The following is a 57,671-nucleotide window of genomic DNA, read 5'->3' as shown; positions in this document are numbered from 1 at the left end:
CCGCGGCTACAACGACCGCATCGAGGCCCACGACGCCTACGAGGTCACCGAGTGGCTCGCCACGCAGCCGTGGTCGACGGGGAAGGTCGGCATCTACGGCTGCTCCAACACCGGGGACGCGGCGATGCACGCGCTCACCGTCCGCCCGCCGCACCTCGCGGCCGCCTTCGCCGGCTGCTTCTCGTGGGACAAGTACGACGCGTGGCGCGTCGGCGGCATCCCGGCGCAGTGGGGCGTGGGCCCGGCCCGGACGGTCGAGCAGGACATGGAGAACACGCCCGTGCAGGGCGACGAGGACAAGGCGCTGCTGCACCAGGCCGCGCTCGAGCACCAGGCCTCGCCGCCGCTCGCCGAGATGTGGCGCGGTATGCCCTACCGCGACAGCCTCTCCCCGCTGGTGCAGTCGCGGTTCTGGTCCGAGGGCAGCGTCGGTTCCTACCCCGACCAGATCCGCGCGTCCGGGGTGCCGGTCTACGTCGTCGGCGGCTGGCGTGACGAACTGCGCGGGCAGGGCGTGGCCACCCTGCTCACCGTCCCGGGTTCGCGGCTGGTCATCGGCCCGTGGGAGCACTGCGAGAACGCCGGCTTCGCGCTCGCCGAGGAAGCCCACCGGTTCTTCGACCAGCACCTGAAGGGCATCGACACCGGGCTCGACGCCGAGCCGCGCATCCACTACGCCACCCCGGACTCCGCCGTGCCGGACGCGACCGGCCTGCAGTGGCGCACCGCGGACACCTGGCCCCCGGCCGGGGTGAGCGCCGCCCCCACGCCGCTCGGCGGGGACGGCGTGCTCGGCTCGGACGCGCCGGGCGCGCGCACGTTCACCGTCGGCGCCGACGTGACCTGCCCGGACTCCGGCTCGGGACCGTTCGCCCAGCCCTGCCACGTGCCGGACGCGGGGACGTCCTGGACCGGGCCGGTCCTCGACGCCGACACCGAGCTGACCGGCTCCCCGGTCGCCGACCTGCAGGTCCGCGTCGACCGTCCGGACGCGCACGTGTTCGCGTACCTGGAGGACGTCGCGCCCGACGGCACCGTCAGCGTGATCACCGAAGGCAGGCTGCGGGCGTCGCTGCGCGCCGAGCACCCGGCCCCGTACACCCTGCCCGAGGGGGTGCCCTGGCACCGGGCCTACGAGCAGGACGTCGCCCCGCTCGCTCCCGGCGAGGTCGCGCGGCTGCGCTTCGGGTTGCTCCCCACCTCCTACGTCGTGCGTGCCGGCCACCGCATCCAGGTGAGCGTCACCGGCGCCGACCACCGCGAGAGCGGCCCGCTGCCCGACGCGCAGGGCGCGCGGATCGAGGTGCTCACCGACCCTGCCCGGCCCTCGCTCGTGCACCTCCCCATCGCCGGCTGATCCACGAGAGGAAACAATGGTGTCTCCCCGAACACGCACCCGGATCGTGGTGCTCACCGCTGCGGTCGCGCTGGCCGTGCTCTCCGCACCCGGCGGCGCGCACGCGGCCGGCGGCGCCGGCTCCCGCGACGTGCGGGCGACCGTCCGGGAGGCGGCCGAGGGCCTGCCCGGGCACACCGTGTACCGGCCCGCCGACCTGCGGGTTCTGCCGCGGGGCGGGGTGCCCGTCATCGCCTACGGCAACGGGGCCTGCGCCGCGAGCAACCTCTCGGCTATCACCTTCCTCACCGGCCTCGCCTCCCAGGGCTACATCGTGATCGCGAACGGCGCACCCGACGCCTTCCCCGTGCCGAGCACCCCGGAGACCACCACCGCCCACCCGGAGGCGCTGCTCGCCGCGATCGACTGGGCCACGACCTCGCGCGAGGCGCGGCGCCAGCTCGACGGGCGTGCGGCCCCCGACCGCATCGGCGTGCTCGGCCACTCCTGCGGCGGCGTGGAGGCGCTCGCCGCGGGCACCGACCCCCGCGTCGGCGCCGTCGCGGGGTTCAACACCGGCTACCTGCCCGAGCCGGCCTTCGGCGGCTACGGCCGGGACCGCCTCGCGCAGCTGCACAGCCCGACGCTGCTGGTCAACGGCGGCCCGGACGACGTCGCGTACCAGAACAGCATCGACAACCACGCGCTGCTCACCGTGCCCGCGGCCCTTGCCGGCCACGCGACCGTCGGGCACAGCGGGCTGATCTCCGGCGAGCAGGCGACCACGGGCTGGCAGGTCGCCGCCGACTGGTTCGACTACGTGCTGCGCGGCGACGAGCGGGCGGGCGCCCGGTTCGTCGGGCCGGACTGCGGCCTGTGCACCGAGCCCGAGTGGACCGTCGAGACGAAGGGGTTGCCGCTGTGATCGACGCTGTGATCAACACCGGGATCCGCCGCGCCGTGCTCGGCGCAGCCGTCGCCCTGACCACCCTCGCGGGCGCCGGGACGGCCGCGGCCTCCCCACCCGCGGCCCCGGGAGGGGAACCCTGCATGCCGGACTCCGCCGCCCGGCCCACCTGCATCTCCGGGACGCTCGCCGACGGCACGCCGTACGCCTTCGCCGTGCCCGCGCAGTGGAACGGCACGGTCGTCGTGGCACTCGACTACGCCGACGGCGGCGAGTCCGAGGCCCTGACCGAGCGCCTGCTCGCCGACGGGGTGGCCCGCGGAGGCACCACCCGCACCGTCACCGGCTGGCGGATCCGCGACGCCATGGACAACCAGGCCGAGGCGCTCGCGCGCTTCGAGGAGGCCTACGGCCCGGCCCGGCACGCGATCGCGTCGGGCAGCTCGATGGGCGGGTTCGTCTCCGCGGGCGCCGCCCAGCTGCACCCGGACGTGTTCGACGCGGCCGTGCCGTTCTGCGGCGGGCTCAGCGGGTCGGTGGCGCAGTGGAACCAGAAGCTCGACACGGTCTTCGTGCTCGAACGGCTCGTCGCCCCCGGGCTGCCGGTGGTGGACGTGCCGGCGGACGTCGAGGGAGCGCGGAAGGCCTGGTTCGACGCGCTGGGGCAGGCCCAGCAGAGCTCCGAGGGACGCGCCCGGATCGCCCTCGCCGCCGCGATCGGGCAGGTGCCGGCGTGGGGCACGAACCCCGACGGCTCGCCCACCCCGCGACCGGACGAGCGTGACGCCGCGGCGCTGGAGGAGGGCGCCTACCTCGCCCTCGCCGGCGGGAGCCTCCCTTACATGGGGCAGGCCATGGGCAGCAGGCGCCAGCTCACCCAGGTGTCGGGCGGCAACCCGTCGTGGAACACCGGGGTCGACTACGCCGCGCAGCTGCGCGCCGCCGAGCCCGCGCTGCGCCGCACCGTGGACGCCCTCTACCGGGAGGCCGGCCTCGACCTGCGGACCGACCTCGACGCGCTGGCCGCCGCGCCGCGGATCTCCGCCGACCCGGCCGCCGTCGAACGGTTCGCGCGAGGCATCGTGTTCGACGGCGACCTGCGCATCCCGGTGCTCACGGTCTCCAACACCGGTGACCAGATCTCCACGGTGGCCCAGCAGCAGTTCTACGGCGAGAACGTGCGCCGCGCCGGGAAGAACGCGCTGCTGCGCCAGACCTACGTCCAGTCCGTCGGGCACTGCGCCTTCTCCGACGCCGAGGAGCAGGCCGCCCTGCGCGTCATGGTCGAGCGGCTCGACACCGGCCGCTGGCCCGCCACCGCACCGCCCGCGATGAACGACCGGGCCCGCGAGCTGGGCGCCGACCCCGCCCCGCGCTACGTCCCGTTCCAGCCGCCGCGGTTCAACCGCCCGTACCCGGGGTGACGCAGGGCCCGCGCGGGCCCCGTTGACCCGGGGCCCGCGCGGCTCTATGGTCCATTGTTAACAATGAACGGAGAACAGGTGTCAACGCTGCGTGCCGCCCGCCGGGTCCGCGTCAAGGACGACGTCCTCGCCGTCCTGCGCGCGGCGATCCTCGGCGGCGAGTTCGCGCCGGGCGAGCACCTCGGCGAGACCGAACTGGCCGAGCGGCTCGAGGTGAGCCGCGGGCCCGTCCGCGACGCACTCGCCACACTGGCCCACGAAGGCCTCGTCCTGGTGGAGCCCCACAAGGGCGCCCGGATCCCGCTGCTGTCCCGCCGGGACGTCGAGGAGGTGTTCAGCCTCCGGCTCGCACTGGAGGTCCTCGCCGGGCGCGAGGCGATCCGCAACGCCACCGACTCCGATCTACGGGCGCTCACCGCGGCGCTCGACCCGATCGAGACCGCGCTGGCCGGCAACGACCGCCGGGCCGTCACCGACGCCGACCTGCAGTTCCACGACGCCTTCTACCGCGCCGCGCACCACCAGCGGCTGCAGCGGGCGTGGCAGAACCTCAGGTCCCAGGTCTCGCTCTGCCTGTTCAGCCGCAACACCGTCGCCACCACCAGTCGCGAGGTCGTCATCGACGAGCACGCGAACCTGATCCGCCACCTCTCCGACCGCGACGAGACCGCGCTCGTCGACGCGATCGGCCACCACCTCACGAGCGCGTTCGACCGACTGGCCCAGCACTACCCGGCCTGACCACCCCGGCGCGATGCGTCCGCCCTGACATCACCGGAGATGTTGTTAACAATGAACAGTTCACCACGCCACCGCCGTCGGGCCGGTGCCGCCAGCCTCATCGGCACGACGATCGAGTGGTACGACTTCCAGATCTACGGCCTGTCGGCCGCGATCGTCTTCAACAAGGTGTTCTTCCCCGAGATCGACCCGGTCACGGGCACCATCGCCGCGTTCGGCGTGTTCGCGCTCGGGTTCCTCGCCCGCCCGTTGGGCGGCATCGTCTTCGGCCACTTCGGTGACCGGGTCGGGCGCCGCAACGTCCTGCTGGTGACGCTGCTGCTGATGGGAATCTCGACGTTCCTCGTCGGCGTGATCCCGTCCTACGCCTCCATCGGGATCGCGGCGCCCCTGCTCCTGATGCTCATGCGCCTGCTCGGCGGGATCGGCCTGGGCGGCGAGTGGGGCGGGGCTGTCCTGCTGAGCGTTGAGCACGCCCCCGCCGAGCGGCGCGGCCTCTACGGGAGCCTGCCCCAGGTGGGCTCCCCGGCCGGCTTCCTGCTCGCGACCACCGTGTTCGCCGTCGTCTCGGCGACCACCGGCGACGCGTTCGAGACGTGGGGCTGGCGGATCCCGTTCCTGCTGAGCGGCGTCCTCGTCATCGTCGGGCTGGTGATCCGGGTGGCGATCCCGGAGACGCCCGTCTTCGAGAACGCGCGCAAGGTGGCGGCCGTCGACCGGAAGATCCCCCTGGTCGAGGTGCTGCGCTCGCACCCGAAGACCGTGCTGCTCAGCATCTGCTCGTTCGCCGTCAGCAGCGGCGGCTACTACGTCTACGCCACGTACATGGTGGCGCACGGCACCAACGACCTCGGCATCCCACGCACCACCATGCTGATCAGCGGCATCGTCTTCTCGGCCTTCGGCATCATCGGCGCGCTCGCCGCGGGCGCCGTGTCCGACCGCGTCGGCCGCCGCCCGGTCTTCCTCGCGATGGCGGGATTCACCGTGCTCTACGCGTTCCCGATGTTCTGGCTGGTCGGCACCACGCAACCGGCGCTGATCTGGATCGCGCTGGCGTTCGGCGGGCTTGCCAACGGGTCGGTGTACGGGCTGATGGGCGCGATCAGCGCCGAGATCTTCGAGCCCTCCGTCCGGTACACCGGGGCCTCCATCGGCCAGCAGGTCTCCGCCGGGCTGATCGGCGGCACCACCCCGATCATCGTCACCGCCCTCGTCGCGAGCGCGGGCAGCATCTGGCCGGCCCCGGTCTGGCTGGCAGGGCTCGCCCTGATCAGCCTGGTCGCGGTGGCCCTCCTGCCCGAGACGTTCCGCGCCACCATCACCACGTCACCCCGCGACGCGGAGCGCACACCGGTGCGATCCGCCGAGCAGTGAGGAAGGACAGCCCTTGAGCTCGCACGGCTCAGCCACCGCACCCGGGCGTTTCGACACGATCGACGTCCGGAACGCCCCCGGACAGCACCGCCCCGACGGCGCGGGCACCCCGGCCGGGGTCGACTTCTCCCACGGCGACGTCGCCGCGTTCCCGCCCTCGCCTGCCGCGGTGTCCGCCGTGCTCGGCGCCATCGAGGACGGCGGCGAACAGGCCTACTCCCGCTACCGCGGGCACCGGTCGGTGCGGGCGCCGCTCGCCGAGCGGCTCGCCCGGTTCACCGGCGCGCCCGTCGACCCGGACCGCGAGCTCGTCATCACCCCGGGCACCCAGGCGGGACTGTTCCTCGCGCTGTCGGCGCTCGTCGAACCCGGCGACCGCGTGATGGTGGTGGAACCGGACTACTTCGCCAACCGCCGGATCGTGACCTACCTGGGCGGGCACGTCGTCCCGATCCGGCTCTCCTACGAGGACACCTCGGCCCCGGCCCGGCTCGACGTCGACGCCGTCCGCGCCGCCGCCCGCGACGGGGTGCGCACCCTGGTCCTGTCGAACCCCAACAACCCCACGGGCGTGCTGCACGCCGCGGAGCAGCTCCACGAGATCGCGGAGATCGCCAACCGGTACGGCGTCACGGTGGTGGCCGACGAGCTCTACTCCCGCCTCGTCTACCCCGGCCACCGCGCCACCCACCTCAGGTCGTGCGGCATCGAGCCCGACCGGTGCGTCACGCTGCTCGGGCCGTCGAAGACGGAGTCGCTGAGCGGGTTCCGCGTCGGCGCCGCGATCGGCCCGGCGGCGGTGGTGGACCGGATGGAGAAGCTGCTCGCGATCGTGTCGCTGCGTGCGGGCGGCTACAGCCAGTCGGCGCTGCACTCCTGGTTCACCGAACCCGAGGGCTGGCTCGACGCGCGCATCGCCGCCCACCGCCGCATCCGCGACGACCTCCTCGCCGTGTTCGACGCCGCCCCGGGGTTCCACGTCCGTCCCACCGAAGGCGGCAGCTACCTCTTCCCCCGCCTCCCGGCCATGGCCGTCCCCGCCGCGGAGTTCCCCGCCGAACTGCGCCGCCGGACCGGCATCGTCGTCACCGCGGGGGCGGAGTTCGGACCCGGCCACGACGGCAGCGTCCGGCTCAACTTCTCGCAGGACCACGAACGCGCCGTGGCAGCCGTGCGCACCCTCGTCGAGGTCGCCCTCGACCTCGCCCCCTGATCCCACCCCGAACCCCCGGAGCGATGATGACCGAGGCCCCGCCCCTCCCCGCCCACCCCAAGCTGATCACGTTCGACACCTACGGCACGCTCATCGACTGGGACGGCGCGCTGCGCCGCTACCTGCAGTCGATCTTCGACGCCCGCGGCGTGACCGTCGACGTCACCGCGTTCTACGCGCACTGGTACCTGGACTACGCGCTGCCCGCTCTGCGCGGCGACTTCATGATCTACCGCGAGCTGCTCGCCACCACCATGCGGCAGGCCTGCACCGACGCGTCCCTCCCGATCGACGAGCGCGAGCTCGCGGCGCTCGGCGACGTCATGGCGGCCGCCGACCCGTTCCCCGACACCGTCGAGGTCCTGGACGAGCTGCGCCGCCACGCCCCACTCGCCACGATCTCCAACAGCCAGCGCGACATCCTCGAGGCCAGCGCCCACAAGATGGGTGATCCGTTCACCCATCAGATCACCGCCGAGGTCGTCCGGGCCTACAAGCCCGATCCCGCGCTGTTCGATCTGGTCCTCGACCGCGCGGGCGTCGCACCCGAGGAGGTCGTGCACATCGCGCAGTCCCAATACGTCGACCTGCCCCGCTCGGTCCCGATGGGCATCGCCACGATCTGGATCAACCGGCAGGGCCAGACACTGCTCCCCGAGCACCCGGCGCCGACGCTCGAGCTCCCGGACCTGCGCGACGTGCCGCGGGTCCTCGGCTACGCCACCGAGCCCGCGGCGGCCCGCCGTGAGCGCTGACCTCGCGCCCGCGGGCGACTACGCCCCCGCCGTGGTCCTGAACGGGCAGGTCGCGGTGTGCGGCATGACCCCCAGGGTCGACGGGACGCTCGCCCGCACCGGCCGCCTCGGCGCCGAGATCGACGTCGACGAGGGGCGCCACCTCGCCGCCGTCGCCGCCGAACGCGCGGTCCGCGCCGCCCACGAGGCAGCCACCACCGCCGGCCGCGCCCTGGATTCGGCTGCGCGGGTCACCGTGCACGTGGCCGTCGCCGGGTCCTTCGCGGCGATCTCGGAGGTGGCCGACGGCGCCTCCCCGGTCTGGCAACGGCACCTCGGCGCCCTGCCTGCGCGCACCGCGGTCGGGGTGGCCCGGCTCCCCGGGAACGCCCCCGTCGAGGTGATGCTGACCGTCGCCCTCCGCTCCTAGACGGCTGCTCGTAGCCGCGCGACCGTTCCAGCTCCGGTGGTGGCCGAGGCGTCCCGGGCTCGGCCGGCCAACGAGTGCGGAGGAGGCCTCCGACGCTCGATCGGCCTGGGTGTACTCGGGTGATCGGCGGCTCGGCGCAAGGTGTCGCGTCGCGGGTGCGAGCGGCCCCGCCGGTCGGGACCCGGCCGGTGGCCTTGCGGGCCACCCTCCGAGTCGCCGCCCGGCGCAGGACAGCAGGTGCAGTGCCGGTCTCGTCGTGGATCTCGGACACGTGGATCTCGGGCTCCTCGTTCACAGGGTCGTGGATCTCGCGCCGCAGTTGACGGGGCCGGCGCGCTCGACGATCAGATGCCCGGGCTTCATCGGGCGCGCGGGATCCGGGCCGCTCGCCCGACCTGGCTCGAGGTCAGAACGGCGGCGGCTCCTCGTGGCGCGGTTGCTCCGGCTCGGGTGGTGGCCGGGGCGTCTCACCGACGGGCGGTTCGAGGATCCGGCGTTCCCAGCGGCGCAGCCGGCGGTCCAGTTGTGCGGCGCTCTCCTCGGCGGCCCCTGTGGTCTCGGTGTTCTCGGGTGCCGGGTCGGGGTCGGGCAGGTCCGGTCGGATCGGTTCGCCGCGGATGCGGTAGGTGCGCCCCAGCGGGCTGACCCACACGAACACACCCGGCTCCGGCTGGGTGAGCGTCCAGCCGCGGTCCTTGTCCGGGTGGTGGCGTTTGCACGCCGGGCCGATGTTGACCTCGACGGTGCGGCCGCCGCGGCGGTGTTCCCAGGTGTGGTCGAGGTCGGAGCGCCGAGCCGGGCGGGTGCATCCCGGCCCGACGCAGTGCCGGTCGCGGATGCGGACGTGCTCGGCCAGCGGGCCGCGGGCGAACCGGGCGTCGGGGTCGGCGGCCAGCAGTCTGCGGAGGCGGTGGCGGCCGGCCCAGGCGGCGGCGATCTCGGCCAGCACCCCGGCCCACGCGCCCAAATCCGAGCCCGGGCCGGGATCGGGGTCGGGGTCGGGGTTGCTGCTGTAGCGGTGGAGTTCGGCGAGGGTGAGGTGCAGCTCGACCACGCCGCCGCGGACCACGGGTGCGCGGCTCGTGCGGCTGGTGCTTCGTGGTCGGCGCCGCAGCGGCCCGGCGAGCAGCAGGTAGCCGGCGGTGTCGACGATGGCGAACCGCCAGGCCGCTCCCCGCTGCTGGGCTGCGACCGCGGCACGTGCGACACCGGCGCCGACCGGGCCGAGCCCGGGGATCTCGCCGGGGCGGTCGTCGAGCCCGGCGGCGGTGGCCAGGCCGAGGCGGATCTCGATGCCCTCGCGGATCGCGCCCCGGTCGGCCTCGCCGCCGGACCCCGAAGCCGCGGCCGCAGCAGGGGTGGCGGTGCCAGATGCGACGGTGCCAGATGCGGCGGCGCCAGAACCGACAACGCCAGAGCGAACGGTCCTCGACACGGTCGAAGCTGCGGGTTCGGTGCGGTCGGCCTCGGAATCGGCGCTCGGGGAACCGGCGGCACCTGACTCGGCGGCACCGGATCCGGCGGCACCGGACTCGGCGGTGGCGGTCCCGGCACCCTCGGAGCCGGTCGCCCCGCCTCCGCCGGCCTCAGAATTGGCGACCTCGGTCTCGGCGGCCTCGGTCCCGGCGGGCTCAGCAGCCGCAGCCCTAACAGCCGCGGTGCTGGCGGATTCGGTGTCGGCGGGCTCGGCGTCGGCGGTGTCGGGGTCCGTCGCGGTCTCGGGGTCGTGGTGGTCCTCGGGCCGATGGAGGCCGAGGAGACGGGCGACGATTTGCTGCTCGGTGAGGCCGTGGAAGGTGCCGCCCAGCATGCCGAGGTAGAGGTCGGCGGAGATCTGGGGGCGGGTGCCGGGATGCCCGGCCCGTTTGGCGGTCTCGACCAGCCGGTCCAGCCGGGCGGCCGCGGCGGCCGCCTCGTGCGGAGGCAGGCCGGTGCCGGCCAGCGTGGCCGTGCCGGTCCGCGGGTCCAGGTACAACGCCACGCCCCGTGCCTGCACGGCGCGTTCGTAGCGCCGCCGCCGCAGGTCCGGATCGATGGCCTGCAGCGCCCGCAGCAACCGGTCGGCCAGCTGTTTGGTGGTCAGCCCCGGCGCCAGCGGCACGAACTTCTCGCACAACAGCCGGGCCTGTCGCTCGGTGACGTCCCCGGTGGCCGGGTCCAGGTACTCGGCGAACACCCGGGCCTTGCCCCGGTCGATGCGGCCGCACAGCAGGGCGTGCTGCACGAGGGGCAGGCGTTCGACCAGGGTGGTGGCGAGTTCGAGTTCGCGATCGGCGGCGGTGGGGGTCCAGGTCAGGGCGGCGGCGATCTCGTGGGCGGCCCAGGCGAATCGCTCCGCGGCCCGCGCCACGACCACGTCCCGCTCACCCTCGGCACCGTCGGCGTCCGCGTCGGTGTCGGCGAGGGCGACGGTGTGGGACACCTCGACCAGTTCGGCGAACAGCAGGGCCTGCTCGTGGGCCAGTTGCCGCGAACGCGCCTGCAGCACCTCGACCCGCCGCGCGTTGGGCACCGCGGCATCGGTGAGTTCCGCGAGGGCGGCGGCCAGCTGCGGACCGGGCGGGAGCTGCCCCGCCCGGTCGACGAGTGACGCCACCCCGGCCATGATTCGAACATACGTTCGTGCCCTGACAGAACCGGGGCTCATCCGACCAGCGCTCAACAGTTCACCCGAAAAGCCCAAGAGCCGATGTTCAGCCAGCGCAGAAGCGACGCTTCGGGCCCGCTGAGACCTGATCAGCGCCACACGGTCTGCGGGGACCGCTCGAGGCGGGCCGCCGGGAACCGGCCGATGGGCTGAGCGACATCGAGCGCGGCAGGACAATGATCACGGAGGGCCTCCGGTTTTGACTTGATCTTCAGCAAATCCAGTCCTGTCAGGGGCCCTCCACCCTTCTCGATCAAGTCGCCGGGAACACCTCGGTCAGAACTCCAGCGCCAGGCAGTGCGGGTACGGGCAGGGGGCGGCCGGCGGGAGGAGGACCGTCACGTGCTCGGGCCCGCGGACCGAGGAGATGCGTTCGTGCGGGCCGATGCTGCGGATCACCGCCCGTCCGTCGGCGGGCCGGGCATCTGGAACGCGTAGACGGGGCGGTCCCGCTGGGGTGAATCGGTAGTCCTCGGGGGCCAGGCGACGGCGTCCTCCCGGAACCCGGCGAGCGCGTCCTGGCTGGAACCCTCCCCGCCCACCCGGAAGGGCCGCGTGCCGTGGATCCCCTCAGGATCGCGCCGGACCCGATGCTCCGGCCCCAGACGTCAGCGCCGGGGGGGTGAACCGCATCGGCACCGACCGGGTACCCCACTCCGCCCACCGTGCCATGAGGATCTCGCCGCAGACGGTGAAGGAGCTGGTGCGGGCCAGCAGCTCCTCGAGCGTCATCCGCAGCATCATCCGTGCGAGCGGCGCACCCGGGCAGGCGTGGATGCCTGCGCCGAAGGGGATGGCGGCGCGCAGGTTGGGCCGGTCCAGCACGAACTCCTCGCCGCGGGGGAAGACCTCCTCGTCGCGGTTGGCGGAGGTGTAGACGAGCGCGATCGGCTCGCCCTCGCGGATGAGCCGGCCGCCGATCACGACGTCGCGGCGCGCGGTGCGCGACATGCCGCGGTACGGCGTGAACAGCCGCAGGTACTCCTCGACCGCGGCGGGGATGCGCTCCGGCTCGGCGCGCAGCAGCGCCTGCAGGTCCTCGTGCTCGGCGAGGTGCGCGAGCATCGTGCCGATGAACACGCTCGGGGCCACCATGCCGGTCACCAGGAGCTGCCGGACGCAACCGAGCACCATGTCGTCGGGCAGGCCGGCCGCGAGCAGCGCCGCGGTGAGGTCGTCGCCGGGGTCGGTGCCCTCGGCCTTGCGCGCCGCGATGACGTCGGCGGCGATGCCGTAGAGCAGCCTGCTGCCGCGCTTGACCTCCTCGTCGTCGACGAGCTGGATCGCGCGCACGTACTCCGCGCTGATCTGCTCGATGCGCGCGGCGAGCTCGATCGGGAGGTGGAAGAACTCGGCGAAGACGTGCGCGGGCATGGTCTGGGCGTACGCGGGACCGACGTCGGCCTCCCCCGCCGCCACCAGCTCGCCGATGATCCGCGCGACGTGCCCGCGCACCGCGGGCTCCAGCGCGGCCATCCGGCCCTTGGTGAAGAACCGGTTGATCACCCTGCGGTAGTCGGTGTGCTCGGGCGGGTCGAGGTGCAGCGGGGGGCGGCGGCCGGTGAAGGCGAACTTCGGTACGACGTTCTGCACGCTGGTGGTGAAGGTGTCGGAGTCCTGCAGCACCCCGACGACGTCGCGGTGGCGCATCAGCGCCCAGAACCCGCCGTAGGTCTCGCTGCGCGCCACCGGGCACCGCCCGCGCAGGTCCTTGTACAGCTCGTGGGCGCTGGTGAACGTCTCCTCCGCGAGCGGGTCGAAGTGGTGCTCGCCCGGCTGGGCGGGAACCGGTTCCTGGGTCACGCGGATGCCTCCACGGGTTCGGGGGCCGGGCGCCCGGTGCGCTCGGCGAGGAGCCGCCGTCCGACGACCGACGCGGCCAGCGCGATCAGCACCAGCACCGTGACGTACAGCGCCACCGCCCAGCCCGAGCCGGTCGCGCGGACGAGCAGGCCGGCCAGCAGCGGCGTGGTGCCGCCGAGGATGGCGTCGGAGGTCTTGAAGCTGACGCCCGCGCCGGTCACGCGGTCCTGCGGGCGGAAGAGCAGCACGTAGATCGGCACCGACGACACGACCATGCCGTTGACGGCCACCTGCCCGAGGCACAGCGCCACGAGCACGACCGGCACGGTGCCGGTGTCGAGCGCGGCGAAGAGCAGCCACGCCATGAGGGCCAGCCCGATCGCGCTCACCTGGTATAGGCGGGGCAGGCCGATGCGGTCGATGCGGGTGAGCAGCACGATCGCGGCCACCACCGCGATGATCTGCGCGGTGGTCATGCAGGTGAGCATCGTGGTGCGGTCGAACCCGGCCTCGTTCACCGCGTAGGACAGCGAGTAGGTGTTGAGCAGGTAGATGCCGGTGACGGCCGCGCCGGCCAGGAAGAACACCAGCGCCATCGACCCGCCGTTGGTGGTGAGCACGCGGCCCAGGTCGCCGCGGTGCCGGGTGCGGGTGGCGACCTCCTTGCGGAACACCGCGGACTCGGCCACCCCCAGCCGCATCCAGAGGCCGACGGCGAGCAGCACGGCGCTGATCAGGAACGGCAGTCGCCAGCCCCAGGCCAGGAACTGCTCGTGGGTGAGCGCGGCGGTCAGGGGCAGCACCGTGAGCGCGCCGAGGATCGAGCCGATCGGGCCGCCGACGCCCACCGCGCCGCCCCAGAGCCCTCTGCGGTGCTCGGGCGCGTGCTCGACGGCGAGCGTGGCCGCTCCGCCCCACTCGCCGCCGACGGCGAGGCCCTGCAGCAGGCGCAGCACCGTGAGCAGCACCGGGGCGGCGACGCCGATCGTCGCGTAGGTGGGCAGCAGGCCGATGCCGATGGTGGCGACGCCCATCAGCAGCAGGCCGCCGACGACCACCACACGGCGGCCGTAGCGGTCGCCGATCCGGCCGAACAGGAGCCCGCCGAGCGGCTTGGCCAGGAACCCCGCCGCGAAGGTGGTGAAGGCGGCGAGGGTGCCCGCCGCGGGGTCGAGCGTCGGGAAGAACAGGTCGTTGATCACGAGCGCGGCCATGGTGCCGTAGACGCCGAACTCGTAGTTGGCGAGGCAGATGCCGACCGGCCCCGCGAGCAGCGCGCGGAGGCCGGGGTGTGCGGGTGGGGCGGGAGGGGCGGGGTCGGTCACGTCGTGCTCCACGGTGAGACGGCGAGCGGGGACCGGAGCGACGGCGGCTGCCGCCCGGTGGCCGATACGTTACGTCCTCGAGTCCGTTCGGACAACGAGATGTCGCCTATTCCCCGATCGGCCCGATCCAGGGCTCCTCGCCCGCCGGGATCGCGGTGGCGTTCTCCCCGCGCAGGACGTCGGCGCTCGTCCGGTGGGCCGCCAGGGCCGCGAGCGCCGGATCGTGCTTGCCGACGAGCTCGGCGAAGCGCCGCTCGGCGAGCGGCCCGAGCCCGTCGTAGACCTCGACGAACAGCGCCCGTGCGGCGGGCAGCGGCCAGTCGGCGGGCAGCAGTTCGGGCGGCAGCTCCGGGTCGACGTCGGGGAATTCCCGCCACGCGGTCATCAGGTGGGTGCGCGCCACCAGCGCCTCGGCGGGGTCGACCCGGCCCGCCCGCACCCGCTCGCGCAGGCCGGCGTGCTCGGCGAGGAACGCCGTGTAGCGCTCCCGGAGCTCGGCGAGGTCCCAGGCCGCGACGGGATCACCCGCCGCGCCCGCGGTCACCACCTCGGCGCGCACGACCGTCGCGGTCTCCACCCCGAGGTCGGCCAGCACCGCCGCGACCCGGTCGCCGACCTCCCACGGCGAGACCCACACGCCGTCGTACAGCGGCGCGAGCCCCAGCCAGCGCAGCCGGGTGCGGACGGTGCGCCGGGTCTCGCGTTCCTCCTCGGGCACGGTGAACAGCGCCATCGTCCACCGGCCGTCCCACCGCCGGTCCCCGGCGCCGAACCGCAGGAGCCGGGTCAGGTGCGCCACCACGGTCTCGCGGGTGCGGGCGGGCACGCCGTACGCGGTGGTGCGACCCGACCGCGTGGCCACCACCGCCCCGCGGGCCGCGGCGCGTCGCATCGCCGCCCGCGCCGCCTGCTCGGCGAGCCCGAACTCCGCCATGATCTCCACCAGCGCGGCGGACGGCAGGGGTTCGGGCCGCCAGAACCAGTAGTCCCCGAGCAGCGTGCCGAGCAGCCGCTGGCTGTGCCGGGGCAGCGACGTCGACTCCGCGAGGGCCATCGGCGCCATCCTCCCCCATCGCACCGCCCGCGCCGTCGAGGGGACTGCTCACCCGTCCCGCTGAGCGGGAGGCGACGCTGGGCCGGCCGCCCACCGGGCACCGAGACTCCCCCGCATGCGTACCCAGGTCGCCATCGTCGGCGCAGGCCCCGCCGGGCTCCTGCTCTCCCACCTGCTCGACCGCGCGGGCGTCGAGTCCGTGATCGTCGAAACCCGCTCCCGGGCGTACGTCGAGGCCCGGATCCGGGCGGGGATCCTCGAGCAGTCCACGGTGGACCTCCTGCGCGGGGTCGGGCTCGGCGAGCGGCTGGACCGCGAGGGCGACGTGCACCGCGGCATCCACCTGCAGTGGCCCGGCGAGCGCCACCACCTCGACTTCGCCGACCTGGTCGGGCGCACCGTCACCGTCTACGGCCAGACCGAGGTCACCAAGGACCTCGGCCGCGCCCGCGAGGCCGCCGGCCAGCGGATCCACTACGAGGTCGCCGACACGCGGGTGCACGACATCGAGACCGACTCCCCGTTCGTCACCTTCACCGGACCGGACGGGCGTGCCGAGCGGATCGACGCCGACGTCGTGGTGGGCTGCGACGGGTCGTTCGGCCCGTGCCGGGCGGCGGTGCCGAACCCGCAGACCTGGGAGCGCACGTACCCGTACTCGTGGCTGGGGGTGCTCGCGAACGTCGCACCTTCCACCGACGAGCTGATCTACGCGTGGCACCCCGACGGCTTCGCACTGCACTCGATGCGCTCCGCCACCGTGTCGCGGCTCTACCTGCAGGTGCCCAACGGCACCGACATCGCCGAGTGGTCCGACGACCGGATCTGGGACGCCCTGGCCGAGCGCCTCGGCCACGGCCGGGACGGCTGGACGCTCACCCCCGGGCCGATCACCGAGAAGTCCGTGCTGCCCATGCGCTCCTTCGTGCAGCAGCCGATGCGCCACGGCAGGCTGTTCCTCGCCGGGGACGCCGCGCACATCGTGCCGCCGACCGGCGCGAAGGGCCTGAACCTCGCCGTGGCCGACGTCGCACTGCTGGCCCCCGCGCTCGCCGCCCTGGTCGACGACGGGGACGAGAAGCTCGCCGACGCCTACTCCGAGACCGCGCTGCGGCGGGTCTGGCGCTGCACCCACTTCTCCTGGTGGATGACCACGATGCTGCACACGTCCGGGGACGCGTTCGACGCGCAGCTCCAGCTCTCGCAGCTGCGCTGGGTGGCCACCAGCGAGGCAGGTGCCACGGGGCTGGCGGAGAATTACGCCGGCCTGCCGATCGGTTTCTGACTCTCAGGTTCCCTGAATTTCGCCGTGTGACGAACGCGGCATCGCAGGCGCGGACGGACCTTCCGTGCGTTAGATTCATCAGGAGTCCTGATGAACAACCAAGGAGGTTCCGGTGTCCTTCCTCGATGCCGAGGTGTGGCGAGGCCGGCTCTACTCGGGTTCCTGGGAGGGAGGTGCCGGGGGCACCCGCGAGGTGCGGGAACCCGCCACCGGCGCGACGCTGGGCACCGTCGGCCTGGCGGACGCCGCGGACGTCGATGCCGCGGTCGAGCGGGCCGTCGCGGCGCAGCGGGAGTGGGCCGCGCGCCCGCACACCGAGCGCGCCGCGATCCTGTTCGAGGCGGCGCGGCTGCTCACCGCGCAGACCGACGAGATCTCCGAGTGGCTGGTGCGCGAGGCGGGTTCGGTGCGGCTCAAGGCCGGGATCGAGATCGCGGGCTCGGCCGGGGAGTGCACCCAGGCCGCGGCCCACGCGTCGGCCCCGTACGGGGAGCTGCTGCCGGCGAGCGGGCGCGTCAGCATCGAGCGGCGGGTGCCGGTCGGCGTGGTCGGGGTGATCTCGCCGTTCAACTTCCCGCTGCTGCTGTCGATGCGCTCGGTGGCCCCCGCGCTCGCACTGGGCAACGCGGTGATCGTCAAGCCGGACCCGCGCACCGCGGTGAGCGGTGGCGTGGTGATCGCCCGCGTGTTCGAGGAGGCGGGCGTCCCGGCCGGCGTGCTGCAGGTGCTGCCCGGCGAGACCGAGGCCGGAGCCGCGCTGGTGGAACACCCGCGGGTGCCGGTCATCTCCTTCACCGGGTCCACGCGCGCGGGCCGCGCCATCGGCGCGAAGGCCGGTGAAATGCTCAAACGCGCCCACCTGGAGCTGGGCGGCAACAGCGCGCTCATCGTGTGCGCCGACGCCGACCTGGAGGCCGCGGCCTCGTGCGGCGCGTTCGGCTCCTTCCTGCACCAGGGGCAGATCTGCATGGCCACCGGGCGGCACCTGGTGCACCGCTCGCTCTACGACCGCTACGTCGAGCTGCTGGGCAAGAAGGCCGAGCAGCTGCCCGTCGGCGACCCCTACACCGGCGACGTCGCGCTCGGCCCGATCATCGACGCCGCCCAGCTCGCCAGGATCCAGGACCTGGTGGACCGCAGCGTCGCCGCCGGGGCGCGGCTCGTGCAGGGCGGCACGGCGGACGGCCCGTTCTTCCGGCCCACCGTGCTGGCCGACTGCCACGCCGGCATCCCCGCCTACGACGAGGAGGTGTTCGGGCCGGTCGCGTGCGTGCGGCCGTTCGACACCCCCGACGAGGCCGTCGCACTCGCCGCCGAGAGCGAGTACGGGCTGTCCCTCGGCGTGCTCACCGCGGACCCCGCCGCGGGGCTCGCGCTCGCCGACCGCATCCCGGCCGGGCTCGTCCACATCAACGACCAGACCGTGAACGACGACCCGGGCGCCCCGTTCGGCGGCGTCGGGGCGTCCGGCATCGGCCGCGTCGGCGGCGCCCGGGCCAACATCGACGCTTTCACCGAGACCCAGTGGGTCACCGTCCGCGCCGAGCCGGCGCGGTACCCGTTCTGAGAGGTACGACCGTCATGGCAGCACCCACCACCACCCCTGCCGAGACCGCGTGGGGCAACACCGTCCTCGTGGAGTTCGACGAGGGCATCGCCTGGGTCACGCTGAACCGCCCGGACAAGCGGAACGCGATGAACCCCACGCTCAACGACGAGATGGTCCGCACCCTCGACGCCCTCGAGGGCGACCCGCGCTGCAAGGTGCTGGTCCTCACCGGGGCGGGCGACGCGTTCTCGGCGGGCATGGACCTCAAGGAGTACTTCCGCGAGGTCGACGAGTCCGGCGACCCCGCCCTGCAGATCCGCGTGCGCCGCGCGTCCGCGGAGTGGCAGTGGAAGCGGCTGGCGAACTGGTCCAAGCCGACGATCGCGATGGTCAACGGCTGGTGCTTCGGGGGCGCGTTCACCCCGCTCGTGGCCTGCGACCTGGCGATCTCCGACGAGGAGGCGCAGTACGGCCTCTCCGAGATCAACTGGGGCATCCCCCCGGGCGGTGTGGTGTCCCGCGCGCTGGCCGCCACAGTGAGCCAGCGCGACGCGCTGTACTTCATCATGACCGGCGAGCCCTTCGACGGGCGCCGGGCCGCCGAGATGCGGCTGGTCAACGAGGCGGTGCCGGCCTCCCGGCTGCGCGAGCGCACGCGCGAGCTGGCGCTCAAGCTGGCGTCGATGAACCCGACCGTGCTCCGGGCGGCGAAGGTGGGCTACAAGCTCGCCCAGGAGATGTCGTGGGAGCAGGCGGAGGACTACCTGTACGCCAAGCTCGAGCAGTCGCAGTTCCTCGACGCCGAGCAGGGCCGCCAGAAGGGCCTCTCGCAGTTCCTGGACGAGAAGTCATTCCGGCCGGGCCTGTCGGCCTACACCAACGACTGACGGCACGGGAGGCGCGACGATGCGCGACGGCGGCCTCGGCTCGTGGCCCGCGCGCCGCGCCCGGATGACCCCGGGCCGGACCGCGATCGTCCACGGCGAGGAGCGGATCACCTACGCCGACCTGGCACGGCGCACCACCGCGCTGGCGCACCACCTGCGCGAGCTCGGGGTGCGCCCGGGTGACCGGGTGGGCTACCTGGGCCCCAACCACCCGGCGTACCTCGAGACGCTGTTCGCGACGGCGTCGCTGGGCGGGGTGTTCGTGCCGGTGAACGCACGGCTGAGCGCGCCGGAGCTGGCCTACGTGCTGGACGACGCCGGCGTCGCGGTGCTCGTGCACGCGCAGGCCGCCGGACCGCTCGTCGACGCCGCCGCGGCGCCGCGGCTGCACGCGCGGCTCGAGTCCGGGTCGCTCCCCCGCGAGCTCCCGCCGGACGCCGGGCCGATCGACGTGCCGGTCGCGCTGGACGACCCGTGCCTGATCATGTACACGTCCGGGTCGACCGGCAGACCGAAGGGCGCGGTGCTCTCCCACGGCAACCTCACGTGGAACTGCGTGAACGTGCTGGTGGAGAGCGACGTGTCCGGGCGGGAGGTCGCGCTGGTCTCGGCGCCGCTGTTCCATGCCGCGGCGCTGGGCATGACCTGTCTTCCGACGCTGCTCAAGGGCGGCACCTGCGTGCTGGAGGAGTCCTTCGACCCCGCCCGCACCCTGGAGCTGATCCCCCGCCTCGGCATCACCACGCTGTTCGGGGTGCCTGCGATGTACGACGCCATCGCCGCCCAGCCGGGGTGGGCCGACGCCGACCTGTCGAGCCTGCGCACCCTGCTCTGCGGAGGAGCGCCGGTGCCGGAGGCGACGATCCGCCGGTACCTGGACCGCGGCCTGACCTTCGTGCAGGGCTACGGGATGACCGAGGCGAGCCCTGGCGTGCTCCTCCTCGATCCGGAGGCCGTGCAGACGAAGGCCGGCAGCGCGGGCGTGCCGTCGTTCTTCACCGACGTGCGGATCGTCGACCCGTCCGGCGCACCGGTGGGCCCGGGGGAACGCGGGGAGATCGTGGTCCGCGGCCCGAACGTCATGCTCGGGTACTGGAACCGGCCGGAGGCCACCGACGAGGCCCTCGCCGGCGGGTGGCTGCACTCCGGCGACGTCGCGACCGTGGACGAGGACGGGTTCTTCACGGTGGTCGACCGGATCAGCGACACGATCATCTCCGGCGGAGAGAACGTCTACCCGGCCGAGGTGGAGTCGGCGCTGTACGAGCACCCCGCGGTCGAGCTGTGCGCGGTGGTGGCGGCGCCGGACCCGAAGTGGGGCGAGGTCCCGAGGGCGGTGGTGGTGCTCGCGCCGGGCGCCGCGGCCACAGCGGAGGAGATCCGCGCGTTCCTGCGGGAGCGGCTCGCCGGGTACAAGGTGCCCAAGTACGTGGACTTCTGGGACGAGCTCCCGCGCACCGGGTCGGGGAAGGTGCAGAAGGCGGTGGTGCGCGAGCACTTCGCGTGACGGCGCGGGCCGTGCGGGACGATCCGGGGGTGACGGACGAACCCCTGACCCTCTACCTGGTCAAACGCCTCGAACTGGCGGTGCGGGCCAGGATGGACGAGGCGCTGCGCCCGCACGGCCTGACCACCCTGCAGTTCACGGCGCTCGCCGCGCTGCGCGCCCGCGACGGGCTGTCGTCGGCCCAGCTGGCGCGGCGCTCCTTCGTCACCCCCCAGACCATGCACGAGATGGTCCAGTGGCTCGAGCGCCACGGGCACATCACCCGCCGCCGCGACCCGAACAACCGCCGCGTCCTGCTGATCAGCCTCACCCCCTCCGGCCGCGACCTGCTGGCGCGCTGCGACCCGCTGGTCGAGGCGATCGAGGCGACGATGCTCGGCGCCGTGCCGGAGGTCCAGCACGCGCTGTTCCGGCAGAACCTGGAGCTGTGCTGCAGCGCCCTCGGCGACGAGGCACCGGACGGGTCGTGACGTGCCGGGGAACCTGTCCACGCCCGGAGCCGGCGTGGCCTCGCGCGTGTTCGCCGTCCTCAGTGCCTTCGACGCCACCCACCGCGCGCTGACGCTGAGCGAGCTGACGGCGCGCACCGGCCTCCCCCGCAGCACGGCCCACCGCCTCGCGGGCGAGCTCGTCGAGCTCGGCGGGCTCGACCGCCGCGGCGACCGCTACGTGATCGGGCGCAGGCTCTGGGACGTCGGCCTGCTCGCGCCCGTGCAGACCGAGCTGCGCCACGCCGCGGCGCCGTTCCTCCAGGACCTCTACGCCGCCACGCACGCCACCGTCCACCTCGCCGAGCGCGACGGCACCGAGGCGCTCTACCTCGACCGGATCTCCGGCCACGCCTCCGTGCCGGTGGTGAGCCGGGTCGGGGGACGCCTCCCGCTGTTCGCGACCGGCGTGGGCAAGGTGCTGCTGGCGTGGGCGCCCGAGGCGGTGCAGCGCGAGGTGCTCGGCTCCCTCCACCGCATCACCCCGTACACCATCACGCAGCCGCACATCCTCGCCGCGCAGCTGGACCGGGTGCGCCGCAGCGGCTACGCCCAGACCGTGGAGGAGATGAGCGAGGGCGCGTGCTCGCTCGCCGTTCCGGTGTGGTCGGCGGGTGCCTCCGAGTCCCCGCGCACGGTCGTGGCGGGGCTCGGGCTGGTGGTCCCCGACCTGCGCCGCATCCGGCCGCGCATCGTCTCCGCGCTGCGCGTCGCGTCCGCCGGGATCACCCGGACCCTGGGTTCCGCGGGATGATCCGGCGCATCGAGCGGACGCGATCCTCCCGGGTGGCGCGTTCGAACTCGGTCTCCTGCGCCCGGGGCGGCGCCACCCCGTCGGGAAGGCGGCGGACCGACTCGCTGGTGTGGAACGTGGCCAGCCCGGCGAGCGCCGGGTCGACCTCTCCGAGCAGCTCGCGGAACCGCCGCAGCGCGGGCTCGGCGAGCCTGTCGTAGATGTCCCTGTAGCACGCCCGAGCGCTCGCGCGGGGCCAGTCGGGCGGGAGGAGCTCCGCGGGCAGCCGCGGATCGGTCAGCTCGGCGTAGCGCCACTCGGCGGTCAGCTCGGTGCGCACGCGCAGGGCCTCCCGTGGCCCCACCTCACCCGCGTGGACCCGCCGGCGCACCTGCTCGTAGCGCTCGGCGAACCTGCGGTAGCGCTCGGCCGGATCGCGCAGGTCGAACGCGCGCGCCACGATCTCCGCCTGCGCCATCCCGGCCAGTTCGGTGCGGAAGACCGTCGCGGCGCCCACCCCGTGCCGCTCGAGCGCGGAGTGGGCGGGCACCTGCCGGTCCCACGGCGACACCCACAGGCCGTCGAACAGCGGGCCGAACCCCTGCAGCCGCAGGTCGTCGCGCAGGTTGCGGCGCGCCTCCCGGCCGTCCTCGGGCACCGAGTAGGCCACCCCGGTCCAGTGCCCGTCCCAGGGTGTCTCGCCTGCGACGTCGAACAGCGTCTTCAACCGCGCCACGATGACGTCGGCCGGTCGCAGGGGGATCCCGTACGACGTGGTGCGGCCGGTCTTGGTGCGGCGCACCAGCCCGCGCTGGGTCAGCCTGCGCACCGCGGCCCGGGCGCCCATCGCGGTGATCCCGAACTCCCCGAGCACCGCGACCAGCACCTGGGACGGGACCGGTTCGGGACGCCAGTACCAGTAGTCCCCGAGCACGATGATCAGCAGGCGTTGCGGTTCGGGGCCCAGGCGCGGGCGCGGCGGGCGCGCCGGCGCGGACTCAGCGGCCATCGCGCGGACCCGACGGCCGCAGGAATCCGTGCTCCGGCGGCGGCCCCCACCGGCCGGGCGCGGGCTCGGGCCAGTCCCCGGTGTCGAGCCGGTGTTCCAGTTCGGCGATGCTCCCGAGCAGCTCGGCGGGCAACTCCCGGCAGTGGCCCGGCCGTTCGACGAAGCGCTGCGCGAGCAGGGCGCTGCGGCCCGCCGCTGCGACGACGTCCCGGTGGGCGACCGCCTGCGTGACCACCGGCGCGGCGTCACCGGTCTGGTGCACGGTGAGCGCCGGCACCCGCAGCCGGCCGGTGGGCGTGATCATGGCGTGCATCCGGGCCACCGCCTGGGGGTCGGCCGCGATCCGCGGGGCGTCCGCGAGCCGGTCCAGGTCGGCGAGGAGATCGCCTCGGCAGGAGGCGTAGAGCGATTCGACCAGGTCGCCGTACCCGCTGCGGGCCAGCTGGGCGGCGTAGTCGACCCCGGTGTTCCAGGAGAACGTGCCGCCTGCGCGGGCGCGCATGTCGTTGCGCGGCGCGAACACCGCCCACTCGAAGATCGCGGCCTGCTGCCGCTGCCGTGCGGCCGGCGTCGTGGGCCGCGGCGTGCCCGGCTGGGACCAGGTCGGCAGCTGCCCGACGGCAGAGGCGAGCGCGATCCGGGCCCGCCCGAGCTCCGTCTCCTGGGTCTGCCGCAGCAGGGCGCGCGCCCGGGCGGCGCGCTGCGCGTCCGGCTCCTCCCCGATGAGGTCGACCTTCTCCCACCGGCCCAGCACGGCGACGGCCCACGCGGCGTCGAGCGCCTGGTTCAGCATCGCGACCGGCCCGGCCACGGACCCGCAGAGCGAGATCACGCCGTCCACGCCGGCGTCCGGGGCCTCGGCGACCGCCACCGCGACCAGCCCGCCCATGGACTGCCCCCACACGATGCAGCGCTCGACGTCGCGGCGGCGCCGCAGCGCCTCCACCGTGGACAACGTGGCGTGAATGCCCTCGGTCACCGACCAGCCCGGCGCTCCCGGGACGGCCGCCAGCAGGTACCCGCGTTCGGTCAGCGCCGACACGGGCAGCCCCGCCGGCGCGAGCGGTGGGGCAGCGCCTGCGCCGTAGCCCGGGCAGTAGACCAGCGCCGTGCCGTTCGGCCGCGGCGGCACGGCGAGCAGGGAGGGCTCCGCCGAGCCGTCAGCGCCCATCGCCGGGGAGGACGAACTCGAGGTGGGAGGAGACGATGCCGAGCTCGGGCATCCGCGCCCCCTCCCGGGAGCCGACCGCGGTGAACGACGCGGTGCGCGCGAGCAGTTCCTCCAGCGCGACCCGCAGCATCAGCCGCGCCATCGGCGCACCGGGGCAGCGGTGGCGGCCCCGCCCGAACGCGAGGTGGTCGGCGATGTTGGGCCGGTCGAGGCGGAACTCGTCGGGCTCGTCGAACACGGTCGCGTCGCGGTTGGCCGACGCGTAGGTCAGGGTGACCGGCTCGCCGGGCAGGATCTCCCGGTCGAGCACCGTGGTCGGCTCGGCCACCGTGCGCGCGAAGCCCCGGTAGGGCGCGTAGAGCCGCAGGAACTCCTCGAGCGCAGCGGGCACGAGGTCCGGTTCGGCGCGCAGCCGCTGCTGCAGCTCCTGGTCGGTGCCGAGGTGGGTGGCGATCGAGCCGACGACGATCGGGGGAGCCACCATGCCGACCACGAGCGACTGGCGCAGCGCGCCGACGATGTGCTCCTCGTCGAGCGGCTCGCCGTCCACCCGCTGGGCGAGCAGCGAGCTGGCCGGGTCCTCCTCCACCGGGCGGGGTCGCTCCCGGCGGTCGGCGACGAGCGCCCGGGCCATCTCGTACATGCGGCCGCTCATGGCGTTGACGACCTCGGCGTCCTGCGACCGCCACGCCCGCACCCACCGCGCGGCCGTCTCGGCGAGGTCGGGGGCGAGCTCGGGGTCGAGGTTGAGCCACTCCGTCGTCACCCAAGCCGGGTAGAGGGCGCCGAACTCCTGCGCGATGTCGCCCGAGCCCCGTTCGAGCATGGGGGTGAGCACGCGGGCGGCGTGCTCCCGCAGCGCGGGTTCCAGCCCGGCGAGCCTGCGCCGCGAAAGCGTGGCGTCGAGAGCCTTGCGGAAGGGGGTGTGGCGCGGGGCGTCGAAGTTGAGCGGTGGGCGCCGCAGCCCGCGCGGGTCGCTGGGCACCACCGCCTTCACCGACGAGATGAACCGCGCGTCGTCCAGGGCGGCTTCCCGCACCTCCCGGTGGGTCGTCAGCGCCCAGAAGCCTCCGTAGGCGTCGGTGTGGGCCACCGGGCAGCGCGAGCGCAGGTCCCGGTACAGCGCGTGCACCGCGTCGGGGTCGTCGGTCGCTACCGGGTCGAAGTCCTCGGGGATGTGCCGGGCGTTCACGATGGTGGGTTCCTCCAGGTTGCCGCGAGCTCGGTCGAGGTCTCGGCGAGCCAGCGCTGTGCGTCCGCCCGCAGGTGGTGGTGGTGTGCGACGAGGCGGTCCAGGACCTCGCCCGCCGCGCGCAGGTATGCCGCGGCGCTGCCGTACCGGACCCGCAGGTCGTCGGTGTCCAGGGCGAACTCGTGCCCGCGCGCCCAGTGCGCGCCCGCGGTGATCACCCGGATCCGCGCGAGCGGTACCTCCACGGCTGGTAGCCGCAGCCCGCCGAGCGGGTGCCCCAGCGCGTCGCGGACCAGCAGGCCGCGGGAGTCGGTCTCCAGCCACGGCGCGGGGACGGGCTCCCGGCCGTCGCGGATCCACGCGATGAGCGCCTCGAGCACCGCGTGCACCACGTGCGCGTGCGGGAAGCGGCTCCAGCGCGAGCCGGGCGGTGGGGCGGCGGCGGGTGCGTGGTCGCGCGAGCCCACGTGGGCCATGCCGGGCACCTCGTAGCAGCGGTACGCGGGACTCGCGCAGTCCCGGTGCGCGAGGTCCCGGCCCTGGCCGGGCAGGCCCGCCGCCGAGCGCACCGACTCGATCTCCGACTCGGCCAGCAGCTCCACGGTGGGCAGGTCCAGCTCCGCCGGGAGCGTGCTGCCGCCGCTGTGCAGGGGCAGCAGCCCGTCGGGGCGGGCCGCGCCGGCGAGCGGGCCGCCGGGTGCGGCGAGCCGGGCGTAGCGGCGCACGACGCCACCGGTCTGCGAGCCGCCCGCGAGCACGATCGTCTCCGCCCGCACGCCCGGCAGCCCGCCCGCACGCAGCAGCGCGAACACCGAGGTGAGGACCTCGAACAGCTGCGGGCTGCTCTCCCACCACGTGCGGGCGAACGCGTCGGAGGCCCGGCGGAGATCGGTCCCGGGCTCCACCTCCGGGCCACCGTCCGCCGGCGTACCGGCGAGCCGGATGCCCGCGTACCGGTCCGGGTCGCTGGGGATCATCCGCCGGTACGCGGGCGTGGTCTGGCAGGCGACCTCGAGCCAGGTGTGGCCGGCGCGCCGCAGCTGCTCGTGCGCGTGGTCCCACACGGGGCGGCCACCGCCGAAGTGCATCGGCTCCACGACGACCACCCCGCTCGGCGTGACCTCGGGGCGGCGCACCAGCACCCGCGTCCGGAACGGCTCGCCGCAGGCCATCCCCGCCAGGAGGAACTCCTCCTGGCCGGAGCCGGCCCCGGCGTCGCCCGCACCGAACGCCCGCCCGGCGTCCGGGAGCGCCGTCACACCCGGCAGGTCCGTACCGGGCAGCGCCGTCACCCGGCATCCGCGGCGGCCGCGAACGCCCGCCCCCACGGATCGGTCTGCCCGGACGTCGACACCCCGTGCCACCAGCCGACCCGCTCGTCGACGAACCGGCTGGTCGCCTCGAACCCGTCGTCGCCGAACCGCAGCTGGGTGCGGGCGGCGGGCTCGTAGGCGGGCCAGTCGACCCCGGCACCGGTGCCGTCGGCCGGGTCCCCGCTGCGCGCGAAGGCGGCCAGCGCACCGCCCATCACCGCCGCGGCGCGGTCCAGGGCGGGTCCGGAGGCACCGATCGGGCCGACACCAACCGTGCGGAAGAAGATCGGCACCTCGATCCCGTGGAACGCCCCGAGCGGCTCGTCCCGGTTGAGGTCGCAGAGGTAGCTGTGGACCCGGCCGCCGCCCGCGTGGTGCGCGTCGGCGAGCCGCGCCGAGCGCACCGTGAACTGGTCGCTGAGCACGTCCATCAGCAGGTCGACGTTGCGGGTGCCGCGCCCGGCCCGGGCCCGGTAGCCGGCGACGACGCCTGCGGCGGCCGAGGTGTCGTCGACACCCGGCTCGACCAGGCGCACCACGGTGTCGTCGTCGACGTCCACGCCGGGGTCCAGCCACCCCGGGTGCGTGGCGAGCATGAAGCGCGCCTCGTCGAGCGCGGTGCCGATCAGCAGCGGGACGTCGGCCCCGACACCGGCGGACAGCGCCTCCTGGGGGGAAGCGGGCACCGACGGGGTGCCCAGGACCGGCGCGAACCGCATGCTGTTCTCGGTGGGCCCCCGCCCGACCCCGAGCTCGCCCTGCACGTCGAGCAGCCGCTCGAGCGGCACGTCCTGCAGCGCCGACAGGTCGGCGCGGTCCAGGTCGAGCATGTGCAACGCGCGCTCCGCCTCGAGCGTGGCGCGGCCGGCATCCTTGAGGCCGAACGGCGGCCCGCCGAGGACCCCGGCCCGGTGGAACAGCCCGCGCGCGGCCGGGGACGTCAGCAGCGAGGTGACCTTGCCACCCCCACCGGAGTGGCCGAAGATCGTCACGCGGTCCGGGTCGCCGCCGAAGCCCGCGATGTTGTCGCGCACCCACTCCAACGCGGCCACCAGGTCCAGGATGCTGGGGTTGGCCTCGAACCCCCACTCCGCCCCGCCCAGCTCGGCGAGGTGCAGGAACCCCAGCAGGCCCAGCCGGTGGTTCAGCGACACCACCACCACGTCCTCGCTGCTCGCGAGGGCCGCCCCGGCGGTGTGCGGCATGTAGCCGGTGCCGGTGAAGAACCCGCCGCCGTGGATCCACACCAGCACCGGCCGGTCGCCGGTGAGCGCGGGAGTCCACACGTTGAGCACCAGGCAGTCCTCGCCCGGCTCGGCGAGTGCCGGGCGGCCCGGCACGGTGAACTGCGGCGCGATCGGGCCGGGCTCGGCCGCGGGGCGCACGCCGGTCCACCCCGGGGCGGGTCGCGGCGGCAGGAACCGGCCCGCCCCGCTCACCGGTGCGGCGTACGGGATGCCGAGGAACCGGTGCACACCGTCCTCGACCGTGCCCTCGACCTTGCCCCGCGTGGTGTCCGCGGTCGTCGTCCCTGCGAGCGTCATGGTGCGGGCCTCCAGGTGTGCGTGCCGGTGGGGTCGATCGCCGCGTAGTAGCCGGGGAAGCGCTCGGTCACGGTGACGTTGTCGACGCCCTTCGAGAACACCACGGTGTGCGGGCGTTCGACAGGCGCGAACCAGCCCCTGTCGGCCAACAGCCGCACCAGCGCCTGCCAGGCGGGCCCGGCCGCGTCCTCCCCGGTCGTCGCGAGCTGCTGGTAGGCCGCCTCGATCTCGGGGTCCTGCGTGTCGAAGGGGTTGGCGAGCACGTCCGGGCGGGTCAGGCCCCGCGCCATGCGGAACGCCGGGCCTGCGGACTGGAACATCACGGCGGGTGCCTCTCCGCCGGCGAACTTCTGGTTGAACGAGGAGACCTCCGACTCCTCGTTGATGGTCATGGTGATCCCGGCGCTCGCCAGGGAAGTGGCCACCGCCTGGGCGTAAGGGCAGAGGTTGAGCACCGACGCGCAGGTCACCTCGAAGGAGATGCCGTCCGGGTGACCGGCCTCGGCGAGCAGCTGCCGCGCCTTCTGCGGGTCGTAGGGGTAGATCGTGTCCAGCGCCGGGTCGAACCCCACCTGCTGGGGCAGGCCCATCTGCGAGGTGGGGTCGGCGAAGCCGTCGGGGTTGAGCGCCGCGGAGATCGACTCGCGGTCGATGGCGTAGTTGATCGCCTGCCGGACCTTCACGTCACCGAGCTCCGGCGCGAGGGTGCCCTCGCGGTCGAGCAGATAGAGGCCGACGACCCGGCCGGGCACCGACTGCACCTCGATCCCGGCGCTCTCGGCGGTCGTGGCCGTGCTCGGGCTACCGAGGGCGATGTCGAGCTGCCCCGCCGACATCGCGGACACGATGGTGTTCGGGTCCGAGATCACGTGGACGACGACCTTGTCGTAGACGATCCCGTTCGGGTTCCAGTAGTGCGGGTTCGGCACGTAGGTGTAGTGGTCGCCGGTCACCGTCTCGGCCGGATCGAGCGTGTACGGGCCGGTGCCGTTGGTCGCGGCGTCCAGCGACCCCGGCTCGTTCATCCCGGCGGGAGCGGCCACCAGCCCGGTGGGGTACTGCTGGGACAGCAGCGCCGGGAAGTCGGGGTCCGGCTCGCTCAGCGTGATCTGCACGGTGGTGGCGTCCACGGCCCGGGCCTCGGTCATCGTGGCCAGGTTGGAGCTCTGCGTGGCCTTGCCCTCCTTGAAGTACTTCAGCCACTGCGCGACGCCCTCGGCGGTCATCTCGGTGCCGTCGCTGAACTTCACCCCGGTGCGCAGCGTCAGCTCGAACGCCGTGTACCCGTCGTCGGCCCACCGCCACGACTCGGCAAGGTCCGGCACCAGCGTGCCGTCGGGCTGCATGAAGATCAGGGGGTCGTAGGCGAGGGTGCTGTAGATCATCGACCCCCCGCCGCCCGACTTCGCCGGGTCCAGGCCGGTGATCGGGGGACCGGCGAACTGGATGTCCAGCGTGGTGTCGCCGCCCGCGGCGGACGCACCTCCGCAGCCCGTGAGCGACCCGACCGCGAGGGCGAGCGCGGCCAGTGCCAGCGCCGGTCTCCGCACCACGCTGCGCGTGAACGACGTCATCGTTGCAACTCCACCTCTGACGGGGCGGCCCGCATCCGCCGTCGACGTTGGGCCGCGGGATCCGGGAGCGGGGCGGCCTCGATGAGCGCCCTCGTGTACGGGTCCCGCGGCGATCGGTAGACCTCGGAGGCGGGTCCCGCCTCCACGATGCGGCCCCGGTGCATGACGTACATGCGGGCCGCCAGGTGGTGCACCAGCGCGAGGTCGTGGCTGATGACCAGGTAGCTCATGCCGTGCCGTTCCTGCAGGTCCATCAGGAGGTTGGCCACCTGTGCCTGCACGGACAGGTCGAGGGCACTGGTGGGCTCGTCGCAGATGATCAGCCGGGGGCGGGCCATCATCGCCCGGGCGATCGCGATGCGCTGGCGCTGCCCGCCGGAGAACTCCCGCGGGTAGCGCTCGGCGGCCCGCTCGTCGAGCCCGACCTCCTCCAGCACGGTGCGCACGCGCGCGCCGACCTCGCGGCGTGGCAGCCGCAGGTGGGTGACCGCCTCGGCGAGGATCGCGCGGATCGGCAGCGCGGGGTCCAGCGAGCTGTAGGGGCTCTGGAAGACCGCCTGCGCCCCGGCCGCCACCACGCTCCCCCGCTGCCGCGGGTCGACGGTGCGGCCGCCCACGCGGATGCGGCCCGCGCTGAGCGGCACCAGCCCCAGCGCGGCCATCGCCACCGAGGTCTTCCCCGAACCGGACTCCCCCACGAGGCCGACGGTCTCCCCCGCCGCCACCGCGAGCGAGACGTCCTCCACGGCGCGGACGCGGCGCTTCTTCGGGCCGTAGTCGATGCAGACGCCCTCGACGTCGAGCGCGAGCTCAGATCCCGGCACCGGCGACCTCCTCCCAGCGGACGCACCGGACCTGGCGCCCGTCGGCGCAGGTCGTGAGCGGGATCGGCGCGCGGCCGCACTCCTCGGTGGCCCACGGGCAGCGGGCCTGGAACCGGCAGCCGACCGGCCACTCGGACGGCGCGGGCACCCGGCCCGGGAGCGCGGTGAGGCGCTCACCCGGGTGGGCGGCCGCGGGGTTCGCGGCCATCAGCGCGCGGGAGTACGGGTGCCGGGCGTCGGCGAACAGGTCGTCCACCCCTGCCACCTCGACGACCTGGCCCGCGTACATCACCACGCAGCGCGTCGCGATGTCGGCGACCACGCCCCAGTCGTGCGTGACGAACAGGATGCCCAGCCCGGTCTCCGCCTGCCGCTCGCGCAGCAGGTCCAGCACGCCCTCCTGCACGGTGACGTCGAGCGCGGTCGTCGGCTCGTCGGCGATGAGCACCTTCGGGTTGCCGGCGAGCGCGCGGGCGATGCAGACGCGCTGCGCCATGCCGCCGGAGAGCTCGTGGGGGTAGCGCCCGAGCACCGACTCCGGGTCGCGGATGCCGACCTGTTCCAGCAGCTCCAGCGCCCGGGCCCGCGCCGCGGCGCGGTCCGACCCGGTGTGGCGGCGGACCGAGCCGGTGAGGACGGCCCCGACGGTGAGCGACGGGTCGAGGGCCGCCACGGGCTCCTGGAAGATCATCGCGATGCCGGCGCCGCGCGGGAGGTCGGCGCCGGGCCCGGCCAGGTCGTGGGTGGTGCCGTCGAACACCACCGAGCCCGCGTCGACCTTCGCGGCGCCGGGCAGCAGGCCAGCGGCCGCCCGCGCGGTGACGCTCTTGCCGCAGCCCGACTCCCCGAGCAGCGCCACCGTCTCCCCCGCCGCGATGCTCACGGCGACGTCCTGGACCACCGGCGTGCGGCCCGCGCCGTCGCCGAAGCTCACGGTCAGCCCGTCGAGCACCAGCACCCCGTCGGCAGTGGGCACCGGCCTCGGCCGCGCCGCGGCCGGGACGGGTGCGCTGCGGCGGCCGCGGGTGGTGGGCGGGCCCTGCCACCGCTCGGCGAGCGCGTCGCGCAGGCCGTCGCCCACGGACCACAGCGCGAGCACGACGAGCGCGATCAGGCCACCGGTCGGCACGAGCAGCCACGGCTGCTGGTGGATGGAGTCGGCGGCGGTGCCGACCAGGTTGCCCCAGGTCGGCGTCGGCGGCTGCGGGCCGAGGCCGAGGAACTCCAGGCCGCTCTGGGCGAGGATCGACACGCCGGCCACCAGCGTCAGCTGCACCACGACCACACCGGCGAGCTTCGAGCGCACGTGGTGCCAGATGATCCCCACGTCGCTGATGCCGCTCACCCGGGCAACGTCGATGTACTGCTCGGCGCGCACACCGAGCACCACCGAGCGCACCACCTTCGCGACCGGCGGCGAGATCAGCAGGCCGAAGAAGGCCATCGCCACGGTCAGGTCGTGCGGGAAGACGGCGAGCACCGCGAGCAGGAAGATCGTCGACGGGATGGACAGCACCCCGTCGAGCACCCAGCCGACCACCCGGTCCAGCCGCCCGCCCCGGAAGCCCGAGGCCATCCCGACGGGCACCCCGACCAGACAGGCGATCACCACTGCGAGGGCGGCCGGGCCGAGGGTGTGTGCGCCGCCGTGGAGCAACCGGCTGAAGACGTCGTAGCCGAGCTTGTCGGTGCCGAGCAGGTGAGCGGCCGACGGGCCGGACGAGGCGTCGGCGAGCACGGCCTCGCTCTCGCCGTAGGGCGCGACGAGCGGCGCCGCCACGCACGCGAGGGCCAGCAGGATCAGGAACGCGGCGGCGACGACGGCCACCGGCTTGCGGAGGAACCGCGCCAGGAGGCCGGGGCGCCGGGCGGGCGTCAGCGTGGGTGCGCTCATCGCAGCGCCACCTTCGGGTTGATCCGGCGGTAGGTCAGGTCCAGGACGAGGTTGACCAGGACGACGAGCACCGCGAAGTAGATGACGACGCCCTGGATCGTCGGGATGTCGTGGGTGGCGGTGGAGCTCACCGCGAGCCCACCCAGGCCGGGCAGTCCGAAGATGCTCTCCACCAGCACGGTGCCGCCCAGGGCCCCGACGAAGTGGAGGCCGACCATCGCGATGATCGGCGCGGCCGAGTTGCGCAGCGCGTGCCGGTAGACGATGGCGCGCTCGCTCACCCCGTCCGCCCGGTGCGCGAGCGTGTACTCGGCCGAGAGGCCGGTGAGCATGGCGTCGCGGGTCTGCTTCGCCGTGCCGGCGAGGCCGCCGATCACCATGCTCAGAACCGGCAGCGTGAGCGAGCGCGCCCACCCCGCCGGCGAGTCGGTCAGCCCGACGTAGCCGATCGCCGGGAAGAGCGGCACCGTCACCGCGAACAGCGTCACGAGCACCAGCGCGATCCAGAAGTTCGGCAACGCGTTGCCGACCACCGCCGTGGTGTCGACCAGCCGGGCGAGCCACCCGCCGCGGTGGGCGCTGAGGCAGCCGATCAGGATGCCGAGCAGCGACGAGATCACCACCGCGGGGATCACGATCGACAGCGTCACGCCGAGCCGCTGGTTGAGCGCCTGCGCGACGTCCTGCCCGTTGACGATGGAGGTGCCGAGGTCGCCCTGCAGCGCGCCCGACAACCAGTTCCCGTACTGCACGACGAACGGGTCGTCGAGCCCGAGCTCCTGCCGCAGCGCCTCGTACTCGGCGGGCGTCGCCTCCGGCCCGGCGAGCACCCGGGCCGCGTCGCCCGGCGCGATCGCGATCAGCGTGAACGTCACCAGCGAGACGGCGAACAACAGCGGGATGGCGAACACCAGCCGCCGCAGGACGATCATGCCCATGCGCGCTCCCCGGCAGCGGGGCGGTCGAGGAAGGTGACGTGCTGCCCGCGCCGGACGAACTCGGCGGACAGCCCGGCGTCGCGGGTGATGCACTCGACGTAGTCGGCCGTGGCGTCCGCGTCGGCGCCGTGGCACGGCACCGGCACCGAGTCGGGGTCGAGGTAGCAGGGGATGAATCCGGCCTCGACGATCCCGTCGTCGTCGACCGCGACCCGCGCGATCATCGTGTGCCGGGAGTCGCGGGGGAACGGGAACGGCGCCTGCCCGGGGTCCGGGGTGAAGAAGCCGATGCTCGGGGCCCTGCGCGGCCGCGGCCGCTTCCCGCCGAGCGGGTCGGTGTCGGCGGTGTAGGCCGGCACGAAGTGGTTGATCCCGTGGAAGATCGGGCGACCCCGGTACACCTCGACACCACGCAGGATGTGGGCGTGGTGGCCGATCACGACGTCGGCGCCCGCGTCGACGGCGGCGCGCGCGAGCGGCCGCTCGTAGGACGCCAGCGTCGCGTGGACGAAGCCCATCCCCTTGTGGATCGACACGCACACGACGTCGACGGTCGCCGCGAGGGCCGCGATGTCGGCCCGCATCGCCTCCTCGGACTCCTGCTCCACGCTGGTGAACTCCGCGGGCGCGCTGCCCGGTGAGGCGACGTCGAGCTCGTAGTGGTTGAGCACCCGGATCGGCGCGACCCCGGCCTTCACCGTCGTCGCCCACGACTCCCGCGGCCCCACGGCGTTGTAGCTCAGGAAACCGAACGTGACGCCGTCCCTGCTCACGATGGCCGGGCGACGGGCCTCCTCGATCGTCATGCCGGCGCCGACCGGTTCCATGCCGCGGGCCCGCACGGCGGCGATCGAGTCGGCCACGCCGTTCGGACCCTGGTCGAACATGTGGTTGCTCGCCATCGTGAGCACGCCGAACCCGGCGTCCGCCACGGCGTCGAGGTGGCCCGGCGGGTTCGCCGGGGCGGGGATGTCCACCACGCACACCTGCCCCCGCTCGGTGTGCGGCCACTCCAGGTGACCGACGGCGAGGTCGGCGCCCGTGAGGATCTCCCGCGAGGGCGCGAAGAACCGCGCCGGGTCGGGCGCGGAGAGCATCAGGTCGCCGACGAACAGGACTTCGACGGGCATGGTCACCTACTCCTGGGGAACGCGCGCGCGAACAGATCGCGCACGGACGGGGCGGAGCCGATGCCGAGCAGCTGAGTGGCGATGTCCTCGGGGTCGGCGGGCGGGTGCACCGCGTGCGCGGCGCAGTCGACGAACTTCGCCACCAGCGCGTCCGTGCTCATCGGCGCGTCCGGGCCACCCGGCGGCCGGGCGACCTCGAGCACGTGCGCGCGGCCGTCGGCGTGGCGCAGGGTGAGGCGGCCGGAGGTCATGCGGGCCGGGGTGTCCCACGCGGGCTCGGGGCGGAACGACACCTTCCGCGCCACCGCGAGCAGGTCGGGCCGACTCAGTTGATCGCGGGCGAAGGAGCCGAGGCCGACCCGGCCGTCGACCAGCGCCAGCGCCACCGTGAACGGCAGGCTGAACTTCGCGTCGATCGTCGTGCGCGGGGCGCGCTTGGCCGCGAGCGGCTCGGCGAGCATCCGGTTGACGGGCGCGCCGACGAGCTCGATCGCCTCGACCGCGTCGAGGTCCACCTCCGCCCGCAGCCGCAGCGCGGCGTCGACGAACGCGTGGGTGCCCCGGCAGCTCGGCCAGGCCTTGAAGCTCACCGCGGTGCCCCGGAAGTCCTCACCCAGGCCGTCGAGCAGCCGGTTCGCGTCGAGGCCGGCACCCGCGAACGTGGCGAGGAAGCCCGCCTCGCCCTCGAGCGGGGCAGCGAACCCGCGCACCCCACGGCTTGCGAGCTGCACCGCGCGCACCGCCGCGTGTGCGGCGAACGCGTCCCGGATCCCGCGGATCACGCTGTCCGGGCTGTTCTTGACCTCGCCGCTGGCCGTGCTCTGCGAGATCACCAGCGACAGCGCGTCGACCGCCTGCCCGGCGGTCAGCCCGGCGACGACAGCGCCCGCCACCGTCGCCCCGATCGCGCCGACGACGGGCGGCGGGTACCAGCCCCGCCGCGCCATCCGCTCGCCCGCGAGCTCGGCGACCCGGCAGGTGACGTCGCAGCCGAGGGCCACGGCCGCGAGCAGCTCGGCCCCGGTGGTGTCGTGCTCCTCGGCGAGCGCCAGCACCGCGGGCACGACCTGCGCGTTCGGGTGCGCCGCGAGGCCGTCCACCGCGTCCTCGAAGTCCAGCGCGTGGGCGAGCGCCCCGTTGGCGAAGGCCGCGGCGGCCGCAGGCACCCGGGAGTGGTCCCACAACAGGGTGCTCGCCCCGTGCCCCGCCTCCGCACGGACCAGATCGCTGAAGGCCGCGGTGCCCTCCCCGAGTCCCGTCGCGGCCAGCGAGACGCCCACGGCGTCGAGCAAGGAGCGGGCCGCGGCCTCCTTCGCGGCGCCGGGCACCTGCCGCTCCGAGCAGCCCACGACGACGTCGGCGAGCTGCCGGGACACGCCCCGCGCGCTGCGCACACCCACGTGCACCCTCCGCCCAATCATCAGGAAGCCTGATGAAGGCTGGCAGGGTGAAAGGTGGTTGTCAACGGTGCGACCGGACGAACTTCTGTCGCCTATCGCGGTCCGAGATGGTCTCCCGGCGGCGCCGAGCATCCTCCGAGCGCCCAGGGCCGCGGCCACGACGAGGCCATGATCGCCGGTCTGGTGCGTTTTCCGACGCGTAGCGTCGGGTTTCGCGCCGGAACAACGATCATGTCCTCGATCCGCGGGCGCTGCGGTGCAACAGGCCCTGGACCAGGCCGCAGGTCCACAGTGGCTGGTCGAGCGGCACCAGGTGCGCGGCACCGGGCACCACGACGACCTGACCTGCGCCGGTGGCCTCGGCCAGCACCGCGCCGCCGGTGTGGAAGTCCGGCATGTCCTGCTCGCCCACCGCGACCGTCACCCGGCCGTCGAGCTGTCGCAGTTCAGCCGGTGTCGGGTCGGCGGCCCGGGGCGGCTCGCCGTGCGCCCGCCGCAGCTCCAGGTTGCCGCGCAGCATCTCGGCGACGTGCGCCCGGGTCTCCGGTGGGGCCTCGGGGGACAGCCAGGCGTCGGCCCCGGCGCGCACCGCTCCGTCGAGGTCACCTGCCGCGAGCGCGGTCCGCTCCTGCTCCCAGGCGCGGTCGAGCAGGTCGGATGCGGGCTGGTCGTGCCGGCGGTAGCCGATCAGCAGCAGGCCGTCGAGGCGATCCGGTGCGGCGAGCGCCGTCTGCAGCCCGACCAGCGCGCCGAGCGAGTTGCCGACCAGGGCGAACCGGTCCACGCCCAGGTGGTCGAGCGTCTCGAGCACGTCGTGCGCGGGCGGCGTCTCGTGCCGCTCGGGCAGCACGGCCCCGCCGTAGCCGGGGAGGTCGGGGGCGATCGCCCGGTAGCCCGCGGCGCCCAGGAGCGGGAGGTGCTCGCGCCACATCCGCCGGTCGGTCGGCCGCGCGTGCAACAGGACGACGGTGCGGCCGTCGCCCGCGTCGTCGTGGGGCAGCAACACGGCGGTCACTCCTGCTGTTCGGTGGGGCGGACGAGGATCTCGTTGACCGCCACCCGCCGGGGCCGCGTGACGATGAACCCGATCGACTCGGCCACGTCCTCGGCGCGCAGGGTCTCCATCCGCGCGTAGCGGTCGCGGATGCCGGAGCGGATCCCCGGCCGGTTGTGCTCGGCGAGCTCGGTCACCACGGCCCCGGGCTCGATCAGCGCCACCCGCACGTGCCGGCGGGTGACCTCCCTGCGCAGCGCCTCGCCGAACGCGCCGACGGCGTGCTTGCTCGCGTTGTAGGCGCCGCTGCCCTCCCGGACCAGGCGGCCGGCGGTACTGCTGGTCAGCACCAGATCGGCGATCCGGCGCGGACCGTTCTCCGCGGCGTCGAGGAGGTGCGGGAGCGCGGCGTGGGCCGTGTACATCACGCCGAGCGTGTTCAGCCCGATCATCCGCCGCCAGTCCCCGGTGTCGGCGTCGGCCAGCGGGCCCAGCAGCATGACGCCGGCGTTGGCCACGGCGATGTCGAGCCGACCGAAGCGCTCGACTGCGTGCTCGACGGCCGCGCGGGCCTGCGCCTCGTCGGCGACGTCCGCCACGAAGGCGGCCGCCCGTCCCCCGCGGGACTCGATGCGCTCGACCAGGGAGCTCAGGCGGTCCCGCCGCCGGGCGCTGAGGACGACCGTCGCCCCGAGCTCTGCCAGGTGTTCCGCCGTCGCCGCGCCGATCCCGCTGCTCGCCCCGGTCACCAGCGCCACCGCGCCGCCCAGGGGTTCTGTCTCGGTCATGTCAGCGACGCTAAGAACGACCCGAGCAGGTCGGGAGGGTGCGCGACACCCACCCGTGCCCGTCCGGCCAGTACTGTCACGGACATGGACCGGCACAACGCGCTGGGCGAGTTCCTCACCGCCCGCCGGGCGCTGGTCACCCCGGCCGACGTGGGCCTGCCCGCGGACGCGAGCCGACGGGTGCCGGGGCTGCGCCGTGAGGAGGTGGCGGTCCTGGCCGGGGTCAGCACCGACTACTACATCCGCCTCGAGCAGGGCCGGGAGCGGAATCCGTCGCAGCAGGTGCTCGAGGCCCTCGCGCGTGCCCTGTGCCTCGACGAGGCCGCCACCCTGCACATGTTGCGGATCGGCCTGCCCGCACCCCGGCTGCCCGGCACCACCACCGCCGCGGTGGCGCCCGCGCTGCAGCAGCTCCTGGAGCAGATGCACGGCGTCCCGGCCTTCGTCGTAGGCCCCGGGCAGGACATCCTCGCCGCCAACGCCGTGGCGCAGACGCTGTACCGCGGCTTCGCGCGCTTCGACAACCTCCTGCGGATGATCTTCCTGGACCCGTACGCGCGCGAGTTCTACGCCGACTGGGACAACGCCGCGGCCGTCGCCGTGCGCAACCTGCGCGCCGCCACCGCGGTGCCGGACCGGCGCACCGATCAGGTCGTCGACGCCCTGACCTCGCGCAGCCCCGCCTTCGCCGCGCTGTGGGCCCGCTACGAGGTCCGCCCGCGGACCAACGACGACAAGCACTTCCACCACCCCGACGTCGGGGAGATCCGGCTGCACTTCGAGATGTTCTCCGTCGCCAGCGCACCCGGCCAGCACCTGTCGGTCTACAACGCCCCGCCCAGCACCGCCGACGCCGAGAAGCTGACCCTGCTCGCCGGCCTCAGCGCGAACGCCACCGGGAACGCGCAACCGCAGTCGTCGCACAGCTGAGCCAACGGGTGCGCTCTCGGGCCCCGCCCTCAGTCGGGCGGACCCGCGGCTGCTGATCGTTCCGAGATGCGCGAATCCGCCCCCACGAGGGCGCTCCGCACGATCCCGCAGCGATCAGGACCCCATGATCGCTCCGAGATGAAGGAGATCGCCCTCGCCAGGGCGTTCAGCGCGGTCTCGCAGCGATCATGCCCCGTCCGGCCTCGCACCACGGCTCGCCCCGGCCCCGTCGATCACCGCAACGCGCAACGCGCCACATGCCAACGGATGTCTCCGTGACAAAGCCCGACAGAGCGCCTGGGCCGGATGCAGCCCGTCTCCACCAGACCGAGCGAGGGGCGCCCGAAACCGCGCCAACGCCGCCAATCCGCGGCAGCCCCGAAGTACGAACGGCACCCTCGTCCGATAGAGAGGTACGAGGGTGCCGTTCGTCCAACAGGTGTGCGGCGCCTCGGCCTCGACCTCTTCCAGCTCCACCGGATCGACCCGCAGGTCCGCTCGGCCGTGGCTCAGCGGCCGAGGAGGCGGGACAGCCCCGCCGCGGCGCGGTTGAGCGCCACGAGGTCGTCGAAGAACGACTCGCCGTGATCCCAGGACTCGATGATCGACAGCACGGCCTCGCGCCGCGCCAGGACGGCGTCGCGGTCGGCGAGCCCGAGCGCCTTCTCCAGCTGCTCGGCGTTCAGGTCGGTGCAGTAGGCCGGTGCGGCCATCTGGATGCGCCAGGTGTCCTCGACGTCGCCGGCGTCGACCGGGTCGAAGCCGGTGTCGTCGACCAGGCCCATCACGAGCCGCTTGGCGAGCCAGCCGCCACCGGCGACCGGCACGGCGATGCGGTCGGGGGCGCCCTTCGGCCTGGCCTTGGTCTGGAGCGTGCTCTGGACGACGGAGTTCCACGCGCGGACGACCGGGCGGTCGAGCTGTTGCTCGACCCACATGCCTTCCGCCGTGCCGTTGTCGATCTCCTCGATGCGGCCGTCGCGGTGGCGGTAGTAGTTCGACGTGTCGGCGACCGGCACGGAGCTCGGGAGGCGGTCGACGATCGGCTTGATGTCCGGCATGCGGGCGAACGGGATCGACGTGACGAGGACGTCGACGCCGGCACCGACCTCGTCGAGCGTGACCGGGGTGGCCCCCGCCTCTGCCGCGAGCTGCGCCGTGCTCTGCGGCCCGCGCGTGTTCGCGACCTGCACCGCGTGTCCGGCCGCACTGAGCTTGCGTGTGAGCTCGGCCCCGATGCTGCCGGTGCCGATGATGCCGATCTTCACGGTCGTCCTTCCAGAATTCACGGTCTGCTCCGGCCCATGCTCCGGCCGGGCACGATCGGGCGCGATGACGAGCTGGGTACCGGGCATTACCGTGGCGGTCATGGGTCGGATCGAGGTCCGCGAGCTCGAGTACTTCCTCGCGGTTGCCGACGAGCTGCACTTCGCCCGGGCGGCGGAGCGGCTCGGGATCGCGCCTCCTCCGCTGTCCCGGGCGATCGCGCAGCTCGAGCGGCGGCTGGGCACCACCCTGTTCGACCGGACGAGCCGCCGGGTGGAGCTGACGGCAGCCGGGCGCGCGTTCCGCACCGAGGCGCGCGCCACCCTGAGCTCCCTCGACCGCGCGGTCACGCGGGCCCAGCAGGTCGGGTGCGGCGTGCTGCGGATCGCCACCCCACCCGGAGCCGGGTCCGGCCTGCTGCGGGAGGTCGTCCGCGACTACATCGCCCACCACGGCCGCGACACCGTCGAGTTCGTCTTCACCCGGGAGCAGACGGCCGCGGTGCGCGAGGGCCGGGCCGACGTCGCGCTGGTCTGTTCCGCGGAGGAGCTCACCGGCCTCGACACCCACCACGTCACCACCGAGCGGCCGGTGGCGCTCGTCGCGGCCGACCACCCCTTCGCGGAGCAGGACGCGGTGCCGGCCTCCGCGCTGCTCCACGACCCGGCCTACACCGCCGACCTCCCGGCCCTCGGCCTGGACGCCCTGGTCGACCTCGTGGCCACCGGACAGCTGATCGCGGTGGTCGGTGACAGCGCCGTCGACCGGACCGGTGAGCACGTCGTCGCCGTGCCCGTCACCGGCCTGCCCGTGATCGACGTCCTGCTGGCGTGGCCCGCCGACTCGCACGACCCGCGCATCGCACACCTGGTCGGCCTGAGCGAACCGGCGTGAGCCAGGCCGGAAAGTATCGACAGTCGTCCTTCCGGCCACTCCCGACGCCCCTCGCGGCCCGCCGACACTGGCGCTGTGCCGATGATCCCGCGCGACCACCACCTGACGATCGGTTCCCTGCTGTTCGAGGGGCTCGACCAGATCGACCTCACCGGGCCGTTCGAGGTGCTGTCGCAGATCCCGAACTCCACCTTCTCCGTGTACGCGAAGACCACCGACCCGGTGCGCGACATCCACGGGCTCCGGCTGTCCCCCGACGCGCCCCTGGCTGACGCCCCGCAGCTGGACGTCCTGCACGTGCCCGGCGGGTACGGCCAGGAGGCGCTCATGGCCGACGAGGAGGTGCTGGGCTGGGTCCGTGCGCAGGCCGAGGGCGCGAAGGCCGTCCTCTCGGTGTGCACGGGCGCCCTGATCTGCGGCGCGGCCGGGCTGCTCCGCGGCCGCCGGGCCACCACCCACTGGTCGGCCCTGCACCTGCTCCCCTACTTCGGCGCCACCGTGGTGCCCGAGCGCGTGGTGGTCGACGGCAACTGGGTCTTCGCGGGCGGCGTGACGGCGGGCATCGACGGCGCCCTCCAGCTCGCCGCCGAACTGCGCGGGGTGCCCGCCGCCCAGCGCATCCAGCTGGCGATACAGTACGCGCCCGAGCCGCCGTTCGACAGCGGCACGCCCGAGACCGCACCCGCCGACGTCCTCGCGGCCGCCCGGGACGGGGTGGCCGAACTGACCGCCCGCCGGGAGGCCACCGCGCGCCGCGTGGCCGAGCAGCTCGGGGTGGCCCTGACGACCTGACCCCCGCCGCGCAGCCCCACCCCGTATGCCAGCAAGGTGGCTTTACTGGCGTAATCGGCCGGCAAAGCCACCTTGCCGGCGTAAGGGGCACGCTGTCAGGAGGCCTCGGACCTGGTGCGGAAGGCGCGGCGGTAGTCCGAGGGCGACACGTGCACCAGCTCACGGAACCTCCTGCGGAAGGCCACGGTGGTCTCGAAACCACAGCGGGCCGCGATCTGCTCCACGGTGAGGTCGGACGACTCCAGCAGTTGCCGCGCCCGCAGGATCCGCTGCCGGGCCACCCACCGCCACGGGGACGTGCCGAACTGCGCCTGGAACCGGCGGCTGAACGACCGGGTGCTGTACCCGATGTGCCCGGCCATCTCCGCGACGCTCAGCGGGCGGTCGAGCCGTTCCTCCACCCAGCTCAGGAGGCGGGCCATGTCGATGTCGGCGGGCTCGGCGGGCCGGTGGCCGTACTCGACGAACTGGGCCTGGTCACCCGCCCGGTGCGGGGCCACCAGCGTGCGCCGAGCGATCTTGTTCGCCACCTCGGCACCGAAGTCGGACCGCACGATGTGCAGGCACAGGTCGATCCCCGCCGCGACGCCGCCCGAGGTGAGGAGCCGGCCGTCGTCGACGTAGAGGACGTTGTCCTCCACGGTGGCGGTCGGAAACAACCTGCGCAGGTCGGCGGTGACGGCCCAGTGGGTGGTGGCGCGGCGGCCGTCGAGCAGGCCGGCGTGCCCGAGCGCGAACGCTCCCGTGCAGATCGACACCATGCGGCAGCCCCGCTCCGCGGCGGCGTGCAGCGCGGACGCCGTGCGTTCCGGCAGCGGCTCGAGGATCGGGCCGTAGCCGGGAACGATGACGGTGTCGGCCTGCTCGAGGACGTCCAGGTCGCCGTGCCCGCCGACGGCGGCGCCGCAGGCCGAGGTGACCGGGCCGCCGCCCTCCGTGCACACGACGAGCTCGTAGTTCTCCGGTTCGGGGTCGCGGTGGCGGTGCCCGAAGAACTGCGAGATCGCCCCGAAGTCGAGCAGGACGAGACCGTCGAGGGCGAGGGCCGCAACGCGGTGCACGGCCGGAAAGTATCACCCGGTCCTTCCTCGGCCACTGGTTCGCGGTGGTGGACGCGCGTGGCGCGGCCCGCTAGCGTCCCGATCCACAACAGCACATCGGGCCGTTCGAACCCGGGCGGGAGAGTCCCGCGCCCCAGCGCCACGGCGCACGGGGTGGCGGGCGCCGGAGGAGCAAGACCCCGCCAATCTCTCAGGCACCCACACCGCTCGGGCGAGGCCACTCTGGAAAGCAGGCGTCCGACACGCCTCGCCCACGGTGAAAATCGGCACCCGGTCTGCGGGTCCGGTGAAACTCTCAGGCTCACGACAGAGGGGGCTCCCGCCCCGGCACCCCGCCGGGCGCGCATCGTCGGGGAGCCCGCATGTCGTCGTCCGTCCGATCCCCCTCGCACGACACCCACGCCGCGCTCGGTGCTGCCTTCGCCGGCTGGGCCATGCCCGTGCCCTACCACGACCTCGTCGACCGGCCGGAGGTCGTCAACGAGGACCCGTACGGCGACGGCTGGTTGTTCTGCGTCTCCGCGCCGGACGGGTTGCACGACGCCGCCACGTACCGCCGACTCGTCGAGGAGGACTGAGATGGACCCACAGCTGCTGGCCACGCTCGAGCAGATCGATCCGGAGGTCGCCCTGGCCGTGGACGCCGAGCTCGGGCGACAGCGCGACGCGCTCGAGATGATCGCGTCGGAGAACTTCGCGCCCGCCGCGGTGCTGGAGGCCCAGGGGTCGGTCCTCACCAACAAGTACGCCGAGGGCTACCCGGGGCGGCGCTACTACGGGGGCTGCGAGCACGTCGACGTGATCGAGCAGCTCGCCATCGACCGCGCGCGGCAGCTGTTCGACGCCGAGTACGCCAACGTGCAGCCGCACTCCGGCGCCCAGGCCAACGCCGCCGCGATGGCCGCCTTCCTCGAGCCGGGTGACCGCATCCTCGGCCTCGACCTGGCCCACGGCGGGCACCTGACGCACGGGATGCGGCTCAACTTCTCCGGCCGGCTCTACGCGGTGTCGTCCTACCACGTCGAGCGCGACACCGGTCTCGTCGACATGGCCGAGGTCGAGCGGGTGGCGCGCGGCGAGCGGCCGAAGCTGATCGTCGCGGGGTGGTCGGCCTACCCGCGCACGCTCGACTTCCCCGCGTTCCGCCGGATCGCCGACGAGGTCGGGGCGTTCCTGATGGTCGACATGGCCCACTTCGCCGGCCTGGTGGCCACCGGCCTGCACCCGAGCCCGGTGCCGTACGCCGACGTCGTGACCACCACGACCCACAAGACGCTCGGCGGCCCGCGGGGCGGGCTGATCCTCGCCAGGCGCGAGCACGCCAAGCGCATCGCGTCGGCGGTGTTCCCCGGGCAGCAGGGCGGCCCGCTCGAGCACGTGATCGCGGCCAAGGCCGTGGCGCTGCGCATCGCGGGCTCGCCGGAGTTCCGGGAGCGCCAGGAGCGCACCCTCGAAGGCGCCCGGATCCTCGCCGAGCGGCTCGGCCGCCCCGACTGCGCGGACGCGGGCGTCCGCGTGCTCACCGGTGGCACGGACGTGCACCTCGTGCTCGTCGACCTGGTCGACGCGCAGCTCACCGGCAAGGAGGCCGAGGACCGGCTGCACGACGTGGGGATCACCGTCAACCGCAACGCCGTGCCGTTCGACCCGCGCCCGCCGATGGTCACCTCGGGGCTGCGGATCGGCACCCCGGCGCTGGCCACCCGCGGGTTCGACGCGGCGGACTTCACGGAGGTGGCCGACGTCGTGGCCGAGGCGCTGCTGCCGGGCTTCGACGCCGCCCGGGGCGCTGGGCTGCGGGCCCGGGTCGCGGACCTCACGGCTCGCCGGCCGCTCTACGCCGACCTCGTCCGCGCGGGGTGAGCGCCGTGGCCGTCAGCGTGTTCGACCTCTTCTCGATCGGCATCGGGCCCTCGAGCTCCCACACCGTGGGCCCGATGCGGGCCGCCCGCACCTTCGTGGCAGGCCTGACCGCCGACGGCCTGCTGGGGCGCACCACCCGGGTCAAGGCCGAGCTGTTCGGTTCCCTCGGCGCCACCGGCCACGGGCACGGCAGCGGCCCGGCGGTGGTGCTGGGCCTGCTCGGGGAGCTGCCCGAGACCGTGGACACCGCGGCCGCGCCCGCGCTGGTGGCAGCGGTGCGCGAGAGCGGCCGCCTGCGGCTCTCGCCGCACCACGAGGTCGCCTTCACCGAGCGCGACGACCTCGTGCTGCACCGGCGGCGGGCCCTGCCGGGGCACCCGAACGGGATGGTCTTCCGCGCGTTCGACGGCGCCGCGGAGATCCGCGCCCGCACCTACTACTCGGTGGGCGGCGGGTTCATCCGCGACGAGGACGGCGGTGTCACCGAGGACCGCACCGCGCTCCCGTATCCGTTCGGCTCGGGGGACGAGCTGCTGCGCCGCTGCGCCGAGACCGGGTTGCCGATCAGCGAGCTGATGCGCCGCAACGAGCGCGTCTGGCGCGCCGACGCCACCATCGACGCGGAGCTGCTGCGGATCTGGGGCGTCATGCAGGAGTGCGTGGCCAACGGCACCAGCCGCTCCGGCGTGCTGCCGGGCGGGCTGGCGGTGCGCCGCCGCGCGCCCGGCATGCGCGCGCGTCTCGAGGAGCGCGGGCGCACCGGCGACCCGCTCGACGTGCTGGACTGGGTGAGCGTGTTCGCCATCGCGGTGAACGAGGAGAACGCCTCCGGCGGCCGGGTGGTGACGGCCCCGACCAACGGGGCGGCCGGGATCGTGCCGGCCGTGCTGCACTACTACCGGCGGTTCGTCCCGGGCGCGGACGACGCGGGCGTGGTGCGGTTCCTGCTGACGGCGGGCGCCATCGGGTCGATCATCAAACGCAACGCGTCGATCTCCGGTGCCGAGGTGGGCTGCCAGGGCGAGGTCGGTTCGGCGTGCGCCATGGCCGCTGCCGGGCTCACCGAGGTCGTCGGCGGCACCCCCGAGCAGGTCGAGAACGCCGCCGAGATCGGCATCGAGCACCACCTCGGCCTCACCTGCGACCCGGTCGGGGGCCTCGTGCAGATCCCCTGCATCGAACGCAACGCCGTGGCCGCCACCACCGCGATCCACGCCGCCCGCCTGGCCACGCACGGCAACGGCACCCACGTCGTCTCGCTGGACAAGGCGATCAAGACGATGCGCGAGACCGGCGCCGACATGAAGGTCAAGTACAAGGAGACGTCGCGCGGGGGGCTCGCCGTGAACGTCGTCGAGTGCTGAGGCCGGCGGGACTCAGCTCCGCGAGGAGGCCTCGGACGCGACGACCGGTGCGCCGGCGGGCGTCGGCCGGGAGTCGAGGTCGCGCCGCACGGTCTCCGGGCCGAGCGCGAGCGCGACCAGGGTGAGGGCGGCGAGCACCGCCATGAACACCAGGATCGGCCACCAGTGGCCCGACCAGGCGTAGAGCGCGGTGGCGATGAACGGCGCCAGGCCACCGGCGAGCAGCGAACCGAGCTCGCGGGAGAAGGCGAAGCCGGAGAGCCGGAACTCGGTGTCGAACAGTTCCGCGTACCAGGCCGCCTGCGGCGCGAGCATCGCCGGGTAGCAGATCCCCAGCCCGACGACGAACGCGAGCACCACCCACGCGGTGGCGCCGGTGTCGGTGAGCAGGAAGAACGGCACCAGCCACACCAGCGAGGCGATCGTGCCGGCCGCGTAGACCGGCTTGCGGCCGATGTGGTCGGACAGCAGCCCGCACAGCGGGATCGCGACGACCTGCACGGCGGAGGCGGCCATCACCGCCCAGAGCGCGAGCGTGCGGCCGAGCCCGAGGGTGGTGGAGACGTAGGCGACGCCGAAGACCGGCAACAGGTAGGCGAAGCCGTTCTCCCCCATCCGGGAGCCGATCACGATGAGGGTGCTGCGGGGGTGCCTGCGGATCGCCGCGAACACGCCGCCCGGCGCGGGGGTGCTCGTCGCGCCCTCGGCCTGGGCCTGCGCGAAGGCGGGCGGCTCCTCGACCCGCCTCCGGATCACCCACCCGACGAGCACGCACGCCGCTCCGAGCAGGAACGGCACCCGCCAGCCCCACGCGGCGAACTGCTCCGGCGGGAGCAGGAGGAACAGGAAGAACACGCCGTTGCCGAGCAGGGTGGCCACCGCGAAGCCCAGCGGTGCCGCCGAGCCGGCGAGCCCCCGGCGCCGCGGGTCGGCGTGCTCGACGGACAGGACCACGGCACCGGCGTACTCACCGCCCGCGCCGAAGCCCTGCACCAACCGCAGCAGCACCAGCAGGATCGGCGCCAGCACCCCGACCTGCTCGTAGCTGGGCAGGAGCCCGATCGCGGTGGTGGCGGCGCCCATCAGGAACAGCGTCAGCACCAGCACGCTCCGGCGCCCGACCCGGTCGCCCAGCCGCCCGAGCACGAGCCCGCCGAGCGGGCGGGCGAGGAACCCCACGGCGTAGGTCGCGAACGCCGCCAGCGTGCCCACCAGCGGATCGTCGGAGGGGAAGAACAGCGTGTTCAGGATGATCGCTGCGGCCGTGCCGTAGACGATGAAGTCGTACCACTCGAGCACGGTGCCGATGAGCGCCGCGAGCGACGCCCGCTTCGACTGGCGATGCGGCGACTGCTGTGGCGGTGGAGCGGATGCGGACACGGGCCATCTCCTTCGATCGGCGGGTCGCGCAGGGGGGTGGGTCGGGCGGTCAGGCGGAGGGCGCGGGCCTGCGCAGCACGGCGCCCCGCTGGACGGGCCCGACGAGCGCGGCGTACTGGCCGAGCCAGCCGCGTTCCTCCTCCGGGCGCCCGGAGGTGACGGGGGCGCCGTGGCGCACCGGGTCGGCGTCGAGCGTGCGGGCGTCGAGGTCGATCGTGATGACGTCGCCGCTCTCCACCCCGGCGAGCGGGCCGCCGTCGGCCGCCTCAGGCATGATCTGGCCGACGACCAGGCCGTGGTTGAGCCCGGAGAGCTCGCCGTCGGTCAGCACGGCCACCTGGCCGCCGAGCCCGGCGCCGCCCAGCGCGGCCACGAAGCTCGCCGCGAACACCGTGCCGGGGCCACCCCGCGGCCCCATCCCGCGCAGCACGATCACGGCGCCGGGGTGGATGCGCCCCTCGCCGAGGGCGTCGATGGCGGCGTCCTCCCCGGCGAACACCTCGGCGCGCCCGGTGAAGCGGCGCCGGGCGTTGCCGGCACCGGCGACCTTCACCACCGCGCCGTCGGGCGCCAGCGAGCCGCGCAGGATGAGCAGGCCGGGCTCGGGCCGCACCGGGTCGGAGAGCGGGTGCAGCACGGCGCCGTCGGGCTCGGGAGCCTGCGCCGCGAGCTCGGCGACGGTGCGGCCGGTGACGGTGAGCGCGTCGCCGTGCAACCGGGGCAGCAGGGCGCGCATCGCAGCGCCGGCCCCGCCGACGCGCTCGAGGTCCCACACCTGGTCGGTGCCGTTGGGGCGGATGGCCGCGAGCTGCACGGCGTCGGCGCCGAGGCTCTCGAACAGCCCGACGACGTCGAGGTCGAGGTCTGCCTCGGCCGCCACCGCGGCGAGGTGCCGCACGCAGTTCACCGAGCCGCCCAGGGCGAGGGCCACCTGCACCGCGTTCTCGATCGCCTCCGCGGTGAGGACCTTCCGCGCGGTGAGGCCCTCGGACACCATGCCGAGGATCCGCCTGCCGGACTCGGCGGCCTGCGCGCGCATCTTCTCGGAGTCGGCGCGGACGGGCGCCGCCCCGGGCAGCGTCATGCCGAGCGCCTCGGCGAGCACGTGCATGGTGTTTGCGGTGGCCAGCCCCGCGCAGACGCCGGGGCCGACGATGGCCGAATCCGCGACCTCACCCAGCTCCTCGACCGTCATCGCACCGGAGCGCACGGCCCCGACCGACTCGTACACCGTGTCGATGTCGACCGAGCAGCCGCCCCGCGTGCCCGCCTGCTGGTAGCCGCCGATCACGAGGATCGACGGGACGTCCAGCCGCGCCGCCGCCATCAGGTGCGCAGGCGTGGTCTTGTCACAGGAGGACAGGCAGACCATCCCGTCGAGCACCGCGCCCTCGACCGCGGCCTCGATGTCGTTGACGATCAGGTCGCGGGTGGGCATGAGGTAGCGCGCCTTGCGCCCGGCGCTCGTGACGAAGTCGCTGGGGGCCACCGTGCGGATCTCCAGCGGCAGCCCGCCCGCCTCCCAGATCGCCTCTGACACGACGTCGGCGACCCCGTCGAGGTGGGAGAAGCACACCGCGAGCTTCGACGAGGTGTTGACGACCGCGATCTTGGGCCGGCCCTGGTCCTCCGGGGCGTAGCCCATCGCGGTCCACTGCGCCCGGCGCACCGCCCAGCGCGTGGTGCCGGGGGTGAACTCGCTGCGCACGCCGTCCGGACCCGGACGGTCGACGTCGGGCACAGTTCGTCGATCGCTCATATATTGGTTATACATGGGAGATGTGGCGGCGGTCCAGAGGCGGTCTGGGAGGATGGGCCGGCACGAGGGGGAAGGGAACGACGTGGCCGAGCAGCCGAGCAACAAGACCTACCAGGTGTACGCCCTGCTCGAGGAGATGATCACCTTCCAGGACCTCGCGCCGGGCGAGGCCGTGTCGGAGTCGCAGCTCATGGCGCGGACGGGCTTCGGCCGCACGCCGGTGCGCGAGGCGCTCCAGCGGCTCGCCCGGGAACGCATGGTCGAGATCCACCCGCACCGCGGCGTCTTCGTCGCGCCGGTGTCGGTGGAGGCGCACTTCCGGCTGCTCGAGCTGCGCCGGGGCCTCGAGGAGATGGCCGTCAAGTTCGCCACGTTCCGCGCCCACACCCGGCAGAAGGAGCAGATGCTGGCGCTTGCCGCGGAGCTCGACGCGTTCACCGGCACGGACGTGCGCGCCTTCGGCGGGCTCCTCACGCGATCCCACGCCGCGATCGTCGAGGCCGCCCACAACGAGTACCTGCAACTCGCCATGGCACCGCTGCAGGCGCTCTCCCGCAGGTTCTGGTTCGCCCACCTGCCCGACGTCGCCGAGCACCTGCGGATCGCCGCCGACCGCCACGCCCGCATCCTGCGATCGGTCGCCCACGGAGACGCGGAGGCAGCCGTCGACGCCGCGCTGGCGCTGAACGACTACCTGACCGACCTCACCTACGCCGCGCTCGGGCGGCCGGCCTGACGCGTGGCGGTTAGAACGCCGGTACGTCGCTGCTCGTGGCGTTCCCCCCGATCACCGGGGTGATCGTGATGCTCCAGGCGCTGTTCGCGTCGAAGACGTCGTCGAACTTCTGGAACGCGCAGTCGCGGGTGAACTTCAGCTTGTCCTGGTCCCAGTCGGCGCCGCTCTTGAAGTAGACCTGGTACGTGCCGGCCAGCCCGGTGAGCGTGGCCGAGGAGTACGCCTGCACGTAGATGCTCCCGCTGGGGGAGGCCGGGTCCGACACCACGGCCGCGATCACCGCGTCGGAGTCACCACCGTTCTTGATCTCCAGCGTGCCGCGGCCGCGCGGGCCGTTGCGCTGCAGCACCGCGCCGTTCTCACCGCGCCGGTCCTGGTCCGGGGGCAGGGCGACCTCCGGCGGCACCAGGTTGCCGTTGAACGTGAGCCCAGCCCGGGCGAATTCGGCGCTCGTCACACCCGACGCCGCGCTCGCCAGCTCCTGCTGGACATCGGACTTCGCCAGCGTGGTCTGCTCCTCCGCGGTGGGCACGATCCCGCACTCGTCCGGCGTGGCGTCCGGCGGCGTGAGGGCGAGCAGCCCCGGCGCTGACCGCAGGAACGCCAGCACGGCCTCGTGCTGCGCCCGTGCCTCGTCGGGCGGCGAGACGTCCTCGAGCGCCTGCTCCTGCGTCTGCATCGCCGCCGCGAGCTCGGACCTGGCCGAGTCGACCTCGGCCACCGACGTGGCCGACGCCAACCGGTCGATCGGCGGCTGGACGGCCTGCTCGAACCCGGTGAGCAGCTCCTGGTACTCCTCCGGCGAGAGGCTCGAGGCACACCCGGCGACGCCCATCACCACCGCGCACGCGGCAGCGGCGACCCGTACCGCCCACCCCGTGCGCACCCGACCTGTCGACGCCGATCCCCCGAGCACCAGACCCCCCTGCTGCGTGCCGCCGGCGGCCACGACCGCAGGCGGTGATCACCCGGGGCGCCGGTCGGCGCCTCATTCCACCACGATCATCCGCGCGGCGCGAGGCGCACCGACGCGGCGGCGTCGTCGAAGCCCCGGTCGCCCAGATCGTCGACGTCACCGTTCAGGCGCACGCTGCGGCCAGTGCAGTTCCGGCCGGTGTAGAGCGTGTAGGAACCGCTGGCCGACACCGACGACGCCCGGCCGGCACGCGGGATGTCGACGCACCCGTCGCCCCCGGCCCGGGAGTTGGAGACGCCCTGCGCCGCGCCGCTGCCGCTGCGCCCCGGGTCGTCGAAAAGGGTGACGCTCTCCGCGGTGTTGCGGCCCCCGCCGTTGTCGCGCCCGCGGTTGCCGTCGCCCCGGTCCTCGTCGTTCCTGTCCTTGTTGTCGTCCTTGTTGTCGTCCTTGTTGTCGTCCTTGTTGTCGTCCTTGTCCTTGTCGTCGTTGCGGTTGTCGTCGTCCCGGTTCTCGTTCCGGTTGCCGCCGCGATCGGCACCCGCCTTCCGGCCGTCCGGGGCGATGGCGAACCAGGTGCCGCCGACGCCCTGACCGTTGGCCTGCCCGCTGCGCGAGTCGCCCGAGAAGCGGTAGACCGGCCGGCCTGCGACCGTCAGCTGGTACGTGCCGTTCCCGGCCGGGATCGACCCGACGACGGCGCGGTCGATGCCCTCGTCGACGAACAGGCGGCTGTCGTCCCCGAGGAGGACCTTGGGCCAGGTCTCGGCGCACTCACCGGAGCAGTTCGACGTCGGCGGGTCGGCGGAGTCGCGGTCGAACCGGTAGAGCGTGAGGCCGGAGGCGTTGGTGAGCACGCGCTCCAGCCCGCGGACGTCACCGACCTCCAGCCCGACCCAGCGCTGCGACGCCCGGCGGACCTCCTCGTCCCGGGGCGGCGGCCCGCCCTCCGGCACGGCGAAGTCGCCGGTGGCCGGCTGTGCCTGGTTGGACTCGGCCGTCCCGGGGAGCAAGGTGATCTCCCCGCTGAGCGCCGTGGGGATCTCCACGGCGGAGCCGCACGCGGCCAGGGCCAGCACGCACCCCGCCGCCGTCGCCGCCCACAAGGATCTCCGACGCCTCATCTGGACCTTTCCGTTCCGTGGTCGAGCTTCACTCGAGGGAGGTCTGGGGGATCTGGACCGCTTGCAGCGCACCGTCCCCGAGGTGCAGGTACGCCCGTCCCGGCTGCGGCGCTCCGCCCACGAGGCCGCGCCGCAGGCGCACGCCGATGGCCTCGCCGTCGGTCATCGACTGCGGGCTGATGAGCAGGCCGATGCGGTTGCGCCGGGCCTGCGCGGCCCAGCCGCCGATCGCGCTGGACAGGGCGTCGGCGTTGCCGCCCGTCACCAGCGCCCAGCCCTCGCCCGCACCCCCACGCGCCAGCAGCGCGAGATCGGAGGCCACCTCGGTCTGCAGCACCAGCTCGGCGTCGTCGACGATGACCGCACCGGTCGGCTCGGCGACCTTCCCGAGCATCGCCCGGAAGTCCGCGATGGACACCTCCGCGTCGGTGACGACGCCCGCGACGCCGGGCCGGCCCACGAGGTCGCGCAGCGGTGAGCGGCGCGGCGCCAGCACGAGCACCCCGGTGCCGCGCTCCAGCAGGGAGAGCGCGACCGTGAGCAGCGCGGTGCTGCGCCCGCTGCGCGGCGGCCCGGCCACCATGAAGGTCGGGGTGTCGGCGAGGTCGGGCCCCATCGCGTCGAGATCGTCGCCGCCGACGCCCACCAGCGCCCACAGCGGGCCGGGGGTCCCCGGCACGGCCGCGGCCGCCTCGGCGTACCCGATGCGCGACGGGAGGGGCAGCAGCCGGAAGGGACGCCGGTCCGCCGGGACGACGGCCTCCCGCTCCGCGAGGCGGCGACCCCGGTCCGCCAGCGCCCGCGCCTGGCCGGCACCAGACAGGTCGGGTTCCCCCTCCCCGGTCGCGAGGACGGCGATCTGCACCTCGGTGACGTCGCGCGGGCGCAGGGCCCGGCCGGGTGGCATGTCCCCGGGCAGGTCACGCACCCGCAGGCCGAGCATCTGGTAGTCGGAGTCGTCGTTGAGCCGCAGCACCAGCTTGTCCTCGGTGGTGCCCGCGTAGCGGCTGGAGCCGAGGATCCGGTCGCCGGTGAGCACGAGGTGCACCCCGACGCTGCTCCCGTCCCGCAGCAGCGCCTGGACCTTGTCCAGGTAGCTGCCGTTGTCGAAGTTCGCGTAGTCGCGGTCGAACACCTCGAAACGGTCGACGACCACCACGACGTGCGGTGGGCGCTCATCGGGCGGCAGGAGCCCCCGCAGCTCCGCCAGGTCGGCCACACCCCGCCCGCCGAGCTGTTCCTGGCGACGCACGACCATCGCCGTCAACCGGTCCAGCAGCCGCCCGAGCCGCTCGGAGCTGCGGTGGTCGACCACTGCCCCGCAGTGCGGGAGCTCGGTGAGCGCGAGCAGGGCGCCGTTGCCGCAGTCGATGCCGTAGATGTGCAGGTCGGCCACCGAATGCGCCTCGGAGAGCGCCGCGCACAAGGTGCGCAGCGCCTGCGAGCGGCCGCTGCGCGCCGCACCCGCGAGGTGCAGGTGTCCCATCGGGTCGAGGTCCAGCACGAGGTCCTGGCGGGCCTGCTCGGCGGGCAGGTCGATCACGCCCCAGGCCACCGGCGTCATCCGCCCGTCGGTGCCGGGCGGGGCCGGCGGCGTCAGGCTCTCCAGCACGACGCTGTCGGGGATCGGCGGCAACCACGGGCTCGGCTGGCGCGGGATGCCGCTCGCCGCCGCGGCGTCGGCGACCGCCGCGGTGAGCACGGCCAGGTCGGTGACGGCCTCGACGGCCCGCTCGTCGGACCCGCTGCGGGTGACGCGCACGGGTTCGCTCAGCTCGGTCCAGGTCTGGTCGCTGAGCTGCGCCGTCGGCACCACGACCGTGTCCCCGCCACCGCCACCGCCGCCCCGCGCCGCCGCGGACAACCGGCGCCCACCGATGCGCCCGACCTGGAAGGGCAGCAGCGCCGACGCGGACAGCCGCGCGTAGGCGCGTCCCGGCGTGGCCGGCGAGAGGTCACCTGCGTCCGGGGCGTCGATGATGTCGCGGCTCTCGTTGCCGTCGGTGGTGCGCAGCGCGATGCGCAGGTTCGTGTTGGCGCGGATGTCGGGCGTGACCGAGCCGGACGGTCGCTGGGTGGCGAGCACGAGGTGGATGCCCAGCGAGCGGCCGCGCTGGGCGATGTTCACCAACCCGCTCACGAAGTCGGGCAGCTCCCGGATCATCGAGGCGAACTCGTCCACCACGAGCATCAAGCGCGGCAGCGGCCCCAGCCGCGGGTCGCGCGACCGCTTGTCCTGGTAGTCCACGATGTCCTTGGCCCCGGCCGCGGCGAGCACGTGCTCCCGGCGCCGCAGCTCCGCCCCCAGCGACACCAGCGCCCGCTCGACGAGGTGGGTGTCGAGGTCGGTGACGAGCCCGACGGTGTGCGGGAGGTCGGCGCACTCGGCGAACGCACTCCCGCCCTTGTAGTCGACGAGCACGAACGTCATCTCGTCCGGCCGGTTGCCCACCGCGTACGTCGCGACCAGCGTCTGCAGCAGCTCCGACTTCCCGGCGCCGGTCGTGCCGGCCACCAGCGCGTGTGGGCCGTCCTGCACCAGGTCGACGCTGAAGTCCCCGTCCACACCCACGCCGAGCTTCGCCCGGGTGCTGCGCGGCGTGGTGATCCAGCGAGCCCGCAGGGCGTCGGCGGTGGGCGGTTCGAGCCCGAGCACGTCGAGCAGGCGCACCGAGCCCGGGACGCCGGAGCCCTCGTCCTCTCCGACCGGCCGCAGCGCCGCGATGCCGCGCGCCACCGCGTCGTACCAGGTGGGCAACGGGCGGTCGGGGTGCAGCCCCACCGCGTCGCGGCGGCCCTCGACCCGCAGCCGCAGGCCCGTCCGGTCGACGGTGACCACGGCCCGGCACTCCTCCGGGAGCAGGCGCTCGTCCTCGTCGAGGCAGAGCACGTGGATGCCGACCGCGGGCCCGTCGCGCAGGAGGCCGACCACACCCGGCAGCGCACGCAGCCTCCGCGCCCCGTCCAGCACGAGCAGGATGTCGGGCAGGCCCGCCGCGCCGCCCCGCTCGGCGTCGGGCTTGAGCGCGGCGCGGGCCGTGAGCTCGGCGGTCAGCTCGGCCACCCGGGCCGCGACGGTCTCGGCCGAGGTGCCCGTGGACAACGTGGACCGGGTGCCGCGCGCCTGCAGGTGCGGCAGCCAGCGCGTCCAGCCCCACAGCGACTCGCCCGAGCCGTCCCGCAAGCCGGTGAGGATCACGATCGACAGGTCGTCCGGGCTGTGCAGCAGGGCCGCCTCGGCCACCATGAGCCGCGCGATCTGCGCGTCCGAGACGCCCACCACGCCGACCTCGCGCAGCGGCACGGCCGCGGGCACGGCGTGGACGAGCCGGTTCTCCGTCCTGCGGTGCTCGTCCTGCGTGGGGTCCTCGACCTCCACCGAGGACCGGATGGACCCGGTGCCCACCCGCAGCTCGAGGAAGTCGGGATCGCGGAAGCGCCGCTCCCACAGCCGGTCGGACGGACCGAGGGCCGCGGAGAGCAGGGTGGCGGGATCGGGATGCGCCAGCCGCAGCGAGCGCTGCTCGGTGAGCAGCGCCTCGGCGATCTCGTGGTCGAGGCGCTCGGAGGTCGTGGTGTACTCGGCCACCTTCTCGCCGTGCTCGGCGAGCGTCCGCTTGCGCCCGCTGTTGCGCATCAGGTACGCGGCGATCGGCGAGACCAGGCCCAGGAAGATCAGTTGCCAGTTGCCTGTCACGAGCACCACCACGATCGTGCTGATGATCGGCAGCAGCAGCACCACCACGATCGGCACCGGCTGGCGGGGCTCCGGACCCGGCGGCCGGGGCAGCCGGAAGCGCAGCGTGGGCAGGGCAGGCACGAGGCGCGGCGGGCGGTTGAACCGCAGCGCACCGCTCTCGTCCTCGACCACCAGCTCCCGGCGCGAGTGCACGCTGACGGCCACCTCGAGGGCGCTCCCGCCCGCGGTCAGCTGCTCGCCCTCCGCCCACGCCACCGCACCGCCCAACGGATCGAGCTCGCGGTCGGCCAGGCGCAGTGGCACGTGCGGCCGGATGTGGACCACACCCGGGTCGGTCACCACCAGCCGCGCCGCCCGCCCGGGCGCACCGGCGGGCAGCACCACCCGGCACCGCCGGTCGGAGCCCATCTCGTACTCGCCCGGGGTCAGGACGACCACCGTGCCGGCACCCTCACCGCCCACCACCCGCAGCTCCACCACGCCGTGCGGCACGTGGTCGTCGGGCGCGGGCACGCCCAGCCCCACCGCCGCCCCGTCGTGCAGCCCGGCGCGGGCGAGGGGCGTCGCGGGGTCGAGCGGACGCCCGCCGCGGAACAGCGGGACGTCCTCCGCCACGCCGCTGCGGCGCGCGAGCTCACGCGTGAGCAGCCCGACCGGCATCGACCGGTCGGCGTCGACGGTGACCGCGCTGGGCCCCGCGGATCCGCCCTCGTGGACGGCGAGAGTGACGCGCACGGTTCCGTCCCGGTTACGACAGGCGCTGGCCGAGCTGGCTGTCGGCCTCCTCGAACGTCTGGCCGACGCCCCGCACGTACTCACCGATTCCCTGCAGACCCTCGTTGACCTGCTCGAATCCGCGGCCGAACTCCTCGAAGAACGGCTGGAACCGCTGCTGCGCGGCCGGCGTGCGGTATCCGTTGGCCAGCAGCGCCTGGACCTTGTTGCGCACCTCGCTCAGCTTGTCCTGCAGCTGCGAGAAGTCGTTGAGCAGCGCAGCCGACGTCTGCTGGGTTTCGTCACTGTTCACGGCGAAATCGGGCATCGGTCATCCCCTCGAATGTCGGATCGGAGCGTCAGAGCGCGGCGGCTCCGCCCGAGACACGCACCCGTGGCGTCGAAAGGTTCACCCGACCGCGAGTTGTGGGGCCGAAGTCCGAATGATTCCGCGTGCGAGTAAGCATGAAAGGCGGCACACGTGTCCCGGGTCGGCAGACACGGCCGGTCGAGAAGGAGAAACAGCTGGTGGAACCCGTTCCAGTGGTTCGGAACCGCATCCCGGCGCCGGCGGCGGTGGCACTCGTCACGGCCCTCACCGCGCTGCTCACCCTGCTCGGCGGCCCGGTCGCGCTCGCCCAGCCCGCACCGCCGATCGAGATCAACGTCTACGTCGTCGAACCCCCCGAGCAGAACGGGGGCCGGCCCGACACCCTGCGGTCGATCGCCCAGCGCACCCTCGGCGACCCGGACCGCGCCACCGAGATCTTCGCGCTCAACCAGGGCCGCCGCCAGCCCGACGGCGGCGCGCTGACCACACCCGACGACCCGCTGCGGCCCGGCTGGCTCCTGCGGCTTCCCGGCGACGCCTCCGGACCCGACGTCCGGCGCGGGCTCCTGAACGAGGACGCGCCCGCCCCGGCCGCCACCGCCGGCGGCATCCGGATCCCGATCGTCCTCGCCCTCGTGGCCGGTCTCGTCCTGCTGCAGCTCACCCTGGCCATCGTCTTCCGCCGCAGGCTGAGCCGCGGGATCCGCGCCCTCAGCGGCGCCGTGGCCGCCCGCTGGGCCCGGCTGCGCGCCCCGGCCCGGCAACGCCGCGAGCTCGCCCGCAACCGCACCATCGCCGCCCCGTGGCGCCAGGACGACCGCGCGCTCGCGATGGCGTCCACCGTGTTCGCCGAGCTCGCCGGTGTCGACCGGCCCCCGCCCGCGCTGGAGATCCACCCCTCCGCGATCGCCGTGCGCACCGCCCCAGGCGCGGCCCTGCCCGCGCCGTGGAACGAGGTGGAACCCACCTCGTGGCGACGCCCGCTGCCGATCCGCGACGACGTCGCCGGTCCCCCGGTCGCCCGGGTCGGCGGCACCCCCGACTGCCAGGTCGTACTCGACCTGAGCTGGTGCGACGGCGCCGTAGCGGTCGATGGCCCACCCACCGTGGCGCGCGCGCTCGCCGTCTCGGTGCTCGCGGGCCTGTCGCGGCGTGCCGGGATGGGCTTCGCCGTGCTGGGCACCCTGCCCGCCGTCACGGCCCCGGTCCGGCCGCTCGGCAACCTCGGCGATCTCGCCGCGCTCGTTCAGGGTCACGGGGCGAGCGCCCCGGCAGGCGGCCCGCTGCGCGCCGGCGCCCGGCGCCGTCCGGTGCACGGCGTCGTCGTGGTCGGCGACGACGTCGACCCCGGCACCGCCGAGGCGGCCGCGGAGATCTGCACCCGGCCCGGCAGCACGTGGGTCGCGATCGTCCTGGGCAACCCGGTGGCGGCGCACTGGCACTGGACCGTGCACCCCACCGGCGTCGTCGAGATCACGATGCTGGAGCGCGACCTGGTCGCGGCCCTCTGAGCAGCCTATGAGGACGAGGTCAAGTCCAGTCTTGGTGTGGTGAGGGCGTGGGGGGTCACCGCGGTGGCGTGTGCCGCCGTGGTTGATCGTGTTTGTGGTGGTCGTTGACGTGGGCGGGGTCC

48 protein-coding genes and 2 riboswitches (1 of these 50 running past the window's edge) are annotated in these 57,671 nt (G+C 74.2%); of the genes, 22 read left to right on the top strand and 26 right to left on the bottom strand.

What is annotated here, in order from left to right; genetic code table 11:
• From ACFPL3_RS27620 to ACFPL3_RS27585, 8 genes are all read left to right on the top strand, one after another.
• Positions 1 to 1,357, top strand: the 3' portion of a protein-coding gene (locus ACFPL3_RS27620; RefSeq protein ID WP_343944155.1) for a CocE/NonD family hydrolase. The gene continues 416 nt to the left of window position 1, outside the view; 1,357 of the gene's 1,773 nt are visible here — the last part of the coding sequence; the start codon falls outside the window, past its left edge; it ends in the stop codon at positions 1,355 to 1,357.
• Positions 1,358 to 1,373: 16 nt separating this feature from the next.
• Entirely contained in the window at positions 1,374 to 2,261 is an 888-nt protein-coding gene (locus ACFPL3_RS27615; RefSeq protein WP_379589719.1) for a poly(ethylene terephthalate) hydrolase family protein, read from the top strand.
• Positions 2,258 to 3,667: an alpha/beta hydrolase family protein gene (locus tag ACFPL3_RS27610; RefSeq protein ID WP_343944153.1), complete on the top strand. Its 1,410-nt coding sequence runs from the start codon at positions 2,258 to 2,260 to the stop codon at positions 3,665 to 3,667. Before ACFPL3_RS27615 ends, ACFPL3_RS27610 begins: the two co-directional genes overlap by 4 nt.
• A 78-nt stretch (positions 3,668 to 3,745) precedes the next feature.
• Positions 3,746 to 4,408 (top strand): GntR family transcriptional regulator, encoded by a 663-nt coding sequence (locus ACFPL3_RS27605; protein WP_343944152.1) that lies wholly within the window; start codon positions 3,746 to 3,748, stop codon positions 4,406 to 4,408.
• 51 nt (positions 4,409 to 4,459) lie between these two features.
• Positions 4,460 to 5,785: an MFS transporter gene (locus tag ACFPL3_RS27600; protein ID WP_343944151.1), complete on the top strand. Its 1,326-nt coding sequence runs from the start codon at positions 4,460 to 4,462 to the stop codon at positions 5,783 to 5,785.
• 13 nt (positions 5,786 to 5,798) lie between these two features.
• Complete coding sequence (locus tag ACFPL3_RS27595) at positions 5,799 to 6,998, top strand: pyridoxal phosphate-dependent aminotransferase (RefSeq protein WP_343944150.1); 1,200 nt, start codon at positions 5,799 to 5,801, stop codon at positions 6,996 to 6,998.
• 23 nt (positions 6,999 to 7,021) lie between these two features.
• Positions 7,022 to 7,753 carry a haloacid dehalogenase type II gene (locus ACFPL3_RS27590; RefSeq protein ID WP_379589718.1) on the top strand — a complete coding sequence of 244 codons (732 nt, stop codon included), beginning with the start codon at positions 7,022 to 7,024 and terminating at the stop codon, positions 7,751 to 7,753.
• Entirely contained in the window at positions 7,743 to 8,162 is a 420-nt protein-coding gene (locus ACFPL3_RS27585; RefSeq protein ID WP_343944148.1) for a RidA family protein, read from the top strand. Before ACFPL3_RS27590 ends, ACFPL3_RS27585 begins: the two co-directional genes overlap by 11 nt.
• Before the next feature lie 406 nt (positions 8,163 to 8,568).
• On the opposite strand, the gene ACFPL3_RS27580 is transcribed toward ACFPL3_RS27585, so the two are convergent.
• The 5 genes from ACFPL3_RS27580 to ACFPL3_RS27560 form a co-directional block, all read right to left on the bottom strand.
• On the bottom strand, positions 8,569 to 10,767 hold the full coding sequence (locus tag ACFPL3_RS27580; RefSeq protein ID WP_343944147.1) for an HNH endonuclease signature motif containing protein: 2,199 nt from the start codon (positions 10,765 to 10,767) through the stop codon (positions 8,569 to 8,571).
• A 318-nt stretch (positions 10,768 to 11,085) separates the two neighbouring features.
• Positions 11,086 to 11,208, bottom strand: coding sequence for a hypothetical protein (locus tag ACFPL3_RS27575; protein WP_343944146.1), 123 nt, complete (start codon positions 11,206 to 11,208; stop codon positions 11,086 to 11,088).
• Positions 11,209 to 11,379: 171 nt separating this feature from the next.
• On the bottom strand, positions 11,380 to 12,612 hold the full coding sequence (locus ACFPL3_RS27570) for a cytochrome P450 (protein WP_343944145.1): 1,233 nt from the start codon (positions 12,610 to 12,612) through the stop codon (positions 11,380 to 11,382).
• Entirely contained in the window at positions 12,609 to 13,937 is a 1,329-nt protein-coding gene (locus ACFPL3_RS27565) for an MFS transporter (protein ID WP_343944144.1), read from the bottom strand. The genes ACFPL3_RS27570 and ACFPL3_RS27565 overlap by 4 nt, the downstream gene beginning before the upstream one ends.
• 106 nt (positions 13,938 to 14,043) lie before the next feature.
• Positions 14,044 to 14,991 carry a PaaX family transcriptional regulator gene (locus ACFPL3_RS27560; protein ID WP_343944143.1) on the bottom strand — a complete coding sequence of 316 codons (948 nt, stop codon included), beginning with the start codon at positions 14,989 to 14,991 and terminating at the stop codon, positions 14,044 to 14,046.
• A 115-nt stretch (positions 14,992 to 15,106) separates the two neighbouring features.
• Between ACFPL3_RS27560 and ACFPL3_RS27555 the strand changes: the two genes are divergently transcribed.
• From ACFPL3_RS27555 to ACFPL3_RS27530, 6 genes are all read left to right on the top strand, one after another.
• Complete coding sequence (locus ACFPL3_RS27555) at positions 15,107 to 16,276, top strand: 4-hydroxybenzoate 3-monooxygenase (protein WP_343944142.1); 1,170 nt, start codon at positions 15,107 to 15,109, stop codon at positions 16,274 to 16,276.
• Positions 16,277 to 16,388: 112 nt separating this feature from the next.
• On the top strand, positions 16,389 to 17,843 hold the full coding sequence (locus tag ACFPL3_RS27550) for an aldehyde dehydrogenase family protein (protein WP_343944141.1): 1,455 nt from the start codon (positions 16,389 to 16,391) through the stop codon (positions 17,841 to 17,843).
• A 14-nt stretch (positions 17,844 to 17,857) separates the two neighbouring features.
• Positions 17,858 to 18,712 (top strand): p-hydroxycinnamoyl CoA hydratase/lyase, encoded by an 855-nt coding sequence (locus tag ACFPL3_RS27545; protein WP_343944140.1) that lies wholly within the window; start codon positions 17,858 to 17,860, stop codon positions 18,710 to 18,712.
• 19 nt (positions 18,713 to 18,731) lie between these two features.
• Positions 18,732 to 20,219: an acyl-CoA synthetase gene (locus ACFPL3_RS27540; RefSeq protein WP_343944139.1), complete on the top strand. Its 1,488-nt coding sequence runs from the start codon at positions 18,732 to 18,734 to the stop codon at positions 20,217 to 20,219.
• Between the two features lie 29 nt (positions 20,220 to 20,248).
• The gene (locus ACFPL3_RS27535; protein ID WP_343944138.1) at positions 20,249 to 20,689 is read left to right on the top strand and encodes a MarR family winged helix-turn-helix transcriptional regulator; all 441 of its coding nucleotides are present in this window, start codon (positions 20,249 to 20,251) and stop codon (positions 20,687 to 20,689) included.
• Position 20,690: 1 nt separating this feature from the next.
• Positions 20,691 to 21,461 (top strand): IclR family transcriptional regulator, encoded by a 771-nt coding sequence (locus tag ACFPL3_RS27530; protein ID WP_343944137.1) that lies wholly within the window; start codon positions 20,691 to 20,693, stop codon positions 21,459 to 21,461.
• On the opposite strand, the gene ACFPL3_RS27525 is transcribed toward ACFPL3_RS27530, so the two are convergent.
• The 13 genes from ACFPL3_RS27525 to ACFPL3_RS27465 all read right to left on the bottom strand — a co-directional run bounded on the left by ACFPL3_RS27525 (position 21,433) and on the right by ACFPL3_RS27465 (position 37,211).
• Entirely contained in the window at positions 21,433 to 22,449 is a 1,017-nt protein-coding gene (locus tag ACFPL3_RS27525) for a PaaX family transcriptional regulator (RefSeq protein WP_343944136.1), read from the bottom strand. The two genes, ACFPL3_RS27530 and ACFPL3_RS27525, sit on opposite strands and share 29 nt — an antisense overlap.
• A complete protein-coding gene (locus tag ACFPL3_RS27520) occupies positions 22,439 to 23,620 on the bottom strand; it encodes an alpha/beta fold hydrolase (RefSeq protein ID WP_343944135.1) in 1,182 nt (393 codons plus the stop codon). The genes ACFPL3_RS27525 and ACFPL3_RS27520 overlap by 11 nt, the downstream gene beginning before the upstream one ends.
• Positions 23,610 to 24,812: a cytochrome P450 gene (locus ACFPL3_RS27515; protein WP_343944134.1), complete on the bottom strand. Its 1,203-nt coding sequence runs from the start codon at positions 24,810 to 24,812 to the stop codon at positions 23,610 to 23,612. The genes ACFPL3_RS27520 and ACFPL3_RS27515 overlap by 11 nt, the downstream gene beginning before the upstream one ends.
• Positions 24,809 to 26,104: an alpha/beta hydrolase domain-containing protein gene (locus ACFPL3_RS27510; RefSeq protein ID WP_343944133.1), complete on the bottom strand. Its 1,296-nt coding sequence runs from the start codon at positions 26,102 to 26,104 to the stop codon at positions 24,809 to 24,811. Before ACFPL3_RS27510 ends, ACFPL3_RS27515 begins: the two co-directional genes overlap by 4 nt.
• The gene (locus tag ACFPL3_RS27505; RefSeq protein ID WP_343944132.1) at positions 26,101 to 27,669 is read right to left on the bottom strand and encodes a carboxylesterase/lipase family protein; all 1,569 of its coding nucleotides are present in this window, start codon (positions 27,667 to 27,669) and stop codon (positions 26,101 to 26,103) included. The genes ACFPL3_RS27510 and ACFPL3_RS27505 overlap by 4 nt, the downstream gene beginning before the upstream one ends.
• Positions 27,666 to 29,243 carry an ABC transporter substrate-binding protein gene (locus ACFPL3_RS27500; protein ID WP_343944131.1) on the bottom strand — a complete coding sequence of 526 codons (1,578 nt, stop codon included), beginning with the start codon at positions 29,241 to 29,243 and terminating at the stop codon, positions 27,666 to 27,668. The genes ACFPL3_RS27505 and ACFPL3_RS27500 overlap by 4 nt, the downstream gene beginning before the upstream one ends.
• The gene (locus ACFPL3_RS27495) at positions 29,240 to 30,067 is read right to left on the bottom strand and encodes an ABC transporter ATP-binding protein (protein WP_343944130.1); all 828 of its coding nucleotides are present in this window, start codon (positions 30,065 to 30,067) and stop codon (positions 29,240 to 29,242) included. Before ACFPL3_RS27495 ends, ACFPL3_RS27500 begins: the two co-directional genes overlap by 4 nt.
• Complete coding sequence (locus tag ACFPL3_RS27490; RefSeq protein ID WP_343944129.1) at positions 30,054 to 31,961, bottom strand: dipeptide/oligopeptide/nickel ABC transporter permease/ATP-binding protein; 1,908 nt, start codon at positions 31,959 to 31,961, stop codon at positions 30,054 to 30,056. Before ACFPL3_RS27490 ends, ACFPL3_RS27495 begins: the two co-directional genes overlap by 14 nt.
• A complete protein-coding gene (locus tag ACFPL3_RS27485) occupies positions 31,958 to 32,899 on the bottom strand; it encodes an ABC transporter permease (RefSeq protein ID WP_343944128.1) in 942 nt (313 codons plus the stop codon). Before ACFPL3_RS27485 ends, ACFPL3_RS27490 begins: the two co-directional genes overlap by 4 nt.
• Positions 32,890 to 34,029 (bottom strand): CapA family protein, encoded by a 1,140-nt coding sequence (locus ACFPL3_RS27480; RefSeq protein ID WP_343944127.1) that lies wholly within the window; start codon positions 34,027 to 34,029, stop codon positions 32,890 to 32,892. The genes ACFPL3_RS27485 and ACFPL3_RS27480 overlap by 10 nt, the downstream gene beginning before the upstream one ends.
• A 2-nt stretch (positions 34,030 to 34,031) precedes the next feature.
• Positions 34,032 to 35,429, bottom strand: a complete 1,398-nt coding sequence (locus ACFPL3_RS27475) for an MmgE/PrpD family protein (protein ID WP_343944126.1) — start codon at positions 35,427 to 35,429, stop codon at positions 34,032 to 34,034.
• 229 nt (positions 35,430 to 35,658) lie between these two features.
• Positions 35,659 to 36,435, bottom strand: a complete 777-nt coding sequence (locus ACFPL3_RS27470) for an alpha/beta fold hydrolase (RefSeq protein WP_343944125.1) — start codon at positions 36,433 to 36,435, stop codon at positions 35,659 to 35,661.
• Positions 36,436 to 36,440: 5 nt separating this feature from the next.
• Complete coding sequence (locus tag ACFPL3_RS27465; protein ID WP_343944124.1) at positions 36,441 to 37,211, bottom strand: SDR family NAD(P)-dependent oxidoreductase; 771 nt, start codon at positions 37,209 to 37,211, stop codon at positions 36,441 to 36,443.
• A gap of 84 nt (positions 37,212 to 37,295) precedes the next feature.
• Between ACFPL3_RS27465 and ACFPL3_RS27460 the strand changes: the two genes are divergently transcribed.
• Positions 37,296 to 38,141: a helix-turn-helix domain-containing protein gene (locus tag ACFPL3_RS27460; RefSeq protein WP_343944123.1), complete on the top strand. Its 846-nt coding sequence runs from the start codon at positions 37,296 to 37,298 to the stop codon at positions 38,139 to 38,141.
• A 509-nt stretch (positions 38,142 to 38,650) separates the two neighbouring features.
• Here the strand turns inward: ACFPL3_RS27460 and ACFPL3_RS27455 are convergent.
• Positions 38,651 to 39,409, bottom strand: coding sequence for an NADPH-dependent F420 reductase (locus ACFPL3_RS27455; protein WP_343944122.1), 759 nt, complete (start codon positions 39,407 to 39,409; stop codon positions 38,651 to 38,653).
• Positions 39,410 to 39,509: 100 nt separating this feature from the next.
• On the opposite strand from ACFPL3_RS27455, the gene ACFPL3_RS27450 reads away from it, so the two are divergent.
• Both ACFPL3_RS27450 and ACFPL3_RS27445 read left to right on the top strand, forming a co-directional pair.
• Positions 39,510 to 40,301 carry a LysR family transcriptional regulator gene (locus tag ACFPL3_RS27450; protein ID WP_343944121.1) on the top strand — a complete coding sequence of 264 codons (792 nt, stop codon included), beginning with the start codon at positions 39,510 to 39,512 and terminating at the stop codon, positions 40,299 to 40,301.
• An 81-nt stretch (positions 40,302 to 40,382) separates the two neighbouring features.
• On the top strand, positions 40,383 to 41,093 hold the full coding sequence (locus tag ACFPL3_RS27445) for a DJ-1/PfpI family protein (RefSeq protein ID WP_343944159.1): 711 nt from the start codon (positions 40,383 to 40,385) through the stop codon (positions 41,091 to 41,093).
• Positions 41,094 to 41,188: 95 nt separating this feature from the next.
• On the opposite strand, the gene ACFPL3_RS27440 is transcribed toward ACFPL3_RS27445, so the two are convergent.
• The gene (locus ACFPL3_RS27440) at positions 41,189 to 42,154 is read right to left on the bottom strand and encodes a GlxA family transcriptional regulator (RefSeq protein ID WP_343944120.1); all 966 of its coding nucleotides are present in this window, start codon (positions 42,152 to 42,154) and stop codon (positions 41,189 to 41,191) included.
• 106 nt (positions 42,155 to 42,260) lie between these two features.
• A riboswitch (glycine riboswitch) is annotated at positions 42,261 to 42,370 on the top strand.
• A riboswitch (glycine riboswitch) is annotated at positions 42,371 to 42,474 on the top strand.
• 42 nt (positions 42,475 to 42,516) lie between these two features.
• Between ACFPL3_RS27440 and ACFPL3_RS27435 the strand changes: the two genes are divergently transcribed.
• Genes ACFPL3_RS27435 through ACFPL3_RS27425 form a run of 3 tightly spaced genes read left to right on the top strand, consistent with a single transcriptional unit; the run spans position 42,517 to position 45,381 of the window.
• A complete protein-coding gene (locus tag ACFPL3_RS27435) occupies positions 42,517 to 42,732 on the top strand; it encodes a glycine cleavage system protein H (RefSeq protein WP_343944119.1) in 216 nt (71 codons plus the stop codon).
• A gap of 1 nt (position 42,733) precedes the next feature.
• Entirely contained in the window at positions 42,734 to 44,017 is a 1,284-nt protein-coding gene (locus ACFPL3_RS27430) for a serine hydroxymethyltransferase (RefSeq protein ID WP_343944118.1), read from the top strand.
• 5 nt (positions 44,018 to 44,022) lie between these two features.
• Positions 44,023 to 45,381 (top strand): L-serine ammonia-lyase, encoded by a 1,359-nt coding sequence (locus ACFPL3_RS27425; RefSeq protein WP_343944117.1) that lies wholly within the window; start codon positions 44,023 to 44,025, stop codon positions 45,379 to 45,381.
• 12 nt (positions 45,382 to 45,393) lie between these two features.
• Here the strand turns inward: ACFPL3_RS27425 and ACFPL3_RS27420 are convergent, their stop codons facing one another.
• Positions 45,394 to 46,761, bottom strand: coding sequence for an MFS transporter (locus tag ACFPL3_RS27420; RefSeq protein WP_343944116.1), 1,368 nt, complete (start codon positions 46,759 to 46,761; stop codon positions 45,394 to 45,396).
• A 49-nt stretch (positions 46,762 to 46,810) separates the two neighbouring features.
• Entirely contained in the window at positions 46,811 to 48,520 is a 1,710-nt protein-coding gene (locus ACFPL3_RS27415; protein ID WP_379589717.1) for a dihydroxy-acid dehydratase domain-containing protein, read from the bottom strand.
• 82 nt (positions 48,521 to 48,602) lie between these two features.
• Between ACFPL3_RS27415 and ACFPL3_RS27410 the strand changes: the two genes are divergently transcribed.
• The gene (locus ACFPL3_RS27410; RefSeq protein WP_343944114.1) at positions 48,603 to 49,256 is read left to right on the top strand and encodes a GntR family transcriptional regulator; all 654 of its coding nucleotides are present in this window, start codon (positions 48,603 to 48,605) and stop codon (positions 49,254 to 49,256) included.
• Between the two features lie 10 nt (positions 49,257 to 49,266).
• On the opposite strand, the gene ACFPL3_RS27405 is transcribed toward ACFPL3_RS27410, so the two are convergent.
• From ACFPL3_RS27405 to ACFPL3_RS27390, 4 genes are all read right to left on the bottom strand, one after another.
• Positions 49,267 to 50,142: a hypothetical protein gene (locus ACFPL3_RS27405; protein ID WP_343944113.1), complete on the bottom strand. Its 876-nt coding sequence runs from the start codon at positions 50,140 to 50,142 to the stop codon at positions 49,267 to 49,269.
• Positions 50,143 to 50,258: 116 nt separating this feature from the next.
• Positions 50,259 to 51,293: a hypothetical protein gene (locus ACFPL3_RS27400; protein ID WP_343944112.1), complete on the bottom strand. Its 1,035-nt coding sequence runs from the start codon at positions 51,291 to 51,293 to the stop codon at positions 50,259 to 50,261.
• Between the two features lie 28 nt (positions 51,294 to 51,321).
• Positions 51,322 to 55,728: an FtsK/SpoIIIE domain-containing protein gene (locus tag ACFPL3_RS27395; RefSeq protein ID WP_343944111.1), complete on the bottom strand. Its 4,407-nt coding sequence runs from the start codon at positions 55,726 to 55,728 to the stop codon at positions 51,322 to 51,324.
• Between the two features lie 13 nt (positions 55,729 to 55,741).
• Positions 55,742 to 56,020, bottom strand: coding sequence for a WXG100 family type VII secretion target (locus ACFPL3_RS27390; protein ID WP_343944110.1), 279 nt, complete (start codon positions 56,018 to 56,020; stop codon positions 55,742 to 55,744).
• Between the two features lie 215 nt (positions 56,021 to 56,235).
• Between ACFPL3_RS27390 and ACFPL3_RS27385 the strand changes: the two genes are divergently transcribed.
• Positions 56,236 to 57,549, top strand: a complete 1,314-nt coding sequence (locus ACFPL3_RS27385) for a LysM peptidoglycan-binding domain-containing protein (RefSeq protein WP_343944109.1) — start codon at positions 56,236 to 56,238, stop codon at positions 57,547 to 57,549.
• Positions 57,550 to 57,671 lie beyond the last annotated feature (122 nt).

Source organism: Pseudonocardia zijingensis (assembly GCF_042657305.1).
Lineage (GTDB): Bacteria > Actinomycetota > Actinomycetes > Mycobacteriales > Pseudonocardiaceae > Pseudonocardia > Pseudonocardia zijingensis.
Note: the sequence above shows the minus strand (reverse complement) of the source record. Positions and strands in the feature narration are given on the sequence as shown.

Bases quoted from the DNA above. Each gene is read 5' to 3' on its own strand.
- ACFPL3_RS27615 (WP_379589719.1), top strand. From the start codon at position 1,374: ATGGTGTCTCCCCGAACACGCACCCGGATCGTGGTGCTCACCGCTGCG.
- ACFPL3_RS27600 (WP_343944151.1), top strand. From the start codon at position 4,460: ATGAACAGTTCACCACGCCACCGCCGTCGGGCCGGTGCCGCCAGCCTC.
- ACFPL3_RS27590 (WP_379589718.1), top strand. From the start codon at position 7,022: ATGATGACCGAGGCCCCGCCCCTCCCCGCCCACCCCAAGCTGATCACG.
- ACFPL3_RS27580 (WP_343944147.1), bottom strand. From the start codon at position 10,767: ATGGCCGGGGTGGCGTCACTCGTCGACCGGGCGGGGCAGCTCCCGCCC.
- ACFPL3_RS27560 (WP_343944143.1), bottom strand. From the start codon at position 14,991: ATGGCCCTCGCGGAGTCGACGTCGCTGCCCCGGCACAGCCAGCGGCTG.
- ACFPL3_RS27555 (WP_343944142.1), top strand. From the start codon at position 15,107: ATGCGTACCCAGGTCGCCATCGTCGGCGCAGGCCCCGCCGGGCTCCTG.
- ACFPL3_RS27545 (WP_343944140.1), top strand. From the start codon at position 17,858: ATGGCAGCACCCACCACCACCCCTGCCGAGACCGCGTGGGGCAACACC.
- ACFPL3_RS27540 (WP_343944139.1), top strand. From the start codon at position 18,732: ATGCGCGACGGCGGCCTCGGCTCGTGGCCCGCGCGCCGCGCCCGGATG.
- ACFPL3_RS27525 (WP_343944136.1), bottom strand. From the start codon at position 22,449: ATGGCCGCTGAGTCCGCGCCGGCGCGCCCGCCGCGCCCGCGCCTGGGC.
- ACFPL3_RS27520 (WP_343944135.1), bottom strand. From the start codon at position 23,620: ATGGGCGCTGACGGCTCGGCGGAGCCCTCCCTGCTCGCCGTGCCGCCG.
- ACFPL3_RS27505 (WP_343944132.1), bottom strand. From the start codon at position 27,669: ATGACGCTCGCAGGGACGACGACCGCGGACACCACGCGGGGCAAGGTC.
- ACFPL3_RS27500 (WP_343944131.1), bottom strand. From the start codon at position 29,243: ATGACGTCGTTCACGCGCAGCGTGGTGCGGAGACCGGCGCTGGCACTG.
- ACFPL3_RS27490 (WP_343944129.1), bottom strand. From the start codon at position 31,961: ATGAGCGCACCCACGCTGACGCCCGCCCGGCGCCCCGGCCTCCTGGCG.
- ACFPL3_RS27485 (WP_343944128.1), bottom strand. From the start codon at position 32,899: ATGGGCATGATCGTCCTGCGGCGGCTGGTGTTCGCCATCCCGCTGTTG.
- ACFPL3_RS27480 (WP_343944127.1), bottom strand. From the start codon at position 34,029: ATGCCCGTCGAAGTCCTGTTCGTCGGCGACCTGATGCTCTCCGCGCCC.
- ACFPL3_RS27465 (WP_343944124.1), bottom strand. From the start codon at position 37,211: ATGACCGAGACAGAACCCCTGGGCGGCGCGGTGGCGCTGGTGACCGGG.
- ACFPL3_RS27460 (WP_343944123.1), top strand. From the start codon at position 37,296: ATGGACCGGCACAACGCGCTGGGCGAGTTCCTCACCGCCCGCCGGGCG.
- ACFPL3_RS27450 (WP_343944121.1), top strand. From the start codon at position 39,510: ATGGGTCGGATCGAGGTCCGCGAGCTCGAGTACTTCCTCGCGGTTGCC.
- ACFPL3_RS27445 (WP_343944159.1), top strand. From the start codon at position 40,383: ATGATCCCGCGCGACCACCACCTGACGATCGGTTCCCTGCTGTTCGAG.
- ACFPL3_RS27435 (WP_343944119.1), top strand. From the start codon at position 42,517: ATGTCGTCGTCCGTCCGATCCCCCTCGCACGACACCCACGCCGCGCTC.
- ACFPL3_RS27430 (WP_343944118.1), top strand. From the start codon at position 42,734: ATGGACCCACAGCTGCTGGCCACGCTCGAGCAGATCGATCCGGAGGTC.
- ACFPL3_RS27415 (WP_379589717.1), bottom strand. From the start codon at position 48,520: ATGAGCGATCGACGAACTGTGCCCGACGTCGACCGTCCGGGTCCGGAC.
- ACFPL3_RS27400 (WP_343944112.1), bottom strand. From the start codon at position 51,293: ATGAGGCGTCGGAGATCCTTGTGGGCGGCGACGGCGGCGGGGTGCGTG.